Consider the following 54,899-nt stretch of genomic DNA (forward strand, 5'->3'; position numbering starts at 1 on the left):
GACTGCTGGCGATCACCGGACAGACGCAGCTGTTGGAACATGAGCCGCGGCTGGCCGAGGCCATCAAGGGCCGGTTACCCTACATCGAGCCCCTCAACCACCTGCAGGTCGAGCTGCTCCGCCGCCGCCGGGCAGGGGAGGACGATCCGAAGCTGCACGAGGCGCTGCTGATGACCCTGAACGGGATCGCCTCAGGCCTGCGCAACAGCGGCTAGCGCACGAACAGCCGCGGCCCGGGCGGGCGCGCGGCTGCCTTGGCTACTTGAAGTTGGGAGCGATCAGCATCGCCGCGGCGGCGAGCAGGCCCAGCGTAAGCAGGCCGAACATGCCGACGCGATCGACAGTCCGCTCCAGCTTCGGGAAGGTCGCGGTCTCCAGGGCGTGGATGGCCTCGGCCTCCCGCCGACGCAGGTCTGTGCCTTCGGCCGACAGCCAGCGCCGGACATCGCGGAACAGGTTTCTCATGACCATATCCTCCGAAAAGCAACATGGTGACGAGAGGGCCGCGGGGAGGGTCCCCGCGACCGTCTGCCGGGCCCATGGCGGCGCCCGGCAATAGGCGATTTAGGGCGCGCGCACCGGCGCGCAACGCTGCAGATCAGTTGGGCGCGAGCGTCGCGCGCAGCATCCAGGCCTGCTTTTCGTGCGCGGCCAGCCGATCGTTCAGCAGGTCGACCGTCGCGGCGTCGCCCGCCGCCTCCGCCGCCTGGATCGCGGCCTTGACCGTGCCGCACACCTGCTCGTGGTCGCTCAGCAGGTCGCGCAGCATCTCCTGAGCGCTCCAGTGCGGATCACCGTCCTTCACTCCGGTCAGGTTCGCCATCGAGGCGTAGCCCTGGGGCGCAAGCGCCCCCAGCGCGCGGATCCGCTCGGCGATCTCGTCGAGGGAGGCCCAGAGCGACTTGTACTGTTCCTCGAACAGATGATGCAGCGCCGGGAACTGCGGTCCGCGGACGTTCCAATGGTAACCGTGGGTTTTCAGGTAGAGCGCGTGCGTGTCGGCGAGCAGCTTGCCGAGCGCAAGCGCGACCTGATTGGCGCCGGCCGCGGGCGCCGAAGCCGCCGGCGAACTCGTCTTGGGCGTCTCTTGAGTCAGCATGCTTGTCCTCCAAGATTGCCGCCGCGGCGGCCCTTAGTCGGCACCGCCGCGGCGTGCGGTTACGGGGTCATGAACCCGCCGGTCTGGCCCATCCGCTCCAGCGATCGGCCAAGCTCGCGGCCGAGCCGCCGCAGGGCCAGACGGACGCGGCGCCAGCCCGCGCGGGTCCATGGGTTCAGCTTTGCCATAGCCACATCCTCCGTGAGCACATGGGTATGGACGGCCCTGTCGGGCCTCGCGGCTCCCGCCGCTCAGAATCTGATCTAGGGCGCGGCGGGCCGCCCGCAATCGTCTACGAAGCCCCCCGCCGCAGATCCTCGCATCACTGGGCCAGCCGCTGCGACGCCGGCGCCGCCGCGTCCGGCTTGGCGCCCTTGCGGGTGCGCCAGAGCGAGTAGGATACCCCGCCGATCAGCACGCTCAGGGTGACCGCGAGCGAGATCATCGGGTCGATCTTCCCGAAGATGACGTTGTAGAAGATCTTCGCGCCGGCCAGGGCGAGCAGCAGGCCCATGGCGGCCTTGAGGTGCTCGAACCGGTTGATCACGTCGGCCAAGGCGAAATAGAGCGCCCGCAGGCCCAGAACCGCGAAGATGTTTGAGGTGTAGACCACATAGGGGTCAGTGGTGATCGCGAAGATCGCCGGCACGCTGTCGACGGCGAACATGACGTCGCTGAGTTCCACGAGCACCAGGGCGAGGAAGAGAGGGGTGGCGGTCCAGCGACCGGAGGCGCCGCGTACGAAGAAGCGGCTGCCCTGCAGCTCCGGCGTCACCGGCAGCCGTCGGAGCAGGATCTGGTATAGGGGGTTCTTCAGCGCCTCGGACGCATCGCTCCGCGGGCGGCTGAGGCGCCAGCCCGCGTAGAGCAGGAAGGCGCCGAAGACCGGCAGGATCCACGCGAACTCGTGCACGAGCGCCGCGCCCAGGCCGATCAGGAGCGCCCGCAGGACCAGCACGCTCAGGATGCCCCAGAAGAGCACGCGATGCTGAAGCGCCCGCGGCACCATCAGTGTCCCGAAGATGGCTGAGATGACGAAGACATTGTCGAGCGAAAGGCTCTTCTCCAGCACGTAGCCGCTGAAGAAGGCCGCGCCCGCGTCGGAGCCCAGCGTCGCCCAGGTCCAGGCGCCGAACACGACCGCCACCAGGATGTAGGCGCCGCTCAGCACGAGGCTCTCGTTGAGCGGGATCTCGCGGCTCTTGCGGTGCAGGACGCCCAGGTCGAAGGCGAGGAGGCCGACCACGACGGTCACGAAGATGGCCCATAGCCATAGCGGCTTGTCGAGGAATTCAGCGGTCCAGGTCATGTCAGCTTTCGCTTCCGCCGCGCGGACTCGTTGCGCACGTGCTTGCGCACGGCGCGGTAGTCGGCGGCCGCTTTGGGATCGAGGGGTTCAAGCGCCTCGAGCAGCGCATCGAGGTGCGCCACCGGGGCGAAATCGGTGAGATCGCGTGCATCGGCCCATTCCAGGCCCAGGGCGTCGTTGGCCCAGGCCAGCAGGATGACGCGCTTCTGATCGTCTCTCAGGCCGGGGTGCGAGACCACGTCGGCCGGGGTGTCGAAAACCGAGGCGGGATCGAGGAGCGCATCGGCGAAAGCCGCCGCGGCCATGGGGCGTGCGTCCCCTGCGCCCTGGGTTTGCGGTTGAGCGGCCATCGCGAGCCCTGTCGTCTCGTCACATCTCCTTCCTTTTTCGCGATGTAGAGCAGGGCGCCCCGCGCACAAGGCGCGCCGGGCGTCACCCGGCGAGGCGCTGCAGCAGGTCCTCGGGCGGTCGCGCGACGAGGGTGACGTCAAGGCTCAGGCGCTGGCCGCGGCGGAAGAGCTCGAGCGTGATCCGGTCTCCCGGACGCTTGCGGGTGACGGCGCGGGTGACCGTCTCAGCGTCCTCGGCGTCGCGCCCGTCGACCTTGAGGATGGCGTCGCCCGGCTTCAGGCCGGCGACCGCCGCGGGGCCGCCGGGCGTGACGCTGGCCACCAACGCACCCTTCGGCTCAGCCAGTCCCAGGGCTGCCGCCGCATCGGGGCTGATGTCCTGCAGCGCGGCGCCCATGTAGCCGCGCTCGATCGGCCGGCGCGCAATCAGCCGCTCGGCCACGGACCGCGCGGTCTCGGCCGGGATCGCGAACCCGATCCCCACATTGCCGCCGGACGGGGAGAGGATCGCGGTGTTGACGCCGACCAGCCGGCCCTCGGCGTCGAAGCTCGGACCGCCGGAGTTGCCGCGGTTGATCGGCGCGTCGATCTGAACGTAGTCGACGAAGGCGGAGCCCAGATCGCGCCCGTAAGCCGATACGATGCCGGCCGTCGCGGTGGCGCCGAGGCCGAAGGGGTTGCCGATGGCGATGACCCAGTCTCCGACCTTCGGCGATCCGGCGCGCTTCAGGTCCACATAGTTGAAGCGCCCGCCCGACACCTTCAGGACCGCCAGGTCCGTGGCCGGGTCACTGCCGATGAGCCGCGCGCGCAGGCGCCGTTCATTGTGCAGCACGACTTCGACGCGCTCGGCGCCCTCGACCACGTGGTGGTTGGTCAGCACGTACCCGTCGGCGCTGATGAAGAAGCCCGAGCCGGAGGACATCCGGCGCGTCGGGGGCACCAGCTCGGGTTGGAGAAAGGGGAGGTCCGGCAGCACCAGCATCGCCGGGGTGGGCGCGCCTTCGGCATAGATCGACACCACAGCCGGCGCGACCCGCTCGATGACGGGCGCGAAGGTGTCTGGGGCGCTGGCGCGAACGCCTGGAGCCGGGGCGGAGTTGACCCGGCCGCTTGCAGGCCAATGGCTCGCGATGAGCGCACCCAGGAGCGCTGCCGCCAACAAGGCGAGCGCCAGGCTGAGAATACGCCATGCCCGAGGTGACATGCTCCCGTCTCATGCTCTTCGGACGAACTGGGCGAGCCTGTGAGGCCCGCACCGGCGCTGCAAACGAACAAGGCGCAGGTTCGGTTTCTCGCATCTTCCGCCGGTTCTGGCCCGCCCTAAATCGCGCCCGTGAAACGGAACATGGATGCGAGGACAGACCATGATCTCGGATGTCGAATTGAAACGAAGGGCTGAGGCGGAGATCGCCGCGGCCCTCGGCGACGACGCCTGCGACCTGGCCGTCGCCGTCAAAGACGCGGTCGCCACCCTCAGCGGCTTCGTGAAGCGTTATTCGGACGCCTGCATCGCCGAGCATGCGGCGCGCAAGGCGGGCGTTCGCGGCATCGCCAATGAAATCGAAGTGCGCTTGCCGCTGGTCGATCGGCGGAGCGACCCGGAGATCGCCCGCGCGGCGCTGAAGGCGCTGGAGGCTGAGGACCTCGGCGTGGCTGAGCGGCTGTTCGTGCGCGTCAAGAACGGGGTCTTGACGCTGGAGGGAAGCACCGAGAGCGCGCCGCAGCGCGTCGCCGCCGAACGGGTCGTGCGCCGTCTGAAGGGTCTCAAGGGGCTCGTCAATCAGATCCGGGTCGAGCCGCCGAAGCCGGCTTCTGAGGCGCCGGCGCCCACGCCGCGCGCGCCTGAGGAGGCGCGCTCCTTCGCCGAGGCCTCCGATCCGGAGCCGGCGATCTCCGCCCTGCGGGTGCGGGAGGTCGTGGGCGTCGTCGACAGTCAGGAAGAACTCGATGCCTTGGTGAATGAGCTGACCACCCACGGCGTCGACCGCACCGACATCAGCCTCATGGGAACCTTCTCGGCGGTGTTCCACAAGCTGAAGAAGGTCTATCGCCGGCCCGACGAGGTCGCGGATCTTCCTGATGTCCCGCGCCGGTCGCTGGTGACGCGCGACGACGTCTTCGCCTCCACGGCCCTGGTGTTCGGCACCTTGCTGACCGTGGGCAGCTTTGGCGCCGCCCTGCCGGTCGTCGCCTCAGGCGGGGCCCTGGCTGCGGCGATCGCGGCCGCGGTCGGCGGCGGCGCGGCGGCCGGCGCGCTTGCGCGGATCATCCGCGACAAGGTGATCAACCCGCGGGACGCCGCGCGGCTGGAGGATGATCTGATGAGCGGCGGCCTTGTGGTGTTCGTCCGGGTCGACACCTCAGCCGAGGAAGCGAACGCGCTCAAGATCATGCGCGAGGTGGGCGCGGACAACGTGCATGTGCACGAAATCGACGTGGGCCGCCGGCGTGACGATCTTCCGCTGAGCGCGGTTCAGCCTCTGTTCGACGAGGCGCTTCCCCGCGCGGAAACAACGCGATAGCAAGCTTTGCTAAGGGCCGCGCCGCTGGCGCGGCCCGTTGGCCTGTGTTCTATAATGCACGGCGAAGTCAGCCGAAATCGATATCGGGGCGCCACCCGCACCCCGAAGGGGTGGGGGAAGTGGTGAGTACTGCGTCGCACGAGTTTGAAGACGAAGCGCCGGTTCCCTCCGGCATCGCGGGGCTGGACGAGATCCTGGTCGGCGGGTTCAGCCGGTCGAATGTCCATTTGGTCGAGGGCGCGCCCGGCACCGGCAAGACGACGCTCGGCCTCCAGTTCCTGCTTGACGGACGCGAGCGCGGCGAGCGCGGTCTCTATGTGACCCTCTCGGAGACCAAGCGCGAGCTGGCTCGATCCGCCCGGACGCACGGCTGGTCGCTCGACGGGATCGAGATCTTCGAGCTGGTGCCGCCCGAGCTGACGCTGGACCCCGAACAGGAACAGACCCTCGTCTACGCCTCGGACCTGGAGCTTGGCGAAACCGTCTCCATGGTCCGCAAGGAGGTCGAGCGGGTGAAGCCCGAACGCGTCGTGTTCGACAGCGTCTCGGAGATCCGCCTCCTGTCCCAGGGCTCGCTGCGCTACCGCCGTCAGGTCCTGGCCCTCAAGAACTTCCTCGCGCTGCAGAACTGCACGAGCCTCTTCCTGGACGACCTCACCCAGCAGGCGGAGGAGACCAGCCTGCACAGCATGGTGCACGGGGTCGTGCGGTTGCATCAGACCGCCCTCCAATTCGGGGGCGACCGGCGCCGGCTGCAAATCTCGAAGCTGCGCGGCCGCGAGTACAAGGGCGGCTTCCACGACTTCGCTATTCGCAAGGGCGGGCTTCAGGTCTTTCCGCGCCTGATCGCGGCCGAACATGAACGGGACTTCTCACCGACCGAGCCGGTGTCGAGCGGCATCGGCGAACTCGACGCCTTGCTGGGCGGGGGTCTGTCGCGCGGCACCAGCACCCTGATCATGGGACCCTCCGGGACGGGCAAGTCGTCCCTGACGCTGCAGGTCATCGATGCGGCCCTCAAGCGCGGCGAGAAGGTGCTGATCGTCTCCTTCGATGAGACGCGGCGTGTGCTGATGGCCCGGGCGGAGGGCCTGTCCATCGATCTCGGCGGGCCGGTCGCCTCGGGGCAGCTTGTTCTACGCCACATCGACCCGGCGGAACTCTCGCCCGGCGAGTTGATCGGGATGATCCGCCAGCACGTCGAAGCCGGCGCCCAGGTCGTCGCGCTGGACTCGCTGACGGGCTATCAGAACGCCATGCCGGAGGAGAGCTACCTCACCCTCCACATGCATGAACTGCTGAGTTATCTCGGTCAGCAGGGGGTGATGACCCTGCTGGTGCTGGCGCAGCACGGCTTGGTCGGGCCCATGCAAAGCAGCGTTGACCTCACCTACATCAGTGACACGGTGCTGCTGCTGCGGTTCTTCGAAGCCGGCGGCAAGATCCGCCGGGCCATGTCGGTGATGAAGAAGCGAACCGGACCGCACGAAGAGACGATCCGCGAGTTCCGCATCAGTTCGGACGGGCTGCGCGTGGGACCGGCGTTGGAGCAGTTCCATGGCGTGCTGACGGGGGTGCCGGCCTTCTCGGGGCCGCCCTCCACGCTCCTGGAGCCCAAGCCGGATGAGGCCTGATCCTATCCAGGATCCCCTGCTGGTCTTCTGTCCCATCGGCCGGGACGGAAAGGTCGGCGCGGAGCTGCTCCGTAAGGGCGGTCTGCCGGCGCGGGTGATTGACAGCTTCGATCCCCCCGGCGGCTATGCCGAGACCGGTGGATTGCTTGTCGCTGAGGAAGCCTTCGACCGGTCCGATCCGGAGCCGCTGTTCCGCTGGCTGAGGACCCAGCCGCCCTGGTCCGACTATCCCATCATCCTGCTGCGGAACCGCGAAAGCGGCGTCACCGCCCAGGTCGAGGCGCGCTTTGGACGTCTCGGCAACGTCACCATCCTCGAGCGGCCGCTGCACCTAACGACGTTGGTGAGCGCGGCGAGCACCGCCCTGCGCGCGCGCCTCCGGCAGCGCGAGGCCGAGGCCTATCTGCTCGAGCGCCTGCGGGCCGCCGAGGCGCTGCGGGAAACGGAGAGCCGGTTCCGCAGCCTTGCCGACAGCGCCCCAGCGCTGATCTGGACGTCAGATGCGGACGGCCGGGTCATCTACGCCAACCGGCGCCATTGGGAGGTGTTCGGAGAGCCGGCGGAGGGGTTCACCGGCACAGGTTGGCTGGCCCCGATCCTGGAGGAGGACCGGCCTGCGGTGGAGTCGGCCTGGCGCCAGGCTTGCCTGGCGCGCCAGACGCTCAACCTCGAATACCGTGTGCGGGACAAGGACGGCGAGCTGCGCTGGCTGCACTGCGAGGCCGCGCCGCGAGGCGGCCAGGGAGCTTATCTTGGCCATGTGGCCTCGGCCACCGATGTCACTGCCGTAAAGAGCGCCGCCGAACTGCTGGAGCGGCGGGTGGAGGAGCGCACGGCCGAGCTCGCTGTGGCCAACCGCCAGCTGCTCACCGAGATCGCCGAGCGCGAGAAGATGGAGGCGACGCTGCTGAAAATGCAGCGCCTCGAGGCCGTGGGCCAGCTCACCGCCGGCATTGCGCACGACTTCAACAATCTGCTGCAGGTGATCGTGGGCGGCCTGACCATGCTCGAGCGGGGCGGCGACCCCGCTCGGGCGCAGGCGCGGATCCAGATGATGCGGCAAGCCGCCGAGCGGGGCGCCACCCTCACCAAGCAGCTGTTGGCCTTCTCTCGCCGACAGAAGCTCGCGCCCCAGCCGGTCAACCTCAACGAGGCCCTGGAGAGCATGCGCGGCCTGTTGCAGGGCGCGATCGGCGGCAGCATGGCGCTCGAGCTGAAGCCCGGAAAGGCGCTCTGGCCGGCGCTGGTCGATCCCACGCAGATCGAGATGATCGTCCTGAACCTAGCCATCAACGCCCGGGACGCCATGGACGTGGGCGGACGACTGACCGTCCAGACCGGCAATGTCACCATCAGCGGAGCCCGCGTGCGACCCGAGGAGCCGGAGCCGGGGGACTATGTGATGGTGGCGGTCAGCGACACCGGATCGGGCATGCCGCCTGACGTCGTGGCCCGCGTTTTCGAGCCCTTCTTCACCACCAAGCCCGTGGGCAAGGGCTCGGGCCTGGGCCTGAGCCAGGTGCTGGGCTTCGCCAAACAATCCGGCGGCGGCGTCGCAATCGAGACGGAGCCGGGCCGGGGCACGACCGTGAAGGTCTACTTGCCGCGCGCGCCTTTTGCGCAGGCGGACGTCCAGAGCTCGCTGCTGGCCGATGGTCTGAAGGTGGCGGAAAAGGGCGGGACAGTGCTTGTCGTCGACGATGACGAACTCGTCCGCGAAACCACGAGCCAGATGCTCGGGCAGCTCGGCTATCGGGTGCTACAGGCGGGCAGCGGCGGCGCGGCGCTGGAGTTGCTGAGCGGACGCCGAAAGATCGACCTGCTCATCGTCGACTTCGCCATGCCCGGGATGAACGGCGTTGAACTCGCCAAGCTCGCGGCCGCCAAGCGGCCACGGCTTCCGATCCTGATGGCGACCGGGTTCGCCGATCACAGCGCGATCCAGCACCTCGCGGCCGACCAGCTCCTGACCAAGCCATTTTCCGAGGCGGAGCTCGCCCAACGGGTGCGCCGGGCCCTTGAGGATAACATCGGCGCCACAGTCTGAGGCCTGTCAGAAGACGTCTGCAACCGTTTGACGAGACGCGCATTCTGCGGTCATGAACCGCCGCTTTGTGATCGCCAAGCTTCGAGGAGCGCAGGACGTCTCTGGGATCATACTTCCGGAGACCACGGATCGCTCGCAGCTGCTGCAGCGCGGGGCTGAACTTCTCTCCCACCTGACAGCGTCGCGCGTGGGTCCGCAAGACGTGGAGCTGCTTCCCTATTTCCCGCCGGAACGCGACCAGATCCGCCTGGCCTCGTGAGACCCCGACATGAGGCCTGTCGCCGCCTTGGTCGCAGGCACGCCCCCCTGCGTCCTCGGCGAAGGCCCCTTCTGGGACGAAGCGGGCATGCGCCTCCTCTGGGTCGATATTGTCGCGCGGCGCGTCCACGCCTACGGCTTTCGCGATCAAGCTCTCACGACCTGGGACACCCCAAGCCTGGTCTCCGCGGCGATCCCGACGCAGGCGGGCGATTTGATGCTCGCCCTGCAGGACGGCCTCTATCGCTTTAGACCTGAGACGGGCGAGCTACGGTTGTTCTGTCGGCCCGACGCCGATCCTGGGAACCGCTCAAACGAGTGCCGCTGCGATCCCCAAGGGCGCCTGTGGCTGGGAACCATGCAGAACAACATCGCGCCCGACGCCTCGCCGCGCCCGGTGACCCGCTCCAGCGGCGGGCTGTTCGTTGTCGATGCGGATGGGCAATCCCGGCGGATGCTGTCGAACATCGGCGTCGCCAACACCCTTGCCTGGAGCCCGGACGGCGAGCGTCTCTATTTCGCCGACAGCCGGCGCAACCTGATCTGGAGATTCCGCTACCGGCCCGAGGGTCCGATGCTCCTGGACCAGGAGGTTTTCGTCGAGGGCGGTCCCGGCGTGCCGGACGGTTCGGCGATGGATACGGGAGGCTTCCTCTGGACCGCGCGTTGGGGCGCGGGGTGCGTCATGCGCTATGCGCCGGACGGTCGGATCGATCAGATCGTCCAGCTTCCCGTGCGCCAGCCGTCCAGCTGTGCGTTCGGCGGGCCGGATCGAAAGACGCTCTTCGTCACGACGGCGCGCCATGGACTGCAGGAGCCGGCGGGGCCGCACGAAGGCTGCCTCTTCAGTTTGGATGTCGCGGCGCCAGGTCTGCCGCAGCCGATCTTCCGGGGCTGAGCCCTAGGCGGGCCAGGCGCCGCGTGCGAGCCAACGGCGTGGAAGCCGGTTCTCTGGCTTGGCGGGGCGAACGAGGTCGAAGGCGACCACGGCCAGCAGGCGAAGGCAGTCGAGCGCGGTTCGGACGGACGTCGGCACGCGGGGATTCCTTCTATCTTCTCAGCCTCTCTCCGGCGTTCAGCAACGCGGCCAAGCACGGTCGGTTGCGCATCGAACCCCTTGTGCGGATTGGACTTTGACCTAGTTCATCCTTTGCCGCCCAGTGGCGGCCGAGGAGTTCGTCGGCCGGGGACCTGGCCGGCGCGCCGCACGTGGCGACGCGGCACGGTCCCGGTGTCATGGACAGCCGGTCAGGCGGGCGCCGGAGCTTGTAGTCCCCCAGCCGGCGGACGCCCGCCCCCCGCGCCGCGGACTCCTCGATCAGTGTCCCAACATGAAGGAGGCATGCGATGGATCGTAAGGATCTCGCCGCGCAAGGGACGAACGACCGAAGTCTCGCCCCTCTGTCGCGTCAGGATTGGCTCGCTCCCGCCTTCGGCGGCTTCGCGCCGCTCGTGGGCCTTCGCGAGCAGATGAACCGGCTCTTCGACTCGGTTTTCCGGGACCTCGCCACCCAGACGCCCGTCGCCAATTGGCCGAGCCTGGAGGTGCAGGAGAAGGATGGCGCTTACCGGATCAGCGCCGAGCTGCCAGGCCTCGACGAAAAGGACGTGGAGGTGTCGGTGCAGGATGGCGTGCTGACGATCCGGGGCGAGAAGAAGGCCGAGACGGAAGACAAGGAGCGGCAGTACAGCGAGCGCTACTATGGCCGCTTCGAGCGTCGGCTGACCCTGGGCGAGCTCGACGAGGAGAAGATCACCGCCAGCTTCGACAATGGCGTGCTGACCATCACGGCGCCGAAATCGCCGAAAGCCGACGCCCAGGCTAAGCGGATCCCGATCAGCACGGGCCAGACAGTCCACTGATCGGGCGAGGCGCAATGCGCTTCGCAATGGCCCCGGGAGGGAGGTTCTCGCCAGTTCCGCCCCTCCCGGGGCTTCTGTTTGCCGTCAAGACTTGGGCGCGGTCGCAGGAGAAGGCTGCCGCCCTGGCCGCCGCCGGCGCCGCCGTCCATTTCGGATCGCTCGAAGACCTGGACTGGCTCCAAGAGGGCGCGGCCGGCGCCGACGGCGTCATCCCTCGCCTTCAACCACGATTTCTCGACGTTTGTGGCCAATTGCGGGAAGACCGGCGGGTCACCGGGGCGCTCAGCGTCGCGCTCGTCGGCTCTGCCCGTCCTCTAATCGTCACCTCCGGAACCTGGATGGTCAACACCGCGCCGGGCGCCCTGGCCACGGAAGACGGCGCGGTCGTGAGCTCGGGCGTGAACCCACGCGCTGCGTCTGAAGAGGCGGCCGCCGCGGTGCTGGCGGAGGACGTAGCCCGCCTCTACAGGTTGGCGATCGAGAGGGGGGAGCCGGGCGCCAAGTATCACGCGGTCGCCGAGCAGGGCGTGGCGTTCAAAGACATGGCGCAAGCGATCGGCCATCGGTTGAACATTCCGGTCCGGTCCATCGCTGCGGAGGACGCCGAAGCTCATTTCGGCTGGCTCGCCAGCTCTGCGCGCCTTGATGCGCCCGCCTCCAGCGAACAGACACGCAAGATGCTGCCCTGGCGGCCGACCGGGCCGGGGATGATCACCGACCTCGAAGCGTTGCAGATCGCGGACGCCTGAGGCTGCGGCGTCCGACCGTAGGACCGCCTTCGTCCAACGCCGTGCGCCGTTTCCGGCAAGGTCAGCTTCACAAAGAATGAGGGCGCCTGAGATCAGGCGCCCATGAAGATGGCTCCGATCACGTAGCCTATGGCGGCGATGAGGACGGCGATCGCGCTGTAGGCGAGGAATTCCTCCTCCTTCGACATGCCGGTCGGCGCCGCGCGGGTCTTGGCTTCAGCCATCTGGTTTCACCTCCTTTCCATCAGTGTTGCTGGCGCGCCTCAATCCCGCCGCTGTCCGAACAAGGACAGCAGGAATTGGAAGAGGTTGATGAAGTTGATGTAGAGGCTGAGCGCGCCATAGCTGGTGGCGACCCCGCGCGCGGACGCGTCGCCGCCCAGCTCGTAATAGGTCAGCTTCAGGCGCTGGGTGTCGTAGGCGATCAGGCCCGCGAACACGAAAACGCCGATCACGCTGACCGCGAACTGCACCGCTTCAGAGCGCAGGAAGATGTTCACCAGCGAAGCGATGACCAGACCGATCACGCCCACGATCAGGAAGGATCCGAAGCCGCTCAGGTCCTTCTTCGTCGTATAGCCGAAGAGGCTCAAGCCGCCGAAGGCGGTCGCGGTGATCAGGAACGTGGAGGCGATCGACGTGCCGGTGTACATCAGGCCAACGACGCCGAAGGAGGCGCCGATCAGGGCCACAATCGTCCAGTAGAGGGCGCTGGCCGCGCCGCTGGTCGGATTCTTCATCGCGAAGCCCGACACGAGCATGATGCCGAGCGGCGCGAAGGCGACGATCCAGCCCAGCGGCGTCATGCCGGCGAGCCGTCCGTCGGCGTTCACCATAAACATCAGGTCGCGGATCGGCGGAACGCTCGAGGTGAGAAAGGCGAGGGCGGCCGAGACGACCAGACCAAGAGCCACCTTGTTGTAGACACCGATCATGAAGGATCGCAGACCCGCGTCGACGGCCATGTCGCCGCGCTGCGCAGGTATTGATCCGTAGTGGCTTCGATAGAAGTCGCTCATTGCTGAAGGTCTCCTAGGACAGGTATCTGCCTCCAGCTTCTTCAATCTAGGACGCCGCAGGCACGACACAAGATCACGCGTCAGGCCATGTAATGGCCGCCGTTGACGTTCAGGGTCTCGCCGGTGATGAACCCGGCTTCGTCCGCCGCAAGGAAGGCCACGCAGCGGGCGATCTCCTCAGGCCGCGCCAGGCGACCGACGGGGATCTCGGCGATGATGCGCTGAAGCACCTCCGGCGGCACGGCGGCGACCATCTCGGTGTCGGTGTACCCGGGCGACACCGCGTTGACGGTCACACCCTTGCGCGCACATTCGAGGGCCAAGGCCTTGGTGAAGCCGATTACGCCGGCCTTGGCGGCCGCGTAGTTGGTCTGGCCGACTTGACCCTTCTGGCCGTTCACCGACGCGACGTTGACGATGCGGCCAAAGCCGCGCTCGCGCATGCCCGCGACGACGAGCCGGCTCACGTTGTAGAGGCCCGTGAGGTCGACCGCCAGGACCGCGTCCCAGGCTTCCGGCGCCATCTTGTGCAGCATGGCGTCGTGCGTGACGCCGGCGTTGTTCACGAGGATGTCGATCGGTCCCAACTCGGCTTCGACGCGATCGATCGCGCGGGCGCAGGCGTCCCGGTCGGTGACGTCACACTCTATCAGGGGCATCGCCAGATCGGGTCTCGGCTCATGGCTGCGCCTCAGGTTGAGCCCCGCCACCCGTCGGCCCTCGGCGGCCAGTCGCTCGCAGACCGCTCGTCCGATGCCGCGCGCGGCTCCGGTCACAAGCGCGACGCGGCCCATGGTCACCGCTCCCTCACGTAACGGCCGGGGGCGGGCTCAACGACGCTCAGCTCTCCGAAGGCTCGCGCGGCCGGCGCCGCCCGCTCGGCCGGCCCGGAGCGATCCGCAAGCCAGTCCGTCCAGGCCGGCCACCAAGAGCCGTCCTGGCGCGGCGCGGCCTCAACCGCCTCTGGCGGGACATAGGGCGCGCCGGCCGCGGCCGTGGTCTTGCGATACCAGGCCTTGGGCTTGCCGGGCGGACTGACGACGCTGGTGTTGTGCCCGCCGCCGGTCAGCAGGAAGGTCCGTTCGCCGGGCGCGTAGAGTTCGATCCGCTGCACGGATCGCCACGGGGCGATGTGGTCGAGCTCCGCTCCCAGCACGAACAGCGGCGCCCGGATGTCCTTCAAGCTCGCCGGCGCGCCGTCCGCATCGATGCCGCCCCGGGCGAGGCGGTTCTCGAGGTAGCAGCCGCGCAGGTACTCGACGTGCATGCGCGCCGGCATACGCGTGGTGTCCGCCAACCACGCGCCGAGCGGATCGACCGCGGGCGCCTCGCCCTTGAGGTAGCGCGTGACCAGCCGAGGCCAGAGCATGTCGTTGGGTCGCAGGGCGTAAAAGGAGGCGGCCATCTGCCAGCCTTCCAGGACGCCCTGGGCCGAGAGCAGCGCTTCCAGCGCGTCCACGTCGGCCGCCGTCAGGAGCTTGCGGTAGTCGCCGGCGTCTTCGAAATCCGTCTGCGCCGCGAGCAGGCTTATGGATGCAAGGCCATTTTCGCCATCCCGGCCTTGCCGGGCGGCCTCGAGCGCCAGCAGGGTGCCGCCTAGGCAGTAGCCCACCGCGTGCGCGCGTGCGCCGCAGATCGAGCGGACGAGGTCCAGGGCGGTCGCCACCCCCTCCCGCCGATAGTCGTCGAGCGAGAGGTCTCGGTGCTCAGGCCCAGGGTTGCGCCACGAAATGGCGAACACCGAAAATCCAGCCTCCACCAGATGCCGGACCAGCGACGTCTCGGGCGTGAGGTCCAGGATGTAGAACTTCATGATCCAGGCCGGCACGAGCAGCACCGGCTCGGGCCGGACCTTTGGCGTCGTCGGATCGTACTGGATGAGCTCCATGAGGCGATTGCGGTAGACGACTTTCCCGCGGGTGGCGGCGAGGTCCTCGCCCACCGTCAGCGCATCTTCGCCAGACAGAGGCCTGCCGGCGGCTGCGCGCGCGAGGTCGCGCGCCCACAGGGCCGCGCCTTCGAGCAGGCTCCGGCCACCGGACTTGGCCGCCGCGGCCAGGACCTCCGGGTTGGTGGCCGGCCAGTTGCTCGGGGAGAGCGCGCCGAGGCTGAGCCGCCCCAGCAGCTCCAGACGGCGGCGATCCGGCTCGGCGAGGCCCGGCAACGGCCCGCAGGCGGTGCGCCACAGCTTCTCCGCAAAAAGCTGCGCCTGAGCCAGATGGGCGTAAGGCGGCAGCTCCCATTCCTGAGCCGCGAAGCGCTTGTCGTCCCGGTTCGGCTTGATCGACCAGTCCGCACGTGCAGGGCCCGAGGCCGCAAGAGCCGCCAGCCCGCGACCGAAGTCTGCAGCAAGCGCCGCCAGCCTTTCAGGATGACGGACGAGCTGGTTCGCCCAGCTTGCCGCCGCCGTGAGGTTCGGGGCCGGATCGAGACCCGCGGTGGCGCGGGCCATCGCCTGGCGCAAAAGGGCGTCGGCGCTGGGCGAATAGGGAACGGCCGCCGTCTCGCCGGCCGTCCGGGGCGTCGCATCGAAAGCCAAGGTCACCTCCTTTCGCAAGTGCGAAATGGTTCAGGCGGCGGACGGGTCAAGGGTCTGGATTGCGCGTCCGGACGCCCTAGCTCTGCGGCGGAGATCGCTATGCAGGACGCGCTCATCCGCATCGAAGAGTGGCTGCAGACGGGGGTGGCCTGGGCGGGGCCCGCACTCGCCGCGGCGGCGCTGCTGGAGTCGCTCGTGGTGGTCGGGGCGATTGTCCCGGCGACCCCCGTGCTCGTCGCCTTGGGCGGCGTGATGGCGGCTGGGCACGCGCCGCCGAGCTTGCTCGCCTGGGCGGCCGCGGGGGCCTTCCTCGGCAATTGGACGTCCTACGAACTCGGCGCCGCAGCCCGGCGGCGAAACCTGCGGCTGCCCAGCCGCCTCGGCGAGCAGGTCGGCCAAGTCAGCGAGGCGCTGTTCGCGCGCTATGGCCCGGTCGCCATCATCGTTGGCCGCTTCCTTGGCCCCGCTGCGGCGGTGGCGCCGTTCGCCGCCGGCTGGAGCGCGATGCGGCGCTCCCAGTTCCTGCTGGCCGACCTTGTAACTTGCCTCCTCTGGCCCTCGGTCATGGCCGGTGTCGGCTATCTCGGCGTCGAAGCTGTATTGGCCCTCTAGGCGCAGCTCAGTCTGGGGTCGGTCGCTCGGCCATGACCTCGCGCGGCCGCTTGTCATTGCGCAGGCCCTTGAAGCTGGCCTGCCGGATGCGCCCGGCTCCGGTCCATTCGGCGAAGTCGATGTTGGCCACCAGTTCCGGCCGGACCCAATGGATGTCGATCCCGGCCTTTGGAGCATCGCCCGTGTCAAAGGGGCAGTGATCGGTCTCGAGCGACCGAAGGCGCGGAACGAGATCGCGCAGCACCTCTTGCGGATAGCCGGTATGCACCCGCCCGACATACCGAAGACGTCCCTCGTCATAGACGCCCGCCAGCAACGAGCGGAACTTCTCGCCGCCCGTTGTGGCCCACCCGCCGATCACCACTTCCTGCGAGGGTCGCCACTTGGCCTTGCGCCAGCTGTCATTGCGCTCACCCGGGCGATAGGGCGCGTCGAGACGCTTAGACACAACTCCCTCCAGATTGCGGGACTTGGCCCAGGCCAGAGGATCCTGCGCATCGGCCAGAGGCGCGGCCCGCACCGCCGCGCTTGCAGGCAGCTTGGCGAGCAGCTCGCCCAACCGTTGCCGACGCAGGGACAGCGGCTGTTCGAGCAGGGAGGCAGGTCCAAGGTGGAGGATGTCGAAGGCGAAGAAGACGATCGGCTCTTGCGCCGCGCCGCGTTGGCGCGCGCCGAGACGGCTTCGGAGCAGCGAGAAATCCGGACGGCCGTCGGGCGCCAGCGCGCAGAGCTCGCCGTCCAGGATGCAGTCGGGCAGATGGGGCAGGTGGACGAGATCCGGCAGCAGCGCCGAGCGGTCGGCCCCGCTTCGGCTGCGCCAGGTGACGCGCTCGGCGGCCACGCGCGCCTGGAAGCGGTCGCCGTCGAGCTTGAGTTCGTGCAACCACTCCGACCCCGACGGCGGCTGCGCGACGAGCCGCGGGTGCTGGAAGGGGATGAAGAGCGGCGGCGCCCCGGCGCTGCGCAAAGCCGGCGCGTCGTCGCAAGTTGGCGAGTCGTGCGCCGTCATGCGTCGAGGGCGCGGTACGCCTCCTCCGCCAGCACGATGAGCTCTTCGAGAGGCAGCTCTTGCGGCGGGTCGGCCGGCCGTTCGGGGATCGCACCGATGGGCGCCTCAAAAGTCTTCAGGACTTCGATTTCAGGTCTTTCGATCTCCGGCATGGTCTGGTCTCAAATCGCTGTCTGCGCCTCAAAATATAGGGCGCGTCCCGGCTTCGGCAGGCCGATTTGCAGACTGCGCCGGCGGGCGGGGCCGACGCGGCGGCAGCAGAAGCAGCTTGCGACCAGACCTTGCCAGCCGCCCAGCGGCGCAGAGCTTGCGCACCTCCCGGCTGGTCGTCTCCGGCGTCAGGCCGAGAAAGTCGCTGAGTTCGATCTGGCTGAGGGGGAGGGGACAGGGTGCCTCGTCCGCCGCCAACCGCGCCGAGAAGGCTTCCATGCAGGCCGCGATACGCTCGGCCGCCGGCAGACTGCGAATGCAGAGCACGTGCTGGGCGAACGCCCGGTAATGGCCAAGGCAGCGCTGGGTGACCTGCATCAGCGCGCCGGCGTTCCCCCTCGTGGATCTCACAAAGGCGGCGGCCGAGTAGGCGGTGAGCTCGAGGTCCGTGCTCGCTTCAGCCGTGCAGTCGCGGGCGTCTAGGGCGAACCCGAAGAGATCGCCGGGGAAGCAGAAGCCAACGATCTGCCGGCGACCGTCGCTGGCGTAGAGCAGCAGGCGAACGCAGCCGGCTTCCACCCGATAGAAGGTCGTGGCCGGCTCGCCCTCCTGATAGATGGTCTGGCCCCGCCGACGCCGAACGCGCCAGCGGACCAGGTCCCGCGGCTCGTCCTTCAGCGGGTCCGGGGCGAACGTGCGCGGTTCGGGCCAAGCCTCAACAAACGCCAAACCGGCTCCGGCCCAATCGCCGGAAGGCGTCGGCGCTGCGGCCGTCGAGCCCATTATTGGAACGCCTCCCTCCGCGGTATCCGGGAAGAGGACGACCGCCCGACCCGTGCACTATATTGCAACGCCCGGAGAGGTCCGGTCGTTCCTCACACCGGCACGCAGCGGCGGAATTGCGCCGGGTTCCAACGCCGACCGCCGAGGGAGCCGAGCATCCGTTCCAAGCAATTGGGGCGAAGCGGCCCACGGCTTCTCACCATTCGGTCCGGGCCAACGGTCGCACTCTGGCGCGAACGCCGTCCCGCTCTATGTCTGGACTCCGCGCCCGTTTGATTTGGCTTCAGGGGATGGGACTTGGTTGAGGATCCTTACAAGGTCCTGGGCCTGAACCGACAGGCTTCCCAGGACGACATTCAGAAGGCCTACCGCAAGCTGGCCAAGAAGCATCACCCGGACCTCAATCCGGGTGACCGGTCGGCCGAAGAGAAGTTCAAGCAGGTCTCTCAGGCGTACGACCTGCTGGGCGATGAGGAGAAGCGCCGCCGGTTCGACCGCGGCGAGATCGACGCCCAGGGAATGGAGCGGCCGCAGCAGCGGTTCTATCGCGAGTACGCCGACGCCGGCGCCGACCACCCCTACGCCAGCCGCGCCGGGTTCGAAGACTTCGCCGACGCCGACAGCATCTTCTCGCAGTTTTTTACCGGAGGCCGCGGCGGCGATCGGTTCCGCAATGTCCGGATGCGGGGCGGCGACGTCCGCTATCACCTGCGGGTGGATTTCCTGGATGCCGTGCGCGGCGCGCGCCGGACGCTGACCCTCCCCGACGGGTCTTCTCTGGACATCGAGATCCCCGCGGGGGTGGAAGACGGCCAGATGCTGCGTGTTCGCGGCAAGGGCTCACCGGGACTGAACGGCGGCGAGGCCGGGGACGCGCTTATCGAGCTGGAGATCGCCGATCATCCTGTGTTCCGGCGCGAAGGCCAGGACATTCACGTCGACCTCCCCATCACGATCGACGAGGCGGTGCTCGGCGGCAAGGTGGAGGTGCCGACGCCGACTGGGACGGTGACCATGACGGTGCCGGCCGGCGCCAGCAGCGGCCGCACGCTCCGCCTGCGCGGCAAAGGCGTGCAGGGGCGCACCAAGGGGGACGAGCTGGTCCATCTCAGCATCGTGCTGCCGGAACGCGTCGATCCGGAACTCGAGAACTTCATGCGTCGGTGGCGTGAACAGCATCGCTACGACCCGCGCCGTCCGATGAAGGGAGCGGCCTGATGTTGTGCGAAACGGATGTGGTGGGCCTGGTCCAGGGTCTGAGCCGGCGTCGGCTCCGGCAGTGGGTGCAGTCTGGCTGGGTCCTTCCGGCCCAGAGCGAGCGGGGCGCAAGCTTCAGCGAGATCGACGTCGCCCGCGCGCGTCTCATCCTGCACCTCCAGCGAGACATGAAGATCGGACCGGACGCCGTGCCCCTCGTGCTGTCGCTGATGGACCAGGTCTACGGGCTGAGGCAGGAGCTCCGGCGCCTGGCCCGGGCCGTCGAGGCACAGCCGGACACGGTCAAGCAAGCGATCCTGCGCTCTGCAGGGGGCGGGTGATCCGCGCGCTAGAACGATGGGATCCGCTCCCCTGCACTTGATCGACGTCAAGTCGAGCACCGCAGCGCCGGGCAGGGTCGGCGTGAAGGAGTAAATGCGATGTCAGCTTATCAAGTCGCGACCAGGCAGGCGTATGACGGCGGCGAGGCGCCGACGGAGTCCGTTGGGCATCTGCAAGAGGCCGGAGGCGTGACGCTGTTCGAAGTGGCTCCTGAGGGCCGGTCGTGGCTGATCAAGCACAATCGCGGCGGGCTCGGGCGTGTGGGCGACAAGGCCGAGGCGATCCAGATCGCCGGCGGTCTGGCCGCCTGGTGCAAGGCCCAAGGGAGGCTGGTGAGCTTCCAGCCGGAGTAGGTGACGGCGGCTCGACCCCAGAGCGAGTTGTGGTCAGGCCTGGTGGCCGATCTCGGCGGCACGAACACCCGCTTCGCGCTGGTCGATCGGCGCGGTCGTCTTCAGGCGTCGAAGACCTATCCGGCGGCCGCGTTCCACTCGGTCGATGAAGGCTTGGCCAGGTACCTCCGCGACGTCGCGCCCGGCGCAGCCCCGCCCGCAGCGGTGCTGGCGATCGCAGGCCAGGTGACCGACGGTCGCGCGCGCTTCTCCAACCTGCCTTGGACGGCGGACGCCGCCGCGCTTCGCGCGGCGTTCTCCTTCCGCGCGGTCGAACTCATTAACGACTTCGTGGCTCAAGCCCTGGCGGCGCCGCGCCTTGCGCCGGAGCACCTGCGGCCACTTGGGAGGCCGAGCAAGGCGCAACCCGGCGTGATCGCGGTCATCGGCGCCGGCACCGGCTTTGGGGCGGCGGGGCTCGCGCCTGGACCGGCTGGCGAGACGCCGATCGCTTCAGAAGCCGGCCACGCCGGCTTCGCGCCCGCGGACGAATTCGAGCTGCGGCTGTGGGAGCGACTGAAGAGGCGTTTCGGCCGCGTCTCGATCGAGCGCGTGCTGTCGGGCCGCGGGCTCGTCGCGATCTATGAGGCCGTCCGGGACCAGGGGGCGATCACTCAGCCTGCCGAGGTCGTCGCGGCTGCAAGGCAGGGCGAGAACGAAGCGCAGCAGGCGCTTTCGCGGTTCGTGACGATCTACGGCCGCGTCGCCGGCGACCTTGCCCTCACCTTCGGGACTCGGGCCGGCGTCTACATTTCCGGCGGAATCGCGCCGAAGATCCTCGACTGGCTGGAGAGGCCCGCCTTCCGTGAAGCGTTCGAGGACAAAGGGCGGTTAAGCGGCTTCGTCCGATCCGTGCCCACCTTCGCGGTGACCCACCCGGACCCGGGCCTGCTAGGCGCCGCACGGCGGCTCACGGAGCTCCTAGAGGCATCGGCCGCGGCTCAGGACGGCTGCGCCGAAGCGCACTCATAACCTCGGGGCCCGCCAGCGGCGATCAAGGCCTGCAGGTCCCGCCTCACACCACAGACGATCGCGTGCGCCTCGCGGTTTTCGTCGGGGGGGACGAGCCGCTCGACGACCGCCAGTCGGTCCGCGAGTTCAGGCAGCTCACGCGCGCCGTCTGCGGGTAGTCTGTCGAGCAGCGCCTCCCGCTGTTCGAAGAGGAGGTCCAGGCAGCCCTCGATGTCGCGCAGCTCTCGCGCCCACGGCAGCGCGCGTTGCTCCGGGGCCGACAGCTCACACCAGTTGTGGTTTTGAATGAGCCAGCTCTCGAGCTTCGCCCAACGCGTTTGCAGCCGCTCGATGCGGCTGTCGATCGCCAGCCAGCTGCGGAAGAGCTGGCCTGGCCCCGGCCCAGGCGATCCGGCCGCCGGCGGGTCCAGGACCGCCGTGGCTGCGGGGACGGGCAATGCGACGGCGGACGCCCCGGCGAGAAGCGACCGGCGCGAGACCGCGTGCGCAGATGCGCCGCCGCCCGCCTGAGGACGTGAGCCCATGATTGAACCTGCTCATCACAAGAGATCAGTTTATGATCATGGCCTGGCGACGCCGCTGTCAAATTAAAATGCACATAGACGATTACATTCTGATCACGACATGTTGACGGCGGCGCAGATTCGCGCGGCGCGGGCCCTCATCGGCTGGAGCCAGCCAGACCTGGCCAGGGCCTCGGGGCTGTCGCTGCCGACCATCGTGCGGATGGAGGGCCGACCGGGTCCGGGCCGCAGCGCCGCCGCCAATGTGGAGGCCGTGCGATCCGCCCTCGCTGCGGCCGGCGTCGTCTTTATCGCCGCGGAAGACGGCGCCGGCCCAGGCGTCCGTTTGAAGGCGGACGAATAGCGAGGCGCGCGCGATGGCCCCTAAGCCGCTTGCTGCGCCGGCTCAGGCTGCAATGCGACGAGCTGCAGAGCGCCATCGCCCTCGGTGACGCGTACGGTCGCACCATCCCGCACCTCGCCCTGCAGGATCATGTCGGCGAGCGGATCTTGCAGATAGCGCTGCACGGCGCGCTTGAGCGGCCGGGCGCCATAGACCGGATCGTAGCCGACCCGACCCAGGAAGCCGCGCGCTCCGTCGGTGAGCTCGAGCGTGATCTTGCGATCGGCCAGGAGGTGCTGCAGGCGCTCGACCTGGATGTCCACGATCGGACCCATGTGCTCGGCCCCGAGACGATGGAACAGGATGATCTCGTCCAGGCGGTTGAGGAACTCCGGGCGGAAATGGCTCCGCACCACCTCCATCACCTGCGGCTCGACGCTCTCGACGTCCTGTCCTTCCGCCAGGTTGGACAGGAAATGGCTGCCGAGGTTCGAGGTGAGAATGATCAGGGTGTTGGAGAAATCCACCGTGTGGCCCTGACCGTCGGTGAGCCGGCCGTCATCGAGAACCTGCAGGAGGACGTTGAAGACGTCGTTGTGCGCCTTCTCCACCTCGTCGAAGAGCACGACCTGGTAGGGACGCCGACGAACCGCCTCGGTCAGCACGCCGCCTTCCTCGTACCCGACATAGCCGGGCGGCGCTCCGATCAGCCGGGCGACGGCGTGCTTCTCCATGAACTCCGACATGTCGATGCGGACCATCGCGGTGTCGTCGTCGAACAGGAAGCCCGCCAGCGCCTTGGTGAGCTCGGTCTTGCCGACGCCCGTCGGTCCCAGGAACAGGAACGAGCCGAGCGGGCGGTGCGGATCCTTCAGGCCGGCGCGGGCGCGGCGCACCGCCTTGCTGACCGCCGAGATCGCATGCGACTGACCGATGACCCGCTTGCCGAGCGCCTCCTCCATGTGGATGAGCTTCTCGCGCTCGCCCTCCAACATCTTGTCCACAGGGATGCCGGTCCAGCGCGACACCACGCCGGCGATGTCCTGGGCGGTCACCTCTTCACGCAACATGGCGCCCTGGCTGGCGGCCTGGGCCTCGGCGAGTTGCCGCTCCAACTGCGGGATGACGCCGTAGCTGAGCTCGCCGGCGCGGGTGAGGTCGCTGCGCCGCTGCGCCTGCTCCAGTTCGAGGCGCGCCTGGTCCAGCTGCTCCTTGAGCTTGGCCTCGGCCTGGATCTTCTCCTTCTCCGCCTGCCAGCGCTGGGTGAGCGACGCGGACTCCTGCTCGAGGTCCGCCAGCTCCTTTTCGAGCTTGGCCAGCCGGTCCTTCGACGCCGCGTCCGTCTCCTTCTTCAGCGCCTCGCGCTCGATCTTCAGCTGGATGATCCGGCGGTCGAGCGCCTCGATCTCTTCGGGCTTGGACTCCACCTCCATCCGCAGGCGCGAGGCCGCTTCGTCCATCAGGTCGATGGCCTTGTCCGGCAGGAAGCGGTCGGAGATGTAGCGGTGGCTGAGGGTCGCCGCCGCCACGATCGCCGCATCGGTGATGCGAACCCCGTGGTGCAGCTCGTACTTCTCCTTCAGCCCCCGCAGGATCGAGATGGTGTCCTCGACCGTGGGCTCGTCCACATAGACCGGCTGGAAGCGGCGCTGCAGGGCCGCATCCTTCTCGACGTGCTTGCGGTACTCGTCGAGGGTGGTGGCGCCGATGCAGTGCAGCTCACCCCTCGCGAGGGCCGGCTTCAGGAGGTTGCCGGCGTCCATGGCGCCCTCGGATTTCCCGGCGCCGATCAGGGTGTGCATCTCGTCGATGAAGAGGATGATGCCGCCTTCGGCGCCCTTCACCTCGTCCAGCACCCCCTTCAGCCGCTCCTCGAACTCGCCGCGATACTTCGCGCCGGCGATCAGGGCGCCCATGTCCAGCGCCATCAGCTTGCGGTCGCGAAGGGTGTCCGGGACATCGCCGTTGGCGATGCGGATCGCCAGGCCTTCTACGATCGCGGTCTTGCCCACGCCCGGATCGCCGATCAGCACCGGGTTGTTCTTGGTCCGGCGCGCCAGGATCTGCACCGTGCGGCGGATCTCCTCGTCGCGTCCGATCACCGGGTCCAGCTTACCAGCGCGCGCCGCCTCGGTGAGGTCGCGGGCGTACTTCTTCAGCGCTTCATAGCGATCCTCCGCGGTCGCCGTGTCGGCCACGCGGCCGCCACGCAGGGCGTCGATGGCCTTCGACAGCGCCTCGGGCTTCACGCCGGCCGCCGAAAGGACCCGCCCAGCCGTCGAACTCGTCGCGATCGCCATCGCCAGCAGCAGTCGCTCGACCGTGACGAAGCTGTCGCCCGCCTTCTGCGCCACCTGCTCTGCCTGGTCGAGGAGCCGGATGGCGTCGTTGTCGAGTCCTGGGGGTTGCGAGGCGCCGGCGCCCGTCACGGCCGGAAGCTTCCCCAAAGCCGTGTCGATCTCGCGTCCCGCCAGTTCGGGAGTTCCGCCTGCCGAGCGGATCAGGCCAGCGGCCATGCCCTCCGGGTCCTCGAGCAGGGCCTTGAGGATATGCTCCGGCGCGATGCGCTGATGGTTGTGGCGGACAGCCACGCTCTGGGCCGCCTGCAGCATGCCCTTGGCGCGGTCGGTGAATTTCTCGAGGTTCATGAGACTCTCTCCTGCCGCTTCTTGCCCCTCAATTAGGGCGCTCGCCGCGACGCGCCAGTTCGTCGGGAACCGCAGATCACGACGGTCCTGGCGCATCGCGAGGCGCCGCAGAAACGACGACCCGGGCGGGTCGGATCAGGCGCTCCGGCAACCGATAGCCCGCCTGCAGCACCTCAAGGACATGGCCCGGCGGCGCGGTGGCGTCAGCCCGCGTCGCCACCGCCTCGTGCGCCGCCGCGTCGAACGGCTGACCGAGCGGATCGAGCCGCTCCACGCCGATCTTCTCCAGGGCGTCGAGCAGTTCGCGGCGCGCCGCCCGAACACCGTCGCGAACGGCTCTGGCGAACGCCTGGCCGCCTTCGTTGTCCGGAGGCTCGACCCGGACTGCCAGGTCGAGGCCGTCGAGCCCCGGGATCAATCGACCCGTCAGCTCGGCCACGCCAGCCTTCCAGCCTTCGTTGCGGGCCCTCTCCGCGCGTCGCCGAGCGTTCTCGGCGTCGGCGAGCGCCCGCAGGAGACGCTCGCGAAGGCTTGAGACCGCCTCCGGCTCATCGGGTGCTGGCGCGCCGGCGGCGGGCACGTCGCCGTCGTCGAGAGTAGGTGGTTCGCTGTCCATCGTGCTGTTCATCCACGCGATACGCGGGCGTAGGTCCTTGATCCCTAGGACCGAGTGCCGTCCGCCTCCTCGAACTCCGCATCGACGACGTCGTCATCGGACCCCGAAAGCCCAGCGCCCGACGAGGGGTGCGCCTGGGTGAGCTTCTCCGTGGCCGCGCGCAGCGCCTCGCTTCGCGAGAGGATCGCATCGGCGTCCTCGCCCTGCGCCGCTGTTCGCGCAGCGGCGATCGCCTCCTCGACCGCCTGGCGCTCGGGGCCGCTCGGCGCCTCGGCGACGGCCTTCTCGGCGGCGAAAACCAGGGCGTCGGCCTGGTTGCGCGCTTCCGCCGTCATGCGCCGACGCCGGTCCTCTTCGGCATGGTCTTCGGCGTCGCGGACCGCGCGTTGAATATCCGCCTCCGAAAGGCCGCCGGACGACTGGATGGTGATCTTCTGTTCCTTGCCGGTCGCCTTGTCCTTGGCGGACACGTTGACGATGCCGTTGGCGTCGATGTCGAAAGTGACCTCGATCTGCGGGACGCCGCGGGGTGCGGGCGCGATGTTCTCCAGGTTGAACTGCCCGAGCAGACGGTTGTCGGCTGCCATTTCCCGCTCCCCCTGGAAGACGCGGATGGTCACCGCCGGCTGATTGTCCTCGGCGGTCGAGAACACCTGGCTTCGGCGGGTGGGAATGGTGGTGTTGCGCTCGATGAGCTTGGTCATCACCCCGCCCAGGGTTTCGATGCCAAGAGAAAGGGGTGTGACGTCGAGCAGGAGGACGTCCTTGACGTCGCCCTTGAGGACGCCGGCCTGGATCGCAGCGCCGAGCGCCACGACCTCGTCGGGATTGACGCCCTTGTGCGGTTCCTTGCCGAACAGCTGCTTCACCGCCTCCACGACCTTGGGCATGCGGGTCATGCCGCCCACCAGGATGACTTCGTCAATCTGATTGGCGTCGACGCCGGCGTCCTTAAGCGCGGCCCGGCAGGGCTCCAGGGTCTTCTGGATTAGGTCGTCGACCAGGGACTCCAGCTTGGAGCGTGTGAGCTTGATGTTCAGGTGTTTCGGCCCGGCCTGATCGGCGGTGATGAAGGGCAGGTTCACGTCGGTCTGCACCGCCGAACTCAGCTCGATCTTGGCCTTCTCGGCGGCTTCCTTCAGCCGCTGGAGGGCGAGCTTGTCGCTGCGAAGGTCGATCCCCTGGTCTCTCTTGAACTCGTCCGCCAAGTGCTCGATGACGCGCTTGTCGAAATCTTCGCCGCCCAGGAAGGTGTCGCCGTTCGTGGCCTTCACCTCGAAGACGCCCTCGCCCAGCTCGAGGATCGAGATGTCGAACGTGCCGCCGCCTAGATCGTACACGGCGATCCGTCCGGCCTTGCCCTTGTCGAGGCCGTAGGCGAGGGCGGCCGCGGTCGGCTCATTGATGATGCGCAGAACTTCGAGGCCGGCGATCCGGCCCGCGTCCTTGGTGGCCTGGCGTTGGGAGTCATTGAAATAGGCGGGGACGGTGATCACCGCCTCGGTCACCGGCGCGCCCAGGTGCTTCTCCGCGGTCTCCTTCATCTTGCGCAGGATGTGGGCGGAGACCTCGCTCGGGCTGTAGCGCTTGCCGCCCACCTCGACCCAGGCGTCGCCGTTCGGGCCCGGGACGATCGTATAGGCCACCATGGCCTTATCCTTCTGGACGATGGGATCGTCGTAGCGTCGCCCGATCAGCCGCTTGATGGCGAAGAGCGTGTTCTCCGGATTGGTCACCGCCTGGCGTTTCGCCGCCGCCCCGACGAGGACCTCCTCGTCGCGGAACGCCACCATCGAAGGCGTGGTGCGCGCGCCCTCGGTGTTCTCGATGACCTTGGGATCCTTGCCGTCCATGACGGCGACGCACGAGTTCGTCGTGCCGAGATCGATGCCGATGGCCCGCGCCATGATCAGCCTCTCCACTGTTCAACTCGGGCAAGGCTGAACCCATGACGCGGGCCCAAATTGACCGGGATCAAGAAACCCCGACGCTAGGCAAGCGGCTCGCGCCGCGGCCTTAGGAGCCGGCCTCTTTGCGCTCGCCACTCAGCCTGTTCAGGGCTTCGGAGATGCGTGCCTGCATCCGCTCGAGCGCCGCTTCGAAGTTCGAGCCCTGCTGGACGCCGCCTTCGAGGCTGCGGATTTCGGCGAGCAGCGCCTTACGGGTCTCCTTGTCGCCGTAGCCCAGGTCTTCGGTGCGCTCGAGCGCCTCACGGGCGGCGGTGAGGTGCTGCGCCTTGCGCTGCGGATCCTTGTCGGATCGCGCAGCCTCCACCGCGCCTTGAGCGACCACGAGGGGAAGCGGCGTGACCTCATCGACCATGACTAAGGTGGACCGGGCGCGGTTAAGCACCTCGGCCGCTTCGGCGTTCTTCTGCTGATCGAGCAGGGCCGCCGTCTGGGCGAGCGCGTCGGGGTAGGTCCCGAGCGGGATGTGGTAGGTCCTGACGCGGATTTCGCTTCGCAGCGAGTCGAGGATCAGGCGCGCCTTGGCGAGATCGTCAGCGATCACCGCCAGTTGCAAGCTGCGCCGCATGCGGCCGATCCGACCCTCGTCATCAGGCGCAGAGTCGATCACATGGACCTCGGCCGCAGCCGGGATCAGGGCGTTGGCCGGGTTGCGCCCCACGAGGATCTTGGCCTTGCCCGCCGCGGCCTCCAGGGCCGAGAGCGCGCCGGCCCGGTCGCCGGCGGCGATTCTTGCAATGGCCCGGTCGGTCTCGGCCAGAACGGCGATGGCTTCCGCATCCAGTGTGCCTTGGGCGGCTGTCTCCGCCTCGGCGCGGTGGCGTTCATAAGGGCCCCCGGGCCTGGGGGTCTGGCTGGCCCCTGGCGCGCTGCCCGCTGCGGGGACGGAGGCGGAGGCTGGTGTGTCGTGGCGCCAGGGCCGCCAGACCAGCAGCGCGACGATGACGACTGCGGCGATGACGGCGAGCGCGGTCCAGAGGCGGCGTGAACGCATGTCTTTCTCCCTGAAGGGCGAGCCCCGCACTGGAGCTCGCAGGTTCGCGAACTGCGCCGAACCTCCGCTCTTCAGCGAGGCCGAGCTTGATCGGGATCAAGTTGCCTTCACCCCCCGCCGAGTTCGCAGACCAGCCCAACGGCTGGCTGCAGGATGCCGACGGTCATCGAGTTTCACGGGTGGGTAGGGGATTGAACGGCGGCGAGGCCGCCCTTTCTTGACCAAGGTCAAGATGGGTCGCGCCCAGCGCTCCTCCTTTGGCGTCGAAGCCGGCGCAGGCGAGACCGACGCAAATCGGGAGCACGAGATCTATGAGCGTGAAGCAGATTCTGGTTCAGGCGGGCGTGGATCAGGGCGCAAAGCGCCGCGTCCAGATCGCCGCCGACCTGGCGGCTCGGTTCGAGGCCGAGATCTCTGGCGTCTTCCTCTCGCCGGCCGCACCCTCCATGTACCTCGGCGCGGGGATCGAGGGCACGCCGCCGGCGGCCGTACTTCAGGATCTCACCGACGCCCACAGCCGCACCGTCCTGGCGAACGCGAGGGCCGCGAAGGTCACCCTCGAGGGCGCCGCCAGGGGAAAAGCGGTCGGCTGGCGCGAGATCGACGGGGCCTCCCCGAACGAGCTCATCGAAGCCGCTCGGACCGCGGACCTCCTGATCATGCCCGGACCGCCGGAGAACACCCGAGAAGGAGTTTTTGCGCCGGCCGACACGGTGGCGCTCGCCGCCGGCGGGCCGGTGATCGCCGTGCCGGACACCAGCTCGGCGACCAGCGTCGGTCGCAACATCCTGGTGGCTTGGAACGGCAGCCGAGAGTCTGCCCGCGCATTGCGGGACGCTCTACCGTTGCTGACGCGCGCCGACCAGGTGGCGGGCGTGATCGTCGATCATCCTGCCGCCGCTCGCGACGGGGAACAATCGCTAGAAGCCTTTCTTCGGCGGCACGGTTGCCGCTCGGTCAGTGTCCAGCGCCTACCGGAAGGCGGACGTCCCGCCAGCGAGGTCATTCTGCAGCACGCCGCTCACGTGGTTCACGCCGACCTGATCGTCATGGGCCTCTACGGTCACTCGCGTTTCCGGGAGTTCATCCTGGGCGGGGTCAGTCGGGAGATGCTGGACGACTCTCCCATCCCCCTATTGTTCTCGCACTAGGGAGGCTGAGGGATGCCAGACTCAGTTCGTCCCAGCAGAAGAAGCGTCGCGGCGTTGCTCGTGGTGGCGGCGGCCTTCGCGCCGGCTCTTGCCAAGGCGCAGACGGCGTCGGCCAAGGCGCTGGTTGACGCCGCCAAGGCCGAGGGGAAGGTGGGTGAACAGTCCGACGGCTTCCTGGGCTTTGTGACGCCAACCTCGGACCCGGCGCTCGAGGCGGCTGTCGCGGAGATCAACGCCGGAAGACGACGGGTCTACGAAGACACCGCCAAACGCAACGGGGTGACGCCCGAAGTCGCTGGCGTCGCCGCCTTTAAGGTCCTGCGCGACACGAAGCTAAAGGCCGGCGACTACTTCAAGGACGTGGACGGTGTCTGGCGCCGCAAGTAGGTCCGCGCCGCGCCGCCACCAGCGGTCTTCGATGCTCAGCGCCTCCGGGAGCGGGCGCTCGCTCGCCGAAGATGGCCTTCGTACCCTGCTCCACGACGTCGAGCAGATGAGCCTGATCCGGCGCTTCGAGGAACGGGCCGGCCAGCTCTACGGGATGGGCCTGATCGGCGGCTTCTGCCACCTCTACATCGGCCAGGAGGCCGTCGCAGTCGGCGTCGTCGGCGTCCGCGCCGAAGGCGATCAGGTCATCACCAGCTATCGCGACCACGGCTACGCCTTGGCCTGCGGCATGGATCCGGCCGCGATGATGGCCGAGCTCACCGGCCGCATCGGGGGCGCTTCCCGCGGCAAGGGCGGGTCGATGCACATCTTCGCGCCTGAAAAGGGCTTCTATGGCGGGCATGGCATCGTGGGCGCGCAGGTCAGCCTCGGCTCCGGGCTCGCCTTCGCCAACCGCTACCGCAACCAAGACAAAGTTGCCTTCGTCGTGTTCGGTGAAGGTGCCGCCAACCAGGGTCAGGTCTACGAGAGCTTCAACATGGCCGCGCTCTGGAAGCTGCCGGCCGTCTACATCATCGAAAACAACCGGTACGCCATGGGCACCGCGGCCGAACGCTCCGCCTCCGAAACGCGGTTCTATCGCCGCGGCTTGTCGTTCGGCATCCCGGGAGAAGAGGTGGACGGCATGGACGTGGAGGCCGTGCGGGAGGCCACGAGCCGTGCGGCCGCCCACGCTCGCGCCGGGAAAGGCCCGTATCTGCTGGAAATGAAGACCTACCGATATCGCGGCCACTCGATGAGCGACCCCGCCAAGTACCGGTCGCGAGAGGAGGTCGACGAGGTCCGGCGCGCTAAGGACCCCATCGAGCGGGCCCGGCAGCGAATCTTGGACCTCGACCCCGCACAGGCCCATTCCCTTGCGCAGATCGACGCGCGCGTGAAGGCCGAGGTCGAGCGGGCGGTCGAATTCGCCCAAACCGCGCCGGAGCCCCCGGCGCGCGAGTTGCTCTCCGACGTCTACGTCACCGCGGTCAGCTGAACCGCCGATCGGGGAGCGTCCGTCAGGCGCAACAGCATGCACGGGTCATTAGAGGGCGTGGCTGATCCTGACCGAGCCTGCTTTGGACTTCACGCTCGCAGTCCCCGATCGGATCGCGCGCGGCCCACGCGCGCCTCCGAAACCATTCCTCCCATGCAAACTCCGCCGCCGGGGCTGTCGTCGCCTCCTGCCTGCAGCTCCGAGAACCGCGCGCGGTAAGCGCTTGGAGGAAGACCGAACGCGCCGCAGAAGGCGGTGGTCATGTGAGCGTGGCTAGAAAAGCCGCAACGCACGGCGAGACGCGCCAGGTCGCCTTCGCCGCCCTCCAGCTCCCTGCGCACCCTCTCGAGACGCCGCGCCCGGACATAGGCCATGGGCGACTGCCCCATTGTGGCGCTGAACGCAGCGGCAAACCGCGCTCGGCTCATGCCGGCGACGGCGGCGAGCTGATCGACAGACAGCGGCTCGCCGAGCCGCGCCTCGATCGCCTGAAGGACGCGCTCGCGCCTCGGTTTGGATAGAAAGGCGCCTCTGCGACGCGGCTTCCGTTCGGCCGCGGCCTTGGCGGCGACCACCATGGCTCGGGCCAAGTGCTCGAAGTAGGGCAGGGGAGGCCGCGGTTCCCCAAGGAGCGCCCGCCGCGCCTCCCCGGCAAGCGCCTGGACAGAGGGATCCAATCGCCAGGTCGCGTCCGCCTCTGCGCTCGCGGCAGCCTCGTCAACACACATGACCAGCAGCAGCTCACTGGCGCGGAGGCAGGGATCCGATACCTTTTGGCCGCGCTGCAGCAATAAGAAGCCGCCCTGACCTGCCCCCTTCCTGATCCCTCGGTTTGAGTGAGAGTCCGTCACCCTGAGGAGACGGACGTGAAGAAGAGCAGGTTCAACGAGGCGCAGATCATCGGCGTGCTGCGGGAGCAGGAGGCCGGGAGCCCGACGGCGGAGGTTTGCCGGCGGCATGGGATCAGCGAGCAGACCTTCTACCGGTGGAAGGCGAAGTACAGCGGCATGAACGTGTCGGATGCCCAGAAGCTGAAGACGCTGGAGGACGAGAATCGGCGACTGAAGAAGCTCTTGGCGGAGTCCATGCTCGACGTGTCGGCGCTGAAGGACCTGCTGGGAAAAAACTGATCGGGCCTGCAGCGCGCCGGGAGGCCGTGCTTCGCCTGATGGCGGAGCGCGGCTTCTCGCAGAGGCGCGCCTGCGGGCTGGTCCAGGTCGATCCGAAGACAGTGCGCCGCGTGGCCCAGCCAGGCGATGCGGAGGTACGCGCCCGGCTGCGGGGCCTGGCGGCGGAGCGACGCCGCTTCGGCTACCGGCGGCTCGGCATCCTGCTCGAGCGTGAAGGCGTCAGCATGAACAAGAAGAAGCTCTTCCGGCTGTACCGCGAGGAGGGCTTGGCGGTGCGAAGGCGGCGCGGCCGCAAGCGCGCCACCGGCACGCGGGCGCCCATGGCGCTGCCGGACGGGCCGAACCAGCGCTGGAGCCTGGACTTCGTGGCCGACACGCTGAGCTGGGGCCGGCGCTTCCGGATCCTGTGCATCGTCGACGACTTCACCCGCGAGGCGCTGGCGCTGGTGGTCGACACCTCGATCGGCGGCCATCGCATGGCCCGCGAGCTGGACGCCCTGATCGCCCGGCGCGGCCGGCCGGCGACCATCGTTAGCGACAACGGGACCGAGATGACCAGCCGGGCCATGCTGGAATGGACCAACCGCACCGGCGTCGACTGGCATTACATCGCGCCCGGCAAGCCGCAGCAGAACGGCTTCGTCGAGAGCTTCAACGGCAAGCTGCGCGACGAGTGCCTGAACGAGGAGGTCTTCGCCAACCTCGCCGAGGCCCGGGCTGTCATCGAGCGCTGGCGGCTCGACTACAACCACGTCAGGCCGCACTCGGCGCACGGCGGACTGACCCCGGAAGCCGTGCGTCTGAACCCCGCGGCCGGCCGGCTGCGCAACTTGATCAGCTCCACCGCCCGGCCGCTACCGCCGGCGCTGGAGATCAGCTACCAACCCCCTGGGCTCTCATAATGATCGAGGGACCGGCGGGGGGCAGGTCAGATCGTCGATCACCAGCACTTTCTGATGATGGCAGGCGCCGAACGGGACTTGGTCATCCAGGCAGAACCTTATCCCCGTCCCGGCAAACCATTTTCGAGCCGCGTGGGGGAAGAACTGCTGCGTGGCGGCGATCGGCAGGGCCGATTTCCAGATCAGAAGACGGATGTCCAGGTCGGGTCGCGCCGCCGACAATCTGAGCAGCACTTGACCCACTTGGTCGGGTTCTGCCGGGCCGACCTGCCCGTCAGGCGCCAACCTTGTGCGGGGGTCGAAGGTCCACCCGAGGAGCAGGATCGAGTGCCGAGCCTTCGGCAGGGCTTCGAGAACGGCCGTGAAATAGGCGTCCGAAGCGACGAGAAATGCAGCGCGGTTCGTTTGAGCTGTTCGCCAGCAGGTATCGCCGGGGTTGAAGACGCTCACCGGCTGCACGCTTCCGTCGACCACGACGCCGACCCCTTGATCGCTTGGGCCATCCTCACACCTTACTTGCGAAGGGCGGCTTGCCCCACCCGTCGCCGGCTCCGCTGGCAGATATGGCGACCGCTATGGCCAAACCGCGCGAGCCGCGAGAGGGCTGGAGCGCCCGCGGCGCCCACACCCCCGCGCGCGCTCAGCGAAAGTGTTCTGCGCGATCGACAAGGTCATTCATGTGGACGGCCGCGCGAATCGTCATGGGGTGAGGCGTGAACCCGCATCTCGGAGATATGAATGCAGCCATTTCGCGAATGAGGTCGAGCTGCGCCTCAGAGCTTGTTGCGATCATGGCGATCACTACGTTCTCCAGAGCGATCATCCGCACCCGCAGCTGCCGGATTTCGGAATCGGTCTGGGCGGCGACATCCGGTTGCGTCTCGTCGGCCTCCCGGGTGGCCGGCGGGGGGGCCGTGCCGGCGCCGCCTTCATCTTCCCATCGCGACAGCGCGAACTTTGCACGTTCGGATCGTTCGTCTGACATTGGCACTGATCCTCGAAAGAGGGCGTCCGCCCGCCGCATTGGTGAACCCGAACGCCATGGTCGAGTTGCGAAGGAGGCGCTAGGCGTTCACGTGATCTAAGGGCTACACGGCGGACGTCGCGAAAGGGTCGCACGGCTATCACGAGCCGCTATGGATCAGTGCAAGGAACTCTTCCCGTGTCCTTGGATCATCCCGCACCGCTCCCAAGAGGTGGCTTGTGATCAGCCGGGAGCCGGGCGTGTTCACCCCGCGCATTGTCATGCAACTGTGCTCGGAAATGATAACGACGCCCACCCCTTTGGGCTGGAGGACTTCCTGGATCGTTTCGGCGATCTGCGCCGTAAGCTTCTCCTGAATCTGAAGCCGCCGCGCGAAGCCATGAACCACGCGTGCGAGTTTCGAGATTCCGACCACTCGATGGGACGGCAGGTAACCGATGTGCGCCTTACCGGTGAAGGGCAGCATGTGGTGCTCGCAAAAACTGGCGATGGGAATGTCCCGCAACACGACAAGTTCGTCGTACCCGCCAATTTCTTCGAATACACGCTCCAGGTAACTTCGCGGGTCGGTGTCGTAACCGCCCAAGATCTCCCGATAGGAGCGCGCCACGCGCGCCGGCGTTTCGATCAGTCCCTCGCGGTCCGGGTCATCGCCGGCCCATCGCAGGAGCACCCGCACGGCTTGCTCGGCCTCTGCCTGCGTCGGCCGAAGCACATTCTTGGCCGTGGGCGGCAGGTCCTGCCCGACGCTGGTGTCGTCGTCGGGCTTCAATCGCCGCGGGTCGTGAAGGTTTCGGGGCTCGAACTGGTCCTCTACGACCGATGACCTGTCCGGCTTGGAATGTGCAGGATCAGGAAGGAAAAAATCTCCGCTCATCTCGAGAAAACTCCAGCTCAGGAATCCATGTTCAAGTGCGAACACCGCGAGAGGCGACCGTCTCGGAGGCGGTCCGGGCCAAGGCCGCTGGGCGTGGACGTCTTGCGGCTGCAGCCCCTCATGATCTCGTCTCCGAGCGCCGCTGTTGCTTACAGGTCCGTCGGCGACCGTCGACGCCCCGCCCAGCGGGGATCTCGGGACGCAGGCCCCGCGCGTCGAAAATGGCTCAAGGTCCGCCCTAAGGACGCACCGCCTCTCGCGGGCTTACAACGCCAGTCCCGTCTGACTGGCAGCTTGCTCAGCGGACTTCCGGTCAGGGTTGTGTCGGCGACGGCTCGATCAGCGTCTTGCGCCGACGCCGCCAGCGGTAGGTGGCCTTGTCCGCCTCCATGATCAGCAACAACGCCACGCCGGAACCAACGATCGCCGCCCCATCGGGCAGCGACACGGGGCGTGACTCGAACAGCACCTGGAATGGGGGCGCGTAGGTGAACAGCAGTTGCAGCACGACGACGACGCCGACGCAGACGATCACGGCAGGCGTTCCGAGCACGCCCCGCCAGGTCAGCGACCAGCCGCGCAGAAAGCGCGTGCTGAACAGATAAAAGATCTCCCCGACCACCAGCACGTTGACGGCGATGGTTCGCGCCTCCTCGAGGCCTGCGCCGCGGGCGCGCGCCCAGAGGAAGAAGGCGAAGACGGCTGCGCCGAACAGCAGCGAGACAAGGCTGATCCGCCAGACCAAAAAGCGCGAGAGCAGCGGTGCGGCGACAGGCCGGGGAGGTCGACGCATGACGCCGGGCTCGGCAGGCTCGAAAGCCAGGGCGACCGAGAGCGTGACGGCGGTCACCATATTGACCCAGAGGACCTGAAGCGGCGTGATCGGCATGGTAACGCCCGCGAGAATGGTGGCGATGACCACGATCGCTTCGCCGCCGTTGGTCGGCAGCTCGAACAGGATGACCTTGCGCAGGTTGTCATAGACGGTGCGCCCCGCGGCCACTGCGCGGGCGATGGTGGCGAAGTTGTCGTCCGCCAAGACGATGGCCGCGGCCTCCTTTGCGGCGTCCGTGCCGCGCTGCCCCATCGCCACCCCGACATCGGCGCGTTTCAGAGCCGGGGCGTCGTTGACCCCGTCGCCGGTCATGGCGACGATGGCCCCGCCCGACTGCAGAGCCTCGACCAGGCGGAGCTTATGGTCGGGGCTCACGCGGGCGAACACGTCGACGCGGTGTGCGACGGCCGAGAAGGCCGCTGCGTCGAGTTCGTCCAGCTCCGCTCCGGTCACCGCCTCGTTTGGATTCTCGAGCCCGAGCCGGTGGGCGATGGCCTTGGCCGTCGCGGCGTGGTCGCCCGTGATCATCTTCACCCGGATGCCCGCCGCGCGGCAGTCGGAGACAGCGTTCACCGCCTCCTCCTTAGGCGGATCTTCCAGGCCGATGAGGCCGACCAGCACGGCGCCGCTTTGGAGGTGCGGGAAGTCGATATCCGTGGCGTTTTCCGCCATCAGCTTTCTCGCGACGGCGATGACTCGTTGCCCCTGGCTCGCCAGGTGGTGGACCACCTCGTGGCAGCGGGCGATCTGCAGAGGCTCTTCGCCAGACAGGCCGTCCTGTGTGGAACACATCGCCAGCACGCTCTCGGGCGCGCCCTTGATGAAGGCCATGGCGGCGTCGCCTGAGCGATTGAGGCTCGCCAGGAACCGGTGGGCCGCATCGAACGGGATCGCGTCCAGTCGAGGATGGGCCTTCCGCTCGGCGCGCGGGTCAAGGCCGGCGTCTCGCGCAAAGCGCAGCAACGCCGTCTCCATGGGATCGCCCACGAGCAGGCCGTCCTCTCGCTCTTCAGCGTCGCTCGCCAGGATCGCGGCGCGGGCGAGGTCAGCTTCTGAAGCGTTGAGGGGGACGGGCGAAACGACCGTCATCTGGTTGAGGGTGAGGGTGCCGGTCTTGTCCGTGCAGATGATCGACACGGACCCGAGGGTCTCGATCGCCGGGAGCCGCCGGACGATCGCATTGCGCCGCGCCATGACCTGAACGCCGACCGCCAGGGTGATGGTCATGACGGCTGGCAGCCCCTCCGGAATGCCCGCGACCACAAGGCTGACCGCCGCCAGGAAGGCGTCCGCGAAGGCATAGCCGCGCCAGAGCACGGCGGCCGCAAGGGTTGCGGCGCCGAACACCAGCACCGCGATGACGAGGCGGCGCGAGAAGGCGTCCATCCGCCGGATCAGCGGCGAGGTGACCGTGCGCACCGAGCTCACCAGGCCGCTGATCCGTCCGAGCTCGGTCGATGCGCCGGTGGCGACGGTTACGCCGCGCCCGGTTCCTACGGTCACGAGCGTGCCGCTGTAGGCCATACAGGAGCGGTCTCCCAGCGCGGCCAGGGCGGGCGAGGCCGCCACGTCCTTCACAACCGGGACCGACTCTCCGGTGAGCGCGGACTCGTCGATCTGCAGGGCGCGTGACTCGAACAGACGCAGATCGGCGGGAATGCGATCGCCCGCCTCCAGGAGCACCACGTCTCCGGGGACCAGATCATGCGCGGGCAGGCGAACGCGTTGTCCGGCGCGCAGCGCAGTGGCCATCGGCGACAACATGGCCCCGATGGCCTCGAGAGCCCTTTCGGCCCGGCCCTCCTGAACGAGGCCGATCACAGCGTTGATCAGCACGACGCCGAGGATCACCCCCGCGTCGAGCCTGTGGCCGAGGGCCAAGGTGAGGGCGGTGGCGCCGAGCAACAGGAAGATCAGCACATGGTTGAACTGTGCGAGAAACCGCCGCAGCGGCCCGCGACGCGGCGCTGCGGGCAGGGCGTTGGGGCCGAACCGCGCCAGCCGCGCGTTCGCCTCCGCGGCGCTGAGCCCGCTGGTTCCGGTGTCCAGGACCAGGAAGACGCGGCCGATATCTGAACTGTGCCACTCGTCCCACCTCTCGGGCGATGCCGGGAGGGGCCGGCGTTGGACCGCGGGCGCGGGGGAAGGGAGGGTCATGGATGGCGTCCTGAACGCTCTCGTCGAGGCCTCGATAGCGCAGCCGAGGTTCCCTGGAATGCGGCCGCGCGGCTGGAGTGCAGTCTGATCACAGCCCAGCCCACGAAAAGGCCTCCCTCGGCCGCCGTCTGCCGTGGATCACGGCCCGTTCGGGCGGGGTCGCCGCGCAGGCGCAATCCGATTCGGCCCCCCTAGTTGGGAGAGGCCAAGCTTTGAAGTGCGCCGATCCCCAGGCTGGCGTTGGTCATCGCGATCGAGGCGGCGGGGTCGACGATCCGGCCGCTCAGGGCACGGATGGCGTCGATCGTCTCGGGGATCACGATGGCCTGGTTGTCGACCATATAGGCGTAGAAGAGCTCATCGCCCTGCACGCGGAGCATGTCGGTCCAGAGCGCCACTTCATAAAGGTTGTCGTGTGGCCTCCCGAGGTCCGCCATCAACTCCTTGACGCTGTTCAGCGCCGTAAGACCGTCGGCCATTTGGATGGCCGCGATCCGCGACGACGCGCCAAAGGCGGCGAGGACCTCGGCCTTGTCGGCGGGGCGCGTCATCTGCACAGACCAATAATGCAGGTGCGCGATGGTCTCCGGAACCTTGACCGCCATGGTCACCACATCGAGATCGGGATCGACGCTTTGCGCGTCGGGACCTTGATGGCTCGGAATGTCGGGTTCGGGCGCCAGCGTATTCATGATGCCGCCGCGGTCGCTCTCCCAGGGATCTGTGGCTCGGCGCAGCAAGGTTCCCCGCGCTCGGTTCAGCAGCCCGGCGCGTTTGAGCGCGGTGAGCGTGCGAACGATCGATGTGGTGTTGCAGGAGACCACGCGCGTCGCCGTCCGCCCCAGCGCGCCTGCATAACTCGCTTCGGCGACGAAGGAATGCCCGGTGACGTCGTGCTTTTCGCCGCCCTGGACGATGAACGGTTTGGCTTTGCGCCGGTAGAGCTCGGCGTTGGCCGCCCCGACCCGCTTCGGCGTGCAATCGACGATGACGTCGACGGCGTCGACCAGGTCTTCCAGGTCCCCGGCTATGAGCAGTCCCGCCTGTCTCATGGCTCCGTCGGCCTCGCGACTGGCGCTGAACAGGGCATACCCCTTCTGCGCAGCCGTCCTCAGCCGCCAGTCGGCGCTGACATCCGCCACGCCGGTCAGCGTCATGTCCGCCTGGTCGGTCACGGCGGCGGCCACGCGCTTGCCGATCACCCCATAGCCCGCCACTCCCACCCGGATCCTGTCTGTCTCACCCATGGTTCGCGCTTTCCTGTTGGTCATCTGTCTCAGAGAAGGGGGCTGACCCATGGCTCCGGCCGGGTCCGCTGCAGCAAAGGCCGCGGGACCAGATGCCGGGCCCACACCTTCAGCATCCGCGCCGCCGCCGGCGGCGCTGGTCGCGCGGGACGGATTCGCCGGCGCGCGGCGCGGCTGACGGGGCGTCGCCGCCGTCGTGCTCAGCTTTCTGCGCCGGGCGCAGCGAGCGCCGGCTGCCGCCACAACCATGGCCGTGACTGAAGAGAGAAAGGGCGACGAATGGGGCGATCAGCAGGACCCAAATCCAGTTGTTCGACAGCCAACCCATGGCGATCTCCTTCGTGGGCCTCGCCGGAAGCGGTCCGTGCGGTCGCGGCGAGGACGCGCGGCCGTCCTAGGGACGCGGCCCGGAGGCAGGGATTACACCCACGAGCCTTGGTGCAAGCGCGACAAGCAGCACTTCGCGCCCCGCCCCTCGGCTAGGGCGAAGCCCGTCTGCCGCGGGCTCGAGGCTTGTGATGAGAGCGGGGGGACCCCCTAGCGCGAAGGCCTCCTGAAGCTGAGTGCTAGCCGGACCGCCGGCGGCCCGCCCGATCACCAAGATCGTCGCTGCGGCCTGATCGAGCCACTGCGTACTATGAGGCCTGCGCGACGCGGTAACTCTGCAGCATGCGGATGTAATATTCGCGGGGGTGAGGGGCGGCGACGCCGAGGGACTGCTGGCTCATCCGCCCTCGCACCTCGTCGACGCGATCGACGCCGCGCGCGGCGAGCAAGGCGCCCAGTCCGTTCACCAGAACGCCCATGTGACGCACGCCATGCCGCAGCAAGGCGGAAGTCGTCATCACGGCGTCGGCGCCGGCGAGGAGATATTTGAACACGTCCTCGGCGGAGTCGACGCCCGTACTCGCTGCCAGGGAGATCGGCGTTCGGCCCCGTAGGATGGAGATCCACAGCAGCGGAAGACGCATCTCGGCGGGCGTGCTGAGTTCGACTCCCAGCGAGTGGCGCAGGGTCACGACGTCGATGTCCGGCTGATAGAAGCGATTGAACAGGACCAGTCCGTCGGCGCCGGCCCCACCCAACGCCTGCGCCATCGAGCCGAGGGCGCTGAAATAGGGGCCGATCTTCACCGCGACGGGGATGTCGACAGCGGCCTTGGCGGACCTCACCGCGTGGAGGTGATGTTGCTCGACCTCTGGCGCGGTCAGCGACAGATCGGCGGAGATGAAATGGATGTTGAGCTCGAGTGCATCCGCCCCGGCGCTCTCCAGTTCGCGCGCATAGCCGGCCCACCCTTCGGCGGTCACGCAGCTCAGGCTGGCGATCACCGGAATCTGGAGGGCCGCCTTGGCCCGGCGTATGATGTCCAGATATCGTTCCGCGCCGAAGCCGCAGCCCGCGTAGGCGGGGAAGTAGGTCTGGGCTTCTGCGAACCCGCTCGCAGCGGGCGAGGCGAGTTGCTCCAATCGCCTGCGCTCGGCGAGCACCTGTTCCTCGAAGATCGACGGCAGCACCACGGCTCCCGCGCCGTAGTCCTCGAGCGCTCGCAAGGTCCCAAGCTCGCTGTTGAGCGGCGAGGCCGAGGCGATCACGGGATTGCGCAGCTGCAGGCCCATGTAGCGCGTGGTCAGGTCCATCGCAGGCTCCATTCTGGAAGGCGCGTCACGCCGAAGGTCCGTCACCGCGCGAATGCCCGCAGTCAGGGTGGAAGCACTCTCCGCCCCGACTCGCCAGCTCCTCGTACTGACGGTACTTCTCGGTGACGACCTGCTGCGCCCTGGCGAGCAGCTCTTCGGCCGCGGCCGGATCGGCGCTGGCGAGGGCGCGGTATCGCAGTTCGTTATAAGCGTAGGCCTTGAACGGGATCGTTGGCCGGGGCGAGTCCAGGCGAAACGGCCGTTCGCCCGCGGTCCGCATGGCCGGGTTGAACCGGAACAGGGGCCAGTAGCCGCTCGCCGCCGCAAGATCCTGTTGCTGCATGCCATAGCGCAGGTCGAAACCGTGGGCGATGCAATGGCTGTAGGCGAGGATCAGCGAGGGGCCTGGATAGGCTTCAGCTTCCCGGAAGGCGAGCAGCGTCTGTTGCGGGTTCGCCCCCATCGCCACCTGCGCAACATAGACGTCCCCGTAGGCGATGGCCTGCAGCGCGAGGTCCTTGCGCGCCACGCGCTTGCCGGCGGCGGCGAACTTGGCCACCGCGCCCAGCGGGGTCGCCTTTGAGGCTTGTCCGCCGGTGTTGGAATAGACCTCGGTGTCGAGCACCAGCAGATTGACGTCGCGGCCGCTCGCCAGCACGTGATCGAGGCCGCCGTAGCCGATGTCATAGGCCCAGCCGTCGCCGCCGACGATCCAGATGCTGCGGCGGACCAAGTGGTCGATCACCGACAAGAGGTCGCGCGACGCCTCGTCGTGCAGAGCGGCCAGTCGCGACTTCAACATCTCGACGCGCGCGCGCTGCGCGCGCAGTTCGGATTCGAGTTCCTGAGGGGCGGCCAGGATCGCGCTCGCCAGATCCTCGCCGACACGAGGCGCCAGCTGACGCAGCAACGCCCTTGCGATCTCCCGATGCTTGTCGGCGGCCAGGCGGAAGCCGAGGCCGAACTCGGCGTTGTCCTCGAACAGGGAGTTCGACCAGGCCGGTCCGCGGCCGGCGGCGTCCTTGGTCCACGGCGTCACCGGCAAATTGCCGCCATAGATCGAAGAACAACCGGTGGCGTTGGCGATCTGCAGCCGGTCTCCGAACAGCTGGGACAGCAGCTTGAGGTACGGGGTCTCCCCGCAGCCGCCGCAGGCGCCGGAGAACTCGAACAGCGGCTCGAGAAACTGGACGCCGCGCACATTGGCGAAATCGACCCCGGCGCGGTCATTGACCGGCAGGGTCTCGAAAAAGGCGATGCCGGCGCGGCCGGGCTCGAGGATCGGCGCCTTGTCGGTGAGGTTGATCGCCTTCTTGTCGGGCTCGAGGGGGCTGTGGGCGGGGCAGACCTCGACGCAGACGCCGCAGCCGGTGCAGTCCTCCAGATAGACCTCGAGCGAGAACCGCACGTTCGGATTGCCGCGGGTGTTGACCGGAGCCGACTTGAACCCGGCCGGCGCCTTCGCGAGCGCGCCTTCGTCATAGTACTTGGCTCGGATCACGCTGTGCGGGCAGGCGAAGCCGCACTGGCCGCATTGGATGCACAGGTCGGGGTCCCAGGACGCCACGACATCGGAGATGTTGCGCTTCTCGAAGGCGGCTGTGCCCGAGGGGAAGGTCCCATCCACGGGCATCTGGCCGACCCGGATGTCGTCGCCGCGCCCGCGCATGATCTGGGCGGTGATGTCGTGGACGAAGACGGGGGCGCCGGCCGGTACGATCGGCGGGCGGTCGAAGGCGCTGGTGACCGCGGTTGGCAGAGCCACCTCAAAGAGATTGGCGAGCGCCTGATCGACGGCCTCGAAGTTCTGCCGCACCACCGCCTCGCCTTGAACGCTGTAGCTGTCTTCGATCGATCGCTTGATCCGCCGGATCGCTTCCTCGCGCGGCAGCACGCCGGAGATCGCGAAGAAGCAGGTCTGCAAGACCGTGTTGATGCGGCCCCCAAGACCGACGGCGCGCGCGACCTTGGACGCGTCGATCACGAAGACGCGCAGCCTCTTCTCCAGGATCTGCGCCTGCAGAGCCCGCGGCAGGTGATCCCAGACGACGTTCGGTCCATGCGGCGTGTTGAGCAGGAAGACGCCGCCATCGGCCGCCAATCGCAGGACGTCGATCCGCTCCAGGAAATGCGCCTGGTGGCAGGCGATGACGTTGGCCGACTCGATCAGGTAGGGCGCGCGGATCGGCCGGTCGCCGAAGCGCAGGTGCGAGATCGTCTGCGCCCCGGACTTATGGGAATCGTAGACGAAGTAGCCTTGCGCAAACCTGTCCGGATCCTCGGCGAGGATCTTGACGCTGTTCTTGTTGGCCCCGACCGTGCCATCGGAGCCCAGCCCGAAGAAGAGCGCCCGGACGACATCGTCCCGCTCCAGCGAAAACGACGGATCAACCGTCAGGCTCGTCAGCGACACGTCATCCTCAATGCCGACGGTGAAGCTGGCCTTGGGCTCGGCGTTGCTGAGCTCGTCGAAGACGGCTTTGGCCTGGGCCGGGTTGAAGTTCTTCGATCCCAGGCCGTAGCGCCCCCCGATCACCCGCGGCATGATCTTGCGCTGCCCGCGGCCGACCGCCTGGGCCAGCGCGGTCACGACATCCAGATAGAGCGGCTCGCCGAGCGCCCCGGGCTCCTTGGTCTGCTCCAGCACCGCAATCATGCGGCAGGTCTGCGGCAGGGCGGCCAGGAACTGCTCGGCGGCGAACGGACGGTAGAGACGCACCTGCAGGACGCCGACCCGCTCACCGGCCTGCCGCAGGGCCCCGGCGGTTTCACGGGCGGTCTCGGCGCCCGAACCCATCAGCACGATCACGCGTTCGGCGTCCGCCCGCCCCTCGTATTCGAAGAGCCTGTAGGCGCGCCCGGTGAGTGCGGCGAAACGGTCCATCGTGGCCTGCACGATCGCCGGCGCGGCGGCGTAGTAGGGATTCACCGTCTCACGCGCCTGGAAGAAGGTGTCCGGATTGTGGGCTGTGCCGCGAACGAACGGGTGCTCGGGATTGAGCGCCCGGGCGCGATGCGCGCGCACGAGGTCCTGGTCGATCATCGCCCGGATCTGCGCGTCCGACAGCAGCTCGATCTTGTTGATCTCGTGCGAGGTGCGAAAGCCGTCGAAGAAGTGCACAAACGGCACCCGGGCCTGAAGCGTCGCGGCTTGCGCGATCAGCGCCGCGTCGTGGGCTTCCTGGACGGAGGCAGAGGAAAGCAGCGCAAATCCGGTCGTGCGCGTGGCCATCACGTCGGAGTGGTCGCCGAAGATGGACAACGCCTGGGTGGCGAGCGCCCGCGCCGCCACATGGAAGACCGTCGAGGTCAGCTCCCCGGCGATCTTGAACATGTTGGGCAGCATCAGCATCAGCCCCTGGGACGCGGTGAACGTCGTCGTCAGGGCGCCCGATTGCAGCGCGCCATGGACCGTCCCCGCAGCGCCGCCTTCGCTCTGCATTTCCTGCACGACGGGGATATGGCCCCAGATGTTGCATAGCCCCTGCGCCGCCCATTCGTCCGCCAGTTCGGCCATGGTCGACGACGGCGTGATCGGATAGATCGCGCAGACCTCGTTGACGCGATAGGCGACATGCGCAACGGCGGTATTGCCGTCCATCGTGTCCGTCTGAGGCGGCTCGACCGCGGTCCGCATGGGGCGCTCACCCTCTTCCGGGTTCCTGGATCATTTCGATCGCGTGACAGGGACAGGTTTCGAAGCAGACCGCGCAGCCGGTGCACCGATCGTACAGGTAGCGGTAACGCCGGCCGGGCCCGAGCTTCTCGATCGCCTGCTCGGGACAGGCCGCGTAGCACTGATCGCACTCGAAGCAGTTGCCGCAGGACAGGCAGCGTCTGGCCTCAAACCGGGCGGCGGCCTCGCTCAGCCCGGCCTGGATTTCCGCGAAACCGGTCGTGCGATCAGCCGGCGCAATCACCGGCTGTACGCTCGGCTCGGCGTCGCTGTAGACCGGCAGGTGCAGCATATCGAAGGAGACGACCGGCGACCTTTGCGCCGCGGGGACATCGTCGGCGCGCAACCAGGCGTCGATCCGCCGCGCGGCGGCCTTCCCGTGGCCGACCGCCGTCGTGACGGTCCGGGCGCCCGGCGCCATGTCGCCGCCGGCGAAAATCCCGGGATGACCGGTCATCATCTTCTGATCGAGGACGACCGCGCCGTCTGACTGGAACGCGACGCCCGGAATCTTCTCCAGCAAGACCCGCTCCACCTGTTGCCCCAGCGCGAGCACGACCGCGTCGGCGGCGAGGGTTTCGAAGCGTCCTGTCGGCTGCGGCCGGCCGTCGAGGTCGAGCTCCATGCGCTCGACCGTGAGTTCGGTTCCTTCGAGCGCGTCGAGGCGCGTCAGCCACTTGATCTTCACGCCTTCCTCGACGGCCTCTTGCGCCTCGAAGGCGTGGGCTTCCATGTGCGCACGATCGGAGACGAAGACGATGAGGGCTTCCTCCGCGCCGAGGCGCTTGGCGCTGCGCGCCGCGTCCATGGCGGTGTTGCCGGCCCCGTACACGACGACGCGGCGGCCGAGCTTCGGCGCCTCGCCGCTGGCGACGCCGCGCAGCAGACTGACCGCCGTCACGAGCCGGGCGGCGTCGCTGGCCGGAAGGTCGATGCGCTTGCCGATCTGGGCGCCGATGGCGAGGAAGACGGCGTCGAAACCGCCGCTGGCCTTCTCCGCAAGCACGTCCTCGACTTTGTGGTTGAGGACGATCCTGACGCCCATCGCCTCGATCGTCTGGACCTCCTTCAGCAGATCGGCGCGCGGCAGCCGATAGGCCGGGATGCCGAACTGCATCATGCCGCCGGGCTGCGGAGCCGCCTCGCGGATCTCCACGTCATGTCCGAGCCGCGCCAGGTGATAGGCGGCCGACAGGCCGCTCGGGCCTGCGCCGACGACGAGCACCCGCTTGCCGGAGGGCGGCTGCCGAATCGGCAGGGTCCACCCTTGCGCCGCCGCCACGTCTCCGAGGAAGCGCTCGACCGCGTGGATCGACACCGAACTGTCGAGCTGGGCTCGGTTACAGGCGCTTTCACAGGGGTGATAGCAGACGCGGCCATGCACCGCGGGCAGGGGATTGTCTTCGACCAGGGCCAGCCAGGCTTCGCGATAGCGACCGGCTTGCGCATGCGCGAGCCAGGCCTGGATGTTCTCGCCCGCCGGACAGGCGTCGTTGCAGGGCGGGAGAAGATCGGCATAGAGCGGACGCCGCGCGCGCGTCGGCCCGGCGCCGGGGGCGCCAAGCAGATCGACAAGCCGCGTGAAATCCGGGTGCTGTCCCGCGGTCACTTGCGCAACTCCGTCAGTCGTCCTGCTAGGCCGCGATGATTACCTTCAGCGCCTGGGTGTCCGCGGCGCGGGCGAAGGTGTCGTAGGCGGCGAGAATCTCATCGAGCCTGAAGCGATGCGTGATGAGCTGGCTCGGGTCGAGCTTCCTGGATTGCACCGTCTTCAACAGCATGGGCGTCGACACCGTATCCACCAGTCGCGTGGTGATGGCGATGTTCTGCGACCACAGCCGATCCAGGTGCAGATCGACCTTTCGGCCATGCACGCCGATATTGGCGATCACCCCGCCCGGGCCGACCAGGTCCTGGCAAAGCTCGAAGGTCGCCGGGACGCCGACCGCTTCGATCGCGGTGTCGACGCCGCGGCCGCCGGTCAGCGCCTTCACCGTCTCGGCCGCGCGGCCGTCCCCGCTGTTGATGGTCTGGGTCGCGCCGAACTGCCGGGCGATCCCCAGCCGGTTGTCGTCGAGGTCGATCATGATGATCTCGGCGGGCGAATAGAACTGGGCGGTGAGCAGGGCGGCCAAGCCGATCGGTCCGGCGCCCACGATGGCCACCGTCCCGCCCGGCGCGACCTTGCCGTTGAGCACTCCGCATTCGAAGCCGGTGGGCAGGATGTCGCTCAGCATGACCAGCGCCTCCTCATCGGCGCCGGCCGGGACCGGATAGAGGCTGGTGTCGGCATGGGGCGTGCGGACGTATTCGGCCTGGGTGCCGTCGATCTCGTTGCCGAGGATCCAGCCGCCCGTGGTGCAATGCGAATACATGCCGCGCCGGCAGTAATCGCATTTGCCGCAGGCCGAGATGCAGGAGATCAGGACATGGTCCCCCGGGCGGAAGGCGGTGACCGCGGCGCCGACGGAGTCGACGATCCCCACGCCCTCGTGGCCGAGGATTCGCCCCGGCGCGCAGGTCGCGACATCGCCCTTGAGGATGTGCAGATCTGTCCCGCAGATCGTCGTCTTGACAATCCGCACGATCGCGTCCCCCGGCGCCTGAAGCTCGGGCTTGGGTCGATCTTCCAGCGACTTTTGCCCGGGCCCGCCGTACACCAAGGCTTTCATCGGACTCTCCTGCCGTTCAGCTGGCTTGACGCACGCGCGTCGCGAACCTTTCAGCTTTGCCGCGAGAAATCGCGCGAAAACCATGTCGCCTGCGCCCCCGCCGAGCGGGATCGTCCCGCCAACGCTCGGCCGGCGGCGCCGCACGGCAAGGACATGAGGCGCCTCGGGCGGGGCAGGGTCCCTGCCGGCCGTCTCGACGCGACGAGCGGATGGGAACGCGCGTGCCTGCAGGGAGCGAGGCATCGGTCCGATGATGCCAGCACGCCAGCCCGGTCCGGAGGCGCCCGGCTCCCCTGGGCAGGATGCCGCTAGGGACGAATAGCGGCGCCGCCCCGGATCCGGACGCCCCCACGTAAGGAGAGACCAGGTCCTGCGTCATGGAAGCGACGCCGGGGGCGTGCGGCGATGGCGCCGAAGCGGACCTTGGCCAGGCAGCGGCGACACGCGCCGTTCATCCAACGCCGCGAGGCAGGAATGACATCCGAAGTTCGGAGTATGGTCCAACCCTCGGGCGGGTGGAGCTCACGCACAAGGTTCCACGCCCAATGACAAAGTCCAGCAGACACCGCGGTTCGGCTCCTGCAGCCGTGATTGGCCGCACGCTTGGCGGTCCCGAGGTCCGCGCCGCTCGCTCGCCTACGGCTGCGGGACTGACGCTGTCGGCCGTCCGGGCGTTCGGCGGCGAGACGCACGAAGCGTTCGTGCAGGCCTGCACGCTGCAGCGTGAAAGCCTGCAGCACGCCGAGCACCGGCTGGCGGGCCTGGCCGGGCAACTGGCGAGCGTCCACGAGCTCGACGCGGCCCTGCGCCTGAAGACACAGATTACCGAGTGCCTGGCTGACGCCGCCGATGCCAATGTTCGGATCTGGGCCGATCTGGTGCAACAGGTGCGGGCGGGCTGTGGTCGCTTCCAAGCCGGTCCCGGATCACCCTCTCACTGAACGCTCCGCCTGGCCGGTCCACGCCGACCTCGCCCTGTCACGAGCGATCCACCCCGGTCTTGGCGGGCCAGCCGGCGGCGTCCCTCCTGACCCTCGGAGGAAGGCCTCGGTTGGCGCAGGTGTAATCCGCTCGCGCCCCTGGCGTCTCTTGCTCGACAGCCAAGCTGCTTGTTGGCGACGCATGTCCACGGGAGAGCGACGTGGCATCACTGATCCGACGTCTAGCGCGTCTGAGCGCGCTGTTCTTGATACCCATCGCCCTGGCGGGCTGCGGGATCAACACCATCCCGACCAAACAGGAGAAGGCGCGGGCGAGCTGGGCGGACGTGCAGAGCCAATACCAGCGCCGCGCGGACCTGATCCCCAATCTGGTGGAAACGGTGCGCGGGTATGCGGCGCAGGAGCGCACTGTGTTGCGCGAGGTCGTGCAAGCCCGCGCCTCGGCGACCCAGGTCCGGGTCGACGCTTCGACTGTCACCGACCCGGCCGCGTTCCAGCGCTACCAGGCGGCTCAGAACCAGCTCACGGGCGTCCTTGGTCGTCTCCTGGCGATCAGCGAGAATTATCCGGACCTGAAATCCAACCAGAATTTCCTGGCGCTTCAGAGCCAGCTCGAGGGGACGGAGAATCGGATCGCCGTCGCGCGCCGCGACTACAACGAGGCGGTGCGTGACTACAACACCAGCCTGCGCACCTTCCCCACCATCATCTGGGCGAAGACCGCCTATGCGTCCGCCCAGCCGATGCAACTCTTCCAAGCGACGCCGTCGTCCCAGGCGGCGCCGTCGGTGAGTTTCGCCCCGCCGGCGCCGAACACGGACGCTGCCCCCGCCGCGCCTCCGCAATGACGATCCAGGCGCGCTCGCGATTCGCGGCGGCCCTGTCGCTGCTTGTCGGTTTGCTCGTTTGCACCGCCGCCGCCGCGGCGCTGACCTTCCCGAGCCTAACCGGTCGGGTGGTGGATGGCGCGAACATTCTGTCGGCGCCGACGGAAGCGGCGCTGACCGCCAAGCTGGAGGCGCTCGAGGTCCAGACCTCTCGGCAGCTGGTGGTGGTCACGCTGCCCTCTCTGCAGGGCCAGGAGATCGAGGACTACGGCTACCAGCTGGGCCGGGCTTGGGCCATCGGCGAGAGGGGACGCAACACCGGGGTGCTCTTGATCGTCGCGCCGGCAGAGCGACGCGTCCGTGTCGAGGTGGGCTACGGGCTGGAAGGCGTGCTGACTGACGCGCTGGCCACCGTGATCCTGCAGGAGCGGGTCTTGCCCCGGTTCAGGTCCGGGGACTTCGAGGGCGGCGTCGTCTCCGGCGCGGACGCGCTGATCGAGCAGCTGTCGTTGCCGGACGGTGAGGCCAGGGCGAGAGTCGCAGCCAGCGCCCAGCAGCAGACAAGCGCCGACGGTTCCGTACCGACCATCGTCCTGGTCCTGCTTGGACTTTGGGTGGTGATGGGGATTTTCGGGATGATCACCGGCCGGCGAGGCCACCGCATGGACATGTGGCTGCTGCCGCTTCTTCTGCTGATGAGCGCCGGTCATGGTGGCCGCGGTCACGGCGGCCGAGGACACGGCGGCGGGGGATTCCGCGGCGGTGGCGGTTCGTTCGGCGGCGGCGGCGCCTCGGGACGCTGGTAGCATGCTTCTGACCTCAGCCGACCATGAACGCATCGCCGCCGCGGTCGCCGCCGCGGAGGCCAAGACCCGCGGCGAGGTCGTCTGCGTGGTGATCGACGAAGCTTCGCCCTATCCCGAGACGCCGCTCGCCTGGGCTGCGTTCGGCGCGCTCGTTCTGCCCCTGGCGGGCCTGGCGTTGCTGAAAGTCACCGCGGCGCTGCGCCACTTCGACGCGCCGGGCGGTTGGGGGCTGCGCAAGCCGCGGCTCCGCATGCGCCGGTGCTCACCGCCCTGACCGGCTACGCCTTGCTGCAATGCCTGTTGTTCGTGGGCATCTTTGCGGTCGCCTTGGTCCCGCCCGTCCGCCGCAGCTTGACCCCCAGCTTGCTCAAGCGGGCGCGGGTGCGCGAGCGGGCCGTGCAGCAGTTCTTCGCAAGCGGCCTGCACAAGACTCGTGAGCGGACGGGGGTTCTGATCTTCGCCTCGCTCGGCGAGCGACAGGCGGAAGTCCTCGCGGACGTGGGCATCGATGAGAAGGTGGCGGCTTCAGACTGGGAGGCCGCCATCGCCGACCTGGTCGCGGGAGTCAGGGCTGGCCGGCCGGCCGATGGTTTCGTGGCGGCCATCGAACGCTGCGGTCGGCTGCTGGCGCAGCACTTCCCCGCAGGATCGGACAATCCTGACGAATTGCCGAACGCGCTCGTCGAGTCGCCGCAGCGTTAGGGCAAGCGGCTCGGTCCCTGACAAGGCCCCGCTCTGCGGCGAGATGACCCCTCAAGGGGAGCGGTTGTTTGCCATTGTTCGGAGGCCCTGTTGTCGATGATCGAGATCCTGGGGCGACTGCTTGTCTCCCTGGCTGTGGGGTTGCTGATCGGCCTGGAGCGGGGTTGGCGCAGCCGCGACGCCCCGGAGGGCGGCCGCGCCGCCGGCTTGCGGACGCTTGGTCTGGCCGGGCTGCTGGGAGGCGTCCTGGCCGTGATCGGTGGCGCGTCCGGCGTCCTGCTGGTCGGCTTTGGTCTCCTGGCCCTGGCGCTGGTCCTGACGGTGTTCCAGGTTCTGGAGGCGCGGGCGACGGGAAACGCCAGCGCCACGGGCGTCGTGGCGGGCCTGCTCGCCTTCGGGTTCGGGGCGTTGGCCGTGCTCGGCGATCCGGTCCTGGCTATCGCCGGCGGCGTCTCGACGACGGTCATTCTCGCCTTCAAGCAGCCGCTGCACGCCGGCGTCCGCGCCCTGTCGTGGCCGGAGCTGCGCGCCCTCTTCGTGCTGCTGGTGATGACGGCGCTGGTGCTGCCGATCTTGCCGGACCGGACGCTGGATCCCTGGGCGGCCCTCAATCCGCGCCGGATTTGGCTATTGGCGGTGCTGATCGCCGGCGTCTCGTTTGTCGGCTACTTCGCCATGCGGCTGGTCGGCCGCCGCGGCGGGCTGATGATGGCGGCGCTGGCGGGCGGTCTCGCCTCGTCCACGGCGACCACCTTGAGTTTCGCGCGCCTTGTCCGGCAACAACCGCCGCTCTGCGGCTGGCTCGCGGCCGGCACCTTGTTCGCCAGCGGCATGATGGGCCTGCGCGTGGTGGTGGTGGTTGCGGCGGCGGTCGATCGCAGCTTCGCAGTGCAGCTGCTCGGTCCCATGGCCGCGTTCGCCGCCGCGTCCTTTCTGGCGGGCGGCGTGCTGTTGACGCGCCGCCCCGCCGATGGCGTCGACGACCCGGGCCCGCGGGTGGGCAACCCGGTGGAGCTCGGCGCCGCCTTGAAGTTCGCGGCCTTGATCGCCGTCCTCATGCTGCTCGCCAAGCTGTCCGCCCGCTGGCTCGGACGCTGGGGCGTCTATGGTCTGGCGGCGGTTTCGGGGTTGGCGGATGTTGATGCGCTGACGCTCTCAATCGCGGGCATGAGTGCGGCGGAGCTGACGCGATCAGCCGCAACGCTGGCGGTGCTCATCGGCGTGGCGGCCAACACGCTCGCCAAATCCGTGATCGCAGGACTGGTCGGAACGCGCAGGCATGGGCTGCTGGTGGGCGTCCCCGGTCTAGCGGCGCTCCTGGCGGCGGCCGCCGTCTACGCGTTCATCGGTTGAACGGGCCTCCGGCCCTGGCGCCGCGGCGGCGGCCTCCCGGGCCACGAGTTCGTTGGCGCAGGCCGCATGCAACGGCTCCATCTTCTCGGGGGGCACGAGCCGCGTTGTCTTGCCACGGGCGCCGTGATGCCGGGTCCCGCGCGGCGCCATGGCCGGGCCGACGATGGGGCGACAACGTTCATGGAGCTGCGCCGCGTCGAGTTCGTGGCCGGGGCTCATCGGCGACGGCGCGGCATCCGGCGGCGGCGTCTGCCCGGCGGCCGCGCCCGCGGCGAGACTGAGGCAAGCGGCGAGCATGAGGGCGGTGCGGGACATGGGGGATGCGCTCCAGGTTCATGCGAACGATGGAACGCTCCAGGCCAAGTGGCTTTGACCGAGCGCAAAGGCGGACCTGTAATCTCTGGCTGGGCCCGCGCGTCTTGCACCCGATCTGCGACAGCCGCGCGAGCGGCCCTTCAAGGAACACCCATGCTCAGTTTGACGAGTCTCGGCGGGGCCGGGACGGTGACCGGCTCGAAGCACCTGCTCGAACATGACGGCCGCTCCATCCTGGTGGACTGCGGACTCTTCCAAGGACAGAAGGCGCTGCGCGAGCAGAACTGGGCGGCCTTTCCGGTCGACCCCGCCAAGCTCGGCGGGCTGGTGCTGACCCACGCCCACCTCGACCACTCCGGCTACATTCCGAAGCTGGTCAAGGAAGGGTTCCGGGAGCGGATCGTCTCCACCCACGCCACGATGGAGCTCTGCGACATCCTGCTGCGGGACAGCGGGCACATCCAGGAGAACGACGCGGAGTTCGCGAATCGCCACGGTTATTCGAAGCACAAGCCGGCCCTGCCGCTTTATGGCGTACGCGACGCCGAGCGCGCGCTGGAGTTCTTCTCGCCGGCGGACGTGCACAAGCCGATCCAGCTTCCCGGCGGGGCGGAGCTCATGCTGCGGCGGGCGGGCCACATCCTCGGCGCCGCCACGGCCGAGATCGCCTGGGGCGGCCGCAAGGTGGTGTTCTCCGGCGATCTCGGACGTTACGACGATGCGGTGATGCGCGACCCCGAGCCCGTGCCGGAGGCCGATTACCTGATCGTGGAGTCCACCTATGGCAACCGTCACCACGAGGAGACGGACTCCACCGAAGCGCTCGGCAGGGCCATCGAGCGCACCGTCCAGCGAGGCGGGACCGTGGTGATCCCGGCCTTCGCCGTCGGGCGGGCGCAGGCGCTGCTCTATCACATCTGGAAGCTCAAGCAGGCCGGGCGCATCCCGCTGGTGCCGGTCTATCTCGACAGCCCGATGGCGATCGACGCCAGCGAGATGCTCTGCAGCCACCTGGACGATCACCGGCTCACGCCGGAGGTCTGCCGCGCCGCCTGCGCGGTCGCCACCTACACGCGCGACGTGGAGGACTCCAAGGCGATCAACCACAACAGCATGCCGAAAGTGATCATTTCCGCCAGCGGCATGGCCACTGGCGGGCGGGTCCTGCACCACATGAAGGCCTATGGTCCCGACCGCCGCAACCTGATCCTGTTCTCCGGCTTCCAGGCGGCGGGCACCCGCGGCTCGGCCCTGCTCGGCGGCGCCAAGGAGGTGAAGATCCACGGCCAATGGGTCACCATCAATGCGGAAGTGAAGAACCTGGCCATGCTGTCAGCCCATGCCGACGCCGAGGAGATCCTGCGCTGGCTGGGCGGCTTCAAGCGGCCGCCGACGCGCACCTTCATCGTCCACGGCGAGCCGGACGCCTCCGAAACCTTGCGAACGCGCATCGAGGGCGAGCTCGGCTGGAGCTGCACCGTCTCGACGCCCATGCGGAGGTACGAGCTGTGAGCGCTCCGGCGTCGGAGGCTGGCCCGCCCGCCCCGAGGCTCGTGGCGCGTCGCCTGGGCTTGATCACCCAGCATGAAGCCGTGGTGCTGATGCGCACCGACTGTCACGTCTGTCGGGCGGAAGGCCTCTCGGCCAAGGCGCAGGTGGCGATCTCCGCCAACGGCCGCGAAGTCTACGCCACGCTTTACCAGGTCGACGATGACTGGCTCGGCCAGGAGGAGGCGGGGCTCTCGGAATCGCTTTGGGCGCGTCTGGGCGTCGGCGACGGCGCCGAGATCACCGTGCGGCACGCGCCATCGCTCGAATCGATGTCGAGCGTGCGGCGACGCATTTACGGCCAGCGGCTTTCGGACGGTGATCTGCATGGCGTGGTCGGGGACATCGCCGCCGGCCGGTACACCGACATCCATCTGGCGGCGTTCCTGACGGCGTCCTCCGCGCTTGCCCTCGACCACCAGGAGACCGTCGCCCTGACTCGGGCGATGATCGACGCCGGCGAGCGGCTGAGCTGGCCGGGCCCGGTCGTGGTCGACAAGCACTCGGTGGGGGGGCTTCCCGGCAACCGCACGACGCCGCTGGTGGTCGCCATCGTCGCGGCCTGCGGCCTCACCATGCCCAAGACCTCGTCGCGGGCGATCACTTCCCCGGCTGGCACGGCCGACACCATGGAGACCCTGGCCCCTGTGGACCTCGACCTGCCGGCGATCCGCCGGGTCGTGGAGGCGGAAGGCGGCTGCGTTGTGTGGGGCGGGGCGGTGCGGCTGAGCCCGGCCGACGACATCTTCATCCGGGTGGAGCGGGTGCTGGATGTCGACACCGAGGGCCAGCTCGTCGCCTCCGTGCTCTCGAAGAAGATCGCCGCCGGTTCGACCCACGTCGTGCTCGACATTCCGGTCGGCCCCACGGCCAAGGTCAGGACGGAGGACGCCGCCGAGCGGCTCTCCGGAGCCCTCTCGAGGGTCGCTGCCGAATTCGGACTGGCCACGCGCTGCGTGCTCTCGGACGGCGCGCAGCCGGTGGGCCGAGGGGTCGGCCCGGCCTTGGAGGCGCACGACGTGCTGGCGGTGCTGCAGAACCAGGCCGACGCGCCGCCCGACTTGCGTCGCCATGCCTGCGTGCTGGCCGGCGAGGCGCTGGAATTCGGCGGCGCCGCGGCGGCCGGCGAGGGCCTGCGGCTGGCCGAGGCGGTGCTCGCCGACGGCCGCGCCTGGCGCAAGTTCCTGGCCATCTGCGAAGCGCAAGGCGGGCTGCGGACGCCGCCCAGCGCCAGCTACACCCGGCCCCTGACGGCGAGCCGCGGCGGCCGGATCGTTCATATCAACAATCGCAAGATCGCCCGGCTCGCCAAGCTGGCCGGCGCACCGGACGTGAAGGCGGCCGGCGTGCGGCTGATGGCGAGGCTGGGGGACGAGGTGGCCTCTGGCCAGCCCTGGGTGATGATCCATGCCGATTCGCCCGGTGAGCTCGAGTACGCGCTCGACTACGCCAACCGCAACCCGGACTTGATGGAGGTCGAAGCGTGAGCCGCAGACTTGTCCTGCCGATGCCGGGCAACGAGGGCTTCGGCGACCGGATCGCCAAGGCGCTCGGCCTGGAGCTCACGCCGCTGGAAACCCGACGCTTTCCGGATGGTGAGACCTACCTGCGCCTTTCGGAAGGCGTCGCCGGCGCCGAGGTTCTGGTCGTCTGCACCCTGGCCGATCCGGACCCGCAGTTCTTGCGCCTGGTGTTCGCCGCGCGGACGGCCCGCGAACTGGGCGCCGCCACGGTGACCCTGATCGCCCCCTATCTCGCCTATATGCGCCAGGACAAGCGCTTCCACCCC

General features: G+C 68.5%; 57 protein-coding genes (2 of these 57 running past the window's edge). 27 read left to right on the forward strand and 30 right to left on the reverse strand.

Features of this window, described 5'->3' with window-relative positions; translation table 11 throughout:
• Positions 1–215, forward strand: partial view of a phosphoenolpyruvate carboxylase gene (ppc, locus tag PHZ_RS20090; RefSeq protein ID WP_012520342.1) — the end only. Its footprint begins 2,452 nt before the window's first position; only the last 215 of its 2,667 coding nucleotides appear in the window; its start codon lies off the left edge, out of view; it ends in the stop codon at positions 213–215.
• Positions 216–258: 43 nt separating this feature from the next.
• Here the strand turns inward: ppc and PHZ_RS20095 are convergent, their stop codons facing one another.
• The 6 genes from PHZ_RS20095 to PHZ_RS20115 all read right to left on the reverse strand — a co-directional run bounded on the left by PHZ_RS20095 (position 259) and on the right by PHZ_RS20115 (position 3,920).
• Positions 259–465 carry a hypothetical protein gene (locus PHZ_RS20095; RefSeq protein ID WP_148217023.1) on the reverse strand — a complete coding sequence of 69 codons (207 nt, stop codon included), beginning with the start codon at positions 463–465 and terminating at the stop codon, positions 259–261.
• A 133-nt stretch (positions 466–598) separates the two neighbouring features.
• Positions 599–1,099, reverse strand: a complete 501-nt coding sequence (locus tag PHZ_RS20100; protein WP_012520343.1) for a Dps family protein — start codon at positions 1,097–1,099, stop codon at positions 599–601.
• Positions 1,100–1,158: 59 nt separating this feature from the next.
• Positions 1,159–1,287 (reverse strand): hypothetical protein, encoded by a 129-nt coding sequence (locus tag PHZ_RS23805; protein WP_269079178.1) that lies wholly within the window; start codon positions 1,285–1,287, stop codon positions 1,159–1,161.
• 134 nt (positions 1,288–1,421) lie between these two features.
• On the reverse strand, positions 1,422–2,408 hold the full coding sequence (locus tag PHZ_RS20105; protein ID WP_012520344.1) for a TerC/Alx family metal homeostasis membrane protein: 987 nt from the start codon (positions 2,406–2,408) through the stop codon (positions 1,422–1,424).
• Positions 2,405–2,713, reverse strand: coding sequence for a hypothetical protein (locus PHZ_RS20110; protein ID WP_049758485.1), 309 nt, complete (start codon positions 2,711–2,713; stop codon positions 2,405–2,407). Before PHZ_RS20110 ends, PHZ_RS20105 begins: the two co-directional genes overlap by 4 nt.
• A 127-nt stretch (positions 2,714–2,840) precedes the next feature.
• On the reverse strand, positions 2,841–3,920 hold the full coding sequence (locus PHZ_RS20115; protein ID WP_187149135.1) for a S1C family serine protease: 1,080 nt from the start codon (positions 3,918–3,920) through the stop codon (positions 2,841–2,843).
• Between the two features lie 205 nt (positions 3,921–4,125).
• Between PHZ_RS20115 and PHZ_RS22280 the strand changes: the two genes are divergently transcribed.
• The 7 genes from PHZ_RS22280 to PHZ_RS20155 all read left to right on the forward strand — a co-directional run bounded on the left by PHZ_RS22280 (position 4,126) and on the right by PHZ_RS20155 (position 11,834).
• Complete coding sequence (locus PHZ_RS22280) at positions 4,126–5,283, forward strand: BON domain-containing protein (RefSeq protein ID WP_012520346.1); 1,158 nt, start codon at positions 4,126–4,128, stop codon at positions 5,281–5,283.
• 119 nt (positions 5,284–5,402) lie between these two features.
• Complete coding sequence (locus tag PHZ_RS20130) at positions 5,403–6,917, forward strand: ATPase domain-containing protein (protein WP_012520347.1); 1,515 nt, start codon at positions 5,403–5,405, stop codon at positions 6,915–6,917.
• Positions 6,907–8,964 carry a hybrid sensor histidine kinase/response regulator gene (locus tag PHZ_RS20135; RefSeq protein ID WP_012520348.1) on the forward strand — a complete coding sequence of 686 codons (2,058 nt, stop codon included), beginning with the start codon at positions 6,907–6,909 and terminating at the stop codon, positions 8,962–8,964. Before PHZ_RS20130 ends, PHZ_RS20135 begins: the two co-directional genes overlap by 11 nt.
• A 52-nt stretch (positions 8,965–9,016) precedes the next feature.
• Positions 9,017–9,223, forward strand: a complete 207-nt coding sequence (locus PHZ_RS20140) for a hypothetical protein (RefSeq protein ID WP_041374488.1) — start codon at positions 9,017–9,019, stop codon at positions 9,221–9,223.
• Positions 9,224–9,232: 9 nt separating this feature from the next.
• Positions 9,233–10,120 (forward strand): SMP-30/gluconolactonase/LRE family protein, encoded by an 888-nt coding sequence (locus PHZ_RS20145; RefSeq protein ID WP_012520349.1) that lies wholly within the window; start codon positions 9,233–9,235, stop codon positions 10,118–10,120.
• Between the two features lie 449 nt (positions 10,121–10,569).
• Positions 10,570–11,085, forward strand: coding sequence for an Hsp20/alpha crystallin family protein (locus tag PHZ_RS20150; RefSeq protein ID WP_012520350.1), 516 nt, complete (start codon positions 10,570–10,572; stop codon positions 11,083–11,085).
• Between the two features lie 14 nt (positions 11,086–11,099).
• Positions 11,100–11,834, forward strand: a complete 735-nt coding sequence (locus tag PHZ_RS20155; protein ID WP_012520351.1) for a Rossmann-fold NAD(P)-binding domain-containing protein — start codon at positions 11,100–11,102, stop codon at positions 11,832–11,834.
• A gap of 92 nt (positions 11,835–11,926) precedes the next feature.
• Here PHZ_RS20155 and PHZ_RS23810 read toward each other — a convergent pair whose 3' ends face one another.
• The 4 genes from PHZ_RS23810 to PHZ_RS20170 all read right to left on the reverse strand — a co-directional run bounded on the left by PHZ_RS23810 (position 11,927) and on the right by PHZ_RS20170 (position 15,392).
• Positions 11,927–12,058: a hypothetical protein gene (locus PHZ_RS23810; RefSeq protein WP_269079179.1), complete on the reverse strand. Its 132-nt coding sequence runs from the start codon at positions 12,056–12,058 to the stop codon at positions 11,927–11,929.
• 39 nt (positions 12,059–12,097) lie between these two features.
• The gene (locus tag PHZ_RS20160; protein WP_012520352.1) at positions 12,098–12,853 is read right to left on the reverse strand and encodes a Bax inhibitor-1/YccA family protein; all 756 of its coding nucleotides are present in this window, start codon (positions 12,851–12,853) and stop codon (positions 12,098–12,100) included.
• A gap of 80 nt (positions 12,854–12,933) precedes the next feature.
• Entirely contained in the window at positions 12,934–13,647 is a 714-nt protein-coding gene (phbB, locus tag PHZ_RS20165) for an acetoacetyl-CoA reductase (protein ID WP_012520353.1), read from the reverse strand.
• 2 nt (positions 13,648–13,649) lie between these two features.
• On the reverse strand, positions 13,650–15,392 hold the full coding sequence (locus tag PHZ_RS20170) for a PHA/PHB synthase family protein (protein ID WP_012520354.1): 1,743 nt from the start codon (positions 15,390–15,392) through the stop codon (positions 13,650–13,652).
• Positions 15,393–15,491: 99 nt separating this feature from the next.
• Here PHZ_RS20170 and PHZ_RS23290 point away from each other — a divergent pair, with 99 nt between their 5' ends.
• On the forward strand, positions 15,492–16,004 hold the full coding sequence (locus PHZ_RS23290; protein WP_012520355.1) for a DedA family protein: 513 nt from the start codon (positions 15,492–15,494) through the stop codon (positions 16,002–16,004).
• A gap of 7 nt (positions 16,005–16,011) precedes the next feature.
• On the opposite strand, the gene ligD is transcribed toward PHZ_RS23290, so the two are convergent.
• The 3 genes from ligD to PHZ_RS20185 are packed head-to-tail and all read right to left on the reverse strand — an operon-like array spanning position 16,012 to position 17,946.
• Positions 16,012–17,013 carry a non-homologous end-joining DNA ligase gene (ligD, locus tag PHZ_RS20180; RefSeq protein ID WP_012520356.1) on the reverse strand — a complete coding sequence of 334 codons (1,002 nt, stop codon included), beginning with the start codon at positions 17,011–17,013 and terminating at the stop codon, positions 16,012–16,014.
• The gene (locus PHZ_RS23295) at positions 17,010–17,165 is read right to left on the reverse strand and encodes a hypothetical protein (RefSeq protein WP_187149136.1); all 156 of its coding nucleotides are present in this window, start codon (positions 17,163–17,165) and stop codon (positions 17,010–17,012) included. The genes ligD and PHZ_RS23295 overlap by 4 nt, the downstream gene beginning before the upstream one ends.
• A gap of 28 nt (positions 17,166–17,193) precedes the next feature.
• Entirely contained in the window at positions 17,194–17,946 is a 753-nt protein-coding gene (locus tag PHZ_RS20185) for a Crp/Fnr family transcriptional regulator (protein ID WP_012520357.1), read from the reverse strand.
• Positions 17,947–18,243: 297 nt separating this feature from the next.
• On the opposite strand from PHZ_RS20185, the gene PHZ_RS20190 reads away from it, so the two are divergent.
• The 4 genes from PHZ_RS20190 to glk all read left to right on the forward strand — a co-directional run bounded on the left by PHZ_RS20190 (position 18,244) and on the right by glk (position 20,849).
• Positions 18,244–19,164: a DnaJ C-terminal domain-containing protein gene (locus PHZ_RS20190; RefSeq protein WP_012520358.1), complete on the forward strand. Its 921-nt coding sequence runs from the start codon at positions 18,244–18,246 to the stop codon at positions 19,162–19,164.
• A complete protein-coding gene (locus PHZ_RS20195) occupies positions 19,164–19,484 on the forward strand; it encodes a chaperone modulator CbpM (protein WP_012520359.1) in 321 nt (106 codons plus the stop codon). The genes PHZ_RS20190 and PHZ_RS20195 overlap by 1 nt, the downstream gene beginning before the upstream one ends.
• 189 nt (positions 19,485–19,673) lie before the next feature.
• Positions 19,674–19,838, forward strand: coding sequence for a hypothetical protein (locus PHZ_RS23300; protein ID WP_187149137.1), 165 nt, complete (start codon positions 19,674–19,676; stop codon positions 19,836–19,838).
• 42 nt (positions 19,839–19,880) lie between these two features.
• On the forward strand, positions 19,881–20,849 hold the full coding sequence (gene glk / locus PHZ_RS20205; protein ID WP_187149138.1) for a glucokinase: 969 nt from the start codon (positions 19,881–19,883) through the stop codon (positions 20,847–20,849).
• Here the strand turns inward: glk and PHZ_RS20210 are convergent.
• A complete protein-coding gene (locus PHZ_RS20210; protein ID WP_012520361.1) occupies positions 20,819–21,373 on the reverse strand; it encodes a hypothetical protein in 555 nt (184 codons plus the stop codon). The two genes, glk and PHZ_RS20210, sit on opposite strands and share 31 nt — an antisense overlap.
• 100 nt (positions 21,374–21,473) lie before the next feature.
• On the opposite strand from PHZ_RS20210, the gene PHZ_RS20215 reads away from it, so the two are divergent.
• A complete protein-coding gene (locus tag PHZ_RS20215) occupies positions 21,474–21,716 on the forward strand; it encodes a helix-turn-helix domain-containing protein (protein WP_012520362.1) in 243 nt (80 codons plus the stop codon).
• A gap of 20 nt (positions 21,717–21,736) precedes the next feature.
• On the opposite strand, the gene clpB is transcribed toward PHZ_RS20215, so the two are convergent.
• From clpB to PHZ_RS20235, 4 genes are all read right to left on the reverse strand, one after another.
• Positions 21,737–24,343, reverse strand: a complete 2,607-nt coding sequence (gene clpB, locus PHZ_RS20220; RefSeq protein WP_012520363.1) for an ATP-dependent chaperone ClpB — start codon at positions 24,341–24,343, stop codon at positions 21,737–21,739.
• Between the two features lie 76 nt (positions 24,344–24,419).
• Complete coding sequence (locus tag PHZ_RS20225; protein ID WP_012520364.1) at positions 24,420–24,971, reverse strand: nucleotide exchange factor GrpE; 552 nt, start codon at positions 24,969–24,971, stop codon at positions 24,420–24,422.
• Between the two features lie 32 nt (positions 24,972–25,003).
• Positions 25,004–26,866, reverse strand: a complete 1,863-nt coding sequence (dnaK, locus tag PHZ_RS20230; RefSeq protein WP_041374491.1) for a molecular chaperone DnaK — start codon at positions 26,864–26,866, stop codon at positions 25,004–25,006.
• Positions 26,867–26,975: 109 nt separating this feature from the next.
• The gene (locus tag PHZ_RS20235) at positions 26,976–27,920 is read right to left on the reverse strand and encodes a YfdX family protein (protein ID WP_049758495.1); all 945 of its coding nucleotides are present in this window, start codon (positions 27,918–27,920) and stop codon (positions 26,976–26,978) included.
• A gap of 311 nt (positions 27,921–28,231) precedes the next feature.
• Between PHZ_RS20235 and PHZ_RS20240 the strand changes: the two genes are divergently transcribed.
• Genes PHZ_RS20240 through pdhA form a run of 3 tightly spaced genes read left to right on the forward strand, consistent with a single transcriptional unit; the run spans position 28,232 to position 30,497 of the window.
• On the forward strand, positions 28,232–29,071 hold the full coding sequence (locus PHZ_RS20240) for a universal stress protein (protein ID WP_012520367.1): 840 nt from the start codon (positions 28,232–28,234) through the stop codon (positions 29,069–29,071).
• A 12-nt stretch (positions 29,072–29,083) separates the two neighbouring features.
• Positions 29,084–29,458 carry a YdbL family protein gene (locus PHZ_RS20245; protein ID WP_012520368.1) on the forward strand — a complete coding sequence of 125 codons (375 nt, stop codon included), beginning with the start codon at positions 29,084–29,086 and terminating at the stop codon, positions 29,456–29,458.
• Positions 29,459–29,489: 31 nt separating this feature from the next.
• Positions 29,490–30,497, forward strand: a complete 1,008-nt coding sequence (pdhA, locus tag PHZ_RS20250; RefSeq protein WP_041374492.1) for a pyruvate dehydrogenase (acetyl-transferring) E1 component subunit alpha — start codon at positions 29,490–29,492, stop codon at positions 30,495–30,497.
• Positions 30,498–30,586: 89 nt separating this feature from the next.
• Here the strand turns inward: pdhA and PHZ_RS23305 are convergent, their stop codons facing one another.
• Complete coding sequence (locus PHZ_RS23305) at positions 30,587–31,075, reverse strand: helix-turn-helix domain-containing protein (protein ID WP_187149139.1); 489 nt, start codon at positions 31,073–31,075, stop codon at positions 30,587–30,589.
• Between the two features lie 288 nt (positions 31,076–31,363).
• On the opposite strand from PHZ_RS23305, the gene PHZ_RS20265 reads away from it, so the two are divergent.
• Positions 31,364–32,529 (forward strand): IS3 family transposase gene (locus PHZ_RS20265; protein ID WP_407946656.1). Its coding sequence is split into 2 segments (ribosomal slippage): positions 31,364–31,622 and positions 31,622–32,529, totalling 1,167 coding nucleotides; the frame shifts between segments, so codons are not numbered across the junction.
• Here the strand turns inward: PHZ_RS20265 and PHZ_RS22285 are convergent.
• From PHZ_RS22285 to PHZ_RS20305, 10 genes are all read right to left on the reverse strand, one after another.
• The gene (locus PHZ_RS22285; RefSeq protein ID WP_187149140.1) at positions 32,524–33,003 is read right to left on the reverse strand and encodes a phospholipase D-like domain-containing protein; all 480 of its coding nucleotides are present in this window, start codon (positions 33,001–33,003) and stop codon (positions 32,524–32,526) included. The genes PHZ_RS20265 and PHZ_RS22285 overlap by 6 nt on opposite strands.
• A 166-nt stretch (positions 33,004–33,169) precedes the next feature.
• On the reverse strand, positions 33,170–33,514 hold the full coding sequence (locus tag PHZ_RS20270) for a hypothetical protein (RefSeq protein WP_012520371.1): 345 nt from the start codon (positions 33,512–33,514) through the stop codon (positions 33,170–33,172).
• A gap of 139 nt (positions 33,515–33,653) precedes the next feature.
• Positions 33,654–34,229: a GTP cyclohydrolase I FolE gene (gene folE / locus PHZ_RS20275; protein ID WP_041374578.1), complete on the reverse strand. Its 576-nt coding sequence runs from the start codon at positions 34,227–34,229 to the stop codon at positions 33,654–33,656.
• Positions 34,230–34,704: 475 nt separating this feature from the next.
• The gene (locus PHZ_RS20280; RefSeq protein ID WP_012520373.1) at positions 34,705–37,383 is read right to left on the reverse strand and encodes an HAD-IC family P-type ATPase; all 2,679 of its coding nucleotides are present in this window, start codon (positions 37,381–37,383) and stop codon (positions 34,705–34,707) included.
• A gap of 191 nt (positions 37,384–37,574) precedes the next feature.
• On the reverse strand, positions 37,575–38,630 hold the full coding sequence (locus tag PHZ_RS20285) for a type II glyceraldehyde-3-phosphate dehydrogenase (RefSeq protein ID WP_012520374.1): 1,056 nt from the start codon (positions 38,628–38,630) through the stop codon (positions 37,575–37,577).
• Between the two features lie 109 nt (positions 38,631–38,739).
• On the reverse strand, positions 38,740–38,958 hold the full coding sequence (locus PHZ_RS22290; RefSeq protein ID WP_012520375.1) for a hypothetical protein: 219 nt from the start codon (positions 38,956–38,958) through the stop codon (positions 38,740–38,742).
• A 307-nt stretch (positions 38,959–39,265) separates the two neighbouring features.
• Entirely contained in the window at positions 39,266–40,270 is a 1,005-nt protein-coding gene (locus PHZ_RS20290) for a dihydroorotate dehydrogenase-like protein (protein WP_012520376.1), read from the reverse strand.
• A gap of 25 nt (positions 40,271–40,295) precedes the next feature.
• Positions 40,296–43,907 (reverse strand): pyruvate:ferredoxin (flavodoxin) oxidoreductase, encoded by a 3,612-nt coding sequence (gene nifJ / locus PHZ_RS20295; protein ID WP_012520377.1) that lies wholly within the window; start codon positions 43,905–43,907, stop codon positions 40,296–40,298.
• A gap of 7 nt (positions 43,908–43,914) precedes the next feature.
• Positions 43,915–45,555 carry an NAD(P)-binding protein gene (locus PHZ_RS20300; protein WP_012520378.1) on the reverse strand — a complete coding sequence of 547 codons (1,641 nt, stop codon included), beginning with the start codon at positions 45,553–45,555 and terminating at the stop codon, positions 43,915–43,917.
• Positions 45,556–45,580: 25 nt separating this feature from the next.
• Positions 45,581–46,618 (reverse strand): zinc-dependent alcohol dehydrogenase family protein, encoded by a 1,038-nt coding sequence (locus PHZ_RS20305; protein WP_012520379.1) that lies wholly within the window; start codon positions 46,616–46,618, stop codon positions 45,581–45,583.
• A gap of 587 nt (positions 46,619–47,205) precedes the next feature.
• Between PHZ_RS20305 and PHZ_RS22880 the strand changes: the two genes are divergently transcribed.
• From PHZ_RS22880 to PHZ_RS20330, 6 genes are all read left to right on the forward strand, one after another.
• Complete coding sequence (locus PHZ_RS22880; protein ID WP_041374493.1) at positions 47,206–47,559, forward strand: hypothetical protein; 354 nt, start codon at positions 47,206–47,208, stop codon at positions 47,557–47,559.
• Between the two features lie 200 nt (positions 47,560–47,759).
• Complete coding sequence (locus tag PHZ_RS20315; RefSeq protein WP_012520381.1) at positions 47,760–48,407, forward strand: LemA family protein; 648 nt, start codon at positions 47,760–47,762, stop codon at positions 48,405–48,407.
• Complete coding sequence (locus PHZ_RS20320; protein ID WP_012520382.1) at positions 48,404–49,192, forward strand: TPM domain-containing protein; 789 nt, start codon at positions 48,404–48,406, stop codon at positions 49,190–49,192. Before PHZ_RS20315 ends, PHZ_RS20320 begins: the two co-directional genes overlap by 4 nt.
• A 1-nt stretch (position 49,193) precedes the next feature.
• Positions 49,194–49,466, forward strand: coding sequence for a hypothetical protein (locus PHZ_RS23695; protein ID WP_049758498.1), 273 nt, complete (start codon positions 49,194–49,196; stop codon positions 49,464–49,466).
• Complete coding sequence (locus PHZ_RS23700) at positions 49,451–49,894, forward strand: TPM domain-containing protein (protein ID WP_049758499.1); 444 nt, start codon at positions 49,451–49,453, stop codon at positions 49,892–49,894. The genes PHZ_RS23695 and PHZ_RS23700 overlap by 16 nt, the downstream gene beginning before the upstream one ends.
• 96 nt (positions 49,895–49,990) lie before the next feature.
• Positions 49,991–51,247 carry an MgtC/SapB family protein gene (locus PHZ_RS20330; RefSeq protein WP_012520383.1) on the forward strand — a complete coding sequence of 419 codons (1,257 nt, stop codon included), beginning with the start codon at positions 49,991–49,993 and terminating at the stop codon, positions 51,245–51,247.
• On the opposite strand, the gene PHZ_RS22885 is transcribed toward PHZ_RS20330, so the two are convergent.
• Entirely contained in the window at positions 51,200–51,562 is a 363-nt protein-coding gene (locus tag PHZ_RS22885; protein WP_148217027.1) for a hypothetical protein, read from the reverse strand. The genes PHZ_RS20330 and PHZ_RS22885 overlap by 48 nt on opposite strands.
• A 153-nt stretch (positions 51,563–51,715) precedes the next feature.
• On the opposite strand from PHZ_RS22885, the gene PHZ_RS20335 reads away from it, so the two are divergent.
• The 3 genes in view from PHZ_RS20335 to PHZ_RS20345 are tightly spaced (at most 20 nt apart) and all read left to right on the forward strand, a layout consistent with a single transcriptional unit that may run on beyond the window.
• The gene (locus PHZ_RS20335; protein ID WP_012520384.1) at positions 51,716–53,074 is read left to right on the forward strand and encodes an MBL fold metallo-hydrolase RNA specificity domain-containing protein; all 1,359 of its coding nucleotides are present in this window, start codon (positions 51,716–51,718) and stop codon (positions 53,072–53,074) included.
• Positions 53,071–54,597, forward strand: a complete 1,527-nt coding sequence (locus PHZ_RS20340) for a thymidine phosphorylase family protein (protein WP_012520385.1) — start codon at positions 53,071–53,073, stop codon at positions 54,595–54,597. The genes PHZ_RS20335 and PHZ_RS20340 overlap by 4 nt, the downstream gene beginning before the upstream one ends.
• A 20-nt stretch (positions 54,598–54,617) precedes the next feature.
• Positions 54,618–54,899, forward strand: the 5' portion of a protein-coding gene (locus PHZ_RS20345; RefSeq protein WP_041374494.1) for a ribose-phosphate pyrophosphokinase. The gene runs 573 nt beyond the window's last position; only the first 282 of its 855 coding nucleotides appear in the window; its start codon is at positions 54,618–54,620; the stop codon falls past the right edge of the window.

Source organism: Phenylobacterium zucineum HLK1 (genome assembly GCF_000017265.1).
GTDB classification, from domain to species: domain Bacteria; phylum Pseudomonadota; class Alphaproteobacteria; order Caulobacterales; family Caulobacteraceae; genus Phenylobacterium; species Phenylobacterium zucineum.

Excerpts from the sequence above, each read along its gene's own strand:
- PHZ_RS23810 (WP_269079179.1), bottom strand. The coding sequence starts at position 12,058 with ATGGCTGAAGCCAAGACCCGCGCGGCGCCGACCGGCATGTCGAAGGAG.
- PHZ_RS20280 (WP_012520373.1), bottom strand. The coding sequence starts at position 37,383 with ATGACCCTCCCTTCCCCCGCGCCCGCGGTCCAACGCCGGCCCCTCCCG.
- PHZ_RS20335 (WP_012520384.1), top strand. The coding sequence starts at position 51,716 with ATGCTCAGTTTGACGAGTCTCGGCGGGGCCGGGACGGTGACCGGCTCG.
- PHZ_RS20140 (WP_041374488.1), top strand. The coding sequence starts at position 9,017 with ATGAACCGCCGCTTTGTGATCGCCAAGCTTCGAGGAGCGCAGGACGTC.
- dnaK (WP_041374491.1), bottom strand. The coding sequence starts at position 26,866 with ATGGCGCGGGCCATCGGCATCGATCTCGGCACGACGAACTCGTGCGTC.
- PHZ_RS20095 (WP_148217023.1), bottom strand. The coding sequence starts at position 465 with ATGAGAAACCTGTTCCGCGATGTCCGGCGCTGGCTGTCGGCCGAAGGC.
- PHZ_RS20110 (WP_049758485.1), bottom strand. The coding sequence starts at position 2,713 with ATGGCCGCGGCGGCTTTCGCCGATGCGCTCCTCGATCCCGCCTCGGTT.
- PHZ_RS23290 (WP_012520355.1), top strand. The coding sequence starts at position 15,492 with ATGCAGGACGCGCTCATCCGCATCGAAGAGTGGCTGCAGACGGGGGTG.
- PHZ_RS20245 (WP_012520368.1), top strand. The coding sequence starts at position 29,084 with ATGCCAGACTCAGTTCGTCCCAGCAGAAGAAGCGTCGCGGCGTTGCTC.
- PHZ_RS20150 (WP_012520350.1), top strand. The coding sequence starts at position 10,570 with ATGGATCGTAAGGATCTCGCCGCGCAAGGGACGAACGACCGAAGTCTC.
- PHZ_RS20185 (WP_012520357.1), bottom strand. The coding sequence starts at position 17,946 with ATGGGCTCGACGGCCGCAGCGCCGACGCCTTCCGGCGATTGGGCCGGA.
- PHZ_RS23805 (WP_269079178.1), bottom strand. The coding sequence starts at position 1,287 with ATGGCAAAGCTGAACCCATGGACCCGCGCGGGCTGGCGCCGCGTCCGT.
- PHZ_RS20160 (WP_012520352.1), bottom strand. The coding sequence starts at position 12,853 with ATGAGCGACTTCTATCGAAGCCACTACGGATCAATACCTGCGCAGCGC.
- PHZ_RS23295 (WP_187149136.1), bottom strand. The coding sequence starts at position 17,165 with ATGCCGGAGATCGAAAGACCTGAAATCGAAGTCCTGAAGACTTTTGAG.
- clpB (WP_012520363.1), bottom strand. The coding sequence starts at position 24,343 with ATGAACCTCGAGAAATTCACCGACCGCGCCAAGGGCATGCTGCAGGCG.
- PHZ_RS20240 (WP_012520367.1), top strand. The coding sequence starts at position 28,232 with ATGAGCGTGAAGCAGATTCTGGTTCAGGCGGGCGTGGATCAGGGCGCA.
- PHZ_RS23695 (WP_049758498.1), top strand. The coding sequence starts at position 49,194 with ATGCTTCTGACCTCAGCCGACCATGAACGCATCGCCGCCGCGGTCGCC.
- PHZ_RS23305 (WP_187149139.1), bottom strand. The coding sequence starts at position 31,075 with ATGGTGGTCGCCGCCAAGGCCGCGGCCGAACGGAAGCCGCGTCGCAGA.
- PHZ_RS20215 (WP_012520362.1), top strand. The coding sequence starts at position 21,474 with ATGTTGACGGCGGCGCAGATTCGCGCGGCGCGGGCCCTCATCGGCTGG.
- PHZ_RS20290 (WP_012520376.1), bottom strand. The coding sequence starts at position 40,270 with ATGGACCTGACCACGCGCTACATGGGCCTGCAGCTGCGCAATCCCGTG.
- PHZ_RS20320 (WP_012520382.1), top strand. The coding sequence starts at position 48,404 with ATGACGATCCAGGCGCGCTCGCGATTCGCGGCGGCCCTGTCGCTGCTT.
- PHZ_RS20235 (WP_049758495.1), bottom strand. The coding sequence starts at position 27,920 with ATGCGTTCACGCCGCCTCTGGACCGCGCTCGCCGTCATCGCCGCAGTC.
- PHZ_RS20285 (WP_012520374.1), bottom strand. The coding sequence starts at position 38,630 with ATGGGTGAGACAGACAGGATCCGGGTGGGAGTGGCGGGCTATGGGGTG.
- PHZ_RS22280 (WP_012520346.1), top strand. The coding sequence starts at position 4,126 with ATGATCTCGGATGTCGAATTGAAACGAAGGGCTGAGGCGGAGATCGCC.
- PHZ_RS20145 (WP_012520349.1), top strand. The coding sequence starts at position 9,233 with ATGAGGCCTGTCGCCGCCTTGGTCGCAGGCACGCCCCCCTGCGTCCTC.
- pdhA (WP_041374492.1), top strand. The coding sequence starts at position 29,490 with ATGCTCAGCGCCTCCGGGAGCGGGCGCTCGCTCGCCGAAGATGGCCTT.
- PHZ_RS20305 (WP_012520379.1), bottom strand. The coding sequence starts at position 46,618 with ATGAAAGCCTTGGTGTACGGCGGGCCCGGGCAAAAGTCGCTGGAAGAT.
- PHZ_RS20330 (WP_012520383.1), top strand. The coding sequence starts at position 49,991 with ATGATCGAGATCCTGGGGCGACTGCTTGTCTCCCTGGCTGTGGGGTTG.
- PHZ_RS20105 (WP_012520344.1), bottom strand. The coding sequence starts at position 2,408 with ATGACCTGGACCGCTGAATTCCTCGACAAGCCGCTATGGCTATGGGCC.
- ligD (WP_012520356.1), bottom strand. The coding sequence starts at position 17,013 with ATGACGGCGCACGACTCGCCAACTTGCGACGACGCGCCGGCTTTGCGC.
- PHZ_RS20155 (WP_012520351.1), top strand. The coding sequence starts at position 11,100 with ATGCGCTTCGCAATGGCCCCGGGAGGGAGGTTCTCGCCAGTTCCGCCC.
- PHZ_RS20210 (WP_012520361.1), bottom strand. The coding sequence starts at position 21,373 with ATGGGCTCACGTCCTCAGGCGGGCGGCGGCGCATCTGCGCACGCGGTC.
- PHZ_RS22885 (WP_148217027.1), bottom strand. The coding sequence starts at position 51,562 with ATGTCCCGCACCGCCCTCATGCTCGCCGCTTGCCTCAGTCTCGCCGCG.
- PHZ_RS20100 (WP_012520343.1), bottom strand. The coding sequence starts at position 1,099 with ATGCTGACTCAAGAGACGCCCAAGACGAGTTCGCCGGCGGCTTCGGCG.
- PHZ_RS20225 (WP_012520364.1), bottom strand. The coding sequence starts at position 24,971 with ATGAACAGCACGATGGACAGCGAACCACCTACTCTCGACGACGGCGAC.
- phbB (WP_012520353.1), bottom strand. The coding sequence starts at position 13,647 with ATGGGCCGCGTCGCGCTTGTGACCGGAGCCGCGCGCGGCATCGGACGA.
- nifJ (WP_012520377.1), bottom strand. The coding sequence starts at position 43,907 with ATGCGGACCGCGGTCGAGCCGCCTCAGACGGACACGATGGACGGCAAT.
- PHZ_RS20270 (WP_012520371.1), bottom strand. The coding sequence starts at position 33,514 with ATGTCAGACGAACGATCCGAACGTGCAAAGTTCGCGCTGTCGCGATGG.
- PHZ_RS20135 (WP_012520348.1), top strand. The coding sequence starts at position 6,907 with ATGAGGCCTGATCCTATCCAGGATCCCCTGCTGGTCTTCTGTCCCATC.
- PHZ_RS20195 (WP_012520359.1), top strand. The coding sequence starts at position 19,164 with ATGTTGTGCGAAACGGATGTGGTGGGCCTGGTCCAGGGTCTGAGCCGG.
- PHZ_RS22290 (WP_012520375.1), bottom strand. The coding sequence starts at position 38,958 with ATGGGTTGGCTGTCGAACAACTGGATTTGGGTCCTGCTGATCGCCCCA.